The organism is Ilumatobacteraceae bacterium (assembly GCA_033344875.1).
Classification (GTDB): Bacteria; Actinomycetota; Acidimicrobiia; order Acidimicrobiales; family Ilumatobacteraceae; genus Ilumatobacter.
The window spans coordinates 2,299,832-2,357,502 of sequence record JAWPMO010000001.1; the positions used below are offsets into that span (position 1 = coordinate 2,299,832).

The 57,671-nt window shown below is 69.3% G+C and carries 52 protein-coding genes (2 of these 52 running past the window's edge); 33 read left to right on the forward strand and 19 right to left on the reverse strand.

The genetic code is table 11. The features are described from left to right. From R8G01_10865 to plsY, 6 genes are all read left to right on the forward strand, one after another. On the forward strand, positions 1–695 hold the final stretch of the coding sequence (locus tag R8G01_10865) for a hypothetical protein (protein ID MDW3214491.1). It extends 895 nt beyond the left edge of the window; 695 of the gene's 1,590 nt are visible here — the last part of the coding sequence; the start codon falls outside the window, past its left edge; its stop codon occupies positions 693–695. A gap of 21 nt (positions 696–716) precedes the next feature. Then, positions 717–1,109 (forward strand): hypothetical protein, encoded by a 393-nt coding sequence (locus R8G01_10870; protein MDW3214492.1) that lies wholly within the window; start codon positions 717–719, stop codon positions 1,107–1,109. Positions 1,110–1,177: 68 nt separating this feature from the next. After that, the gene (gene mftA, locus R8G01_10875) at positions 1,178–1,300 is read left to right on the forward strand and encodes a mycofactocin precursor MftA (protein ID MDW3214493.1); all 123 of its coding nucleotides are present in this window, start codon (positions 1,178–1,180) and stop codon (positions 1,298–1,300) included. Between the two features lie 4 nt (positions 1,301–1,304). Continuing rightward, positions 1,305–1,592: a mycofactocin biosynthesis chaperone MftB gene (mftB, locus tag R8G01_10880; protein MDW3214494.1), complete on the forward strand. Its 288-nt coding sequence runs from the start codon at positions 1,305–1,307 to the stop codon at positions 1,590–1,592. Then, positions 1,576–2,721 (forward strand): mycofactocin radical SAM maturase, encoded by a 1,146-nt coding sequence (gene mftC, locus R8G01_10885; protein ID MDW3214495.1) that lies wholly within the window; start codon positions 1,576–1,578, stop codon positions 2,719–2,721. Before mftB ends, mftC begins: the two co-directional genes overlap by 17 nt. A gap of 24 nt (positions 2,722–2,745) precedes the next feature. After that, positions 2,746–3,303, forward strand: a complete 558-nt coding sequence (plsY, locus tag R8G01_10890; protein MDW3214496.1) for a glycerol-3-phosphate 1-O-acyltransferase PlsY — start codon at positions 2,746–2,748, stop codon at positions 3,301–3,303. Between the two features lie 12 nt (positions 3,304–3,315). Here the strand turns inward: plsY and R8G01_10895 are convergent, their stop codons facing one another. Further along, positions 3,316–4,377, reverse strand: coding sequence for a hypothetical protein (locus R8G01_10895; protein MDW3214497.1), 1,062 nt, complete (start codon positions 4,375–4,377; stop codon positions 3,316–3,318). A 52-nt stretch (positions 4,378–4,429) separates the two neighbouring features. Here R8G01_10895 and mftE point away from each other — a divergent pair, with 52 nt between their 5' ends. Then, entirely contained in the window at positions 4,430–5,083 is a 654-nt protein-coding gene (gene mftE, locus R8G01_10900) for a mycofactocin biosynthesis peptidyl-dipeptidase MftE (GenBank protein MDW3214498.1), read from the forward strand. Beyond that, positions 5,068–6,372, forward strand: a complete 1,305-nt coding sequence (mftF, locus tag R8G01_10905) for a mycofactocin biosynthesis glycosyltransferase MftF (GenBank protein MDW3214499.1) — start codon at positions 5,068–5,070, stop codon at positions 6,370–6,372. The genes mftE and mftF overlap by 16 nt, the downstream gene beginning before the upstream one ends. On the opposite strand, the gene R8G01_10910 is transcribed toward mftF, so the two are convergent. Continuing rightward, a complete protein-coding gene (locus tag R8G01_10910; protein ID MDW3214500.1) occupies positions 6,320–6,814 on the reverse strand; it encodes a DUF4395 domain-containing protein in 495 nt (164 codons plus the stop codon). The two genes, mftF and R8G01_10910, sit on opposite strands and share 53 nt — an antisense overlap. A gap of 103 nt (positions 6,815–6,917) precedes the next feature. Between R8G01_10910 and R8G01_10915 the strand changes: the two genes are divergently transcribed. Both R8G01_10915 and R8G01_10920 read left to right on the forward strand, forming a co-directional pair. Next, a complete protein-coding gene (locus R8G01_10915) occupies positions 6,918–7,835 on the forward strand; it encodes an alanine racemase (protein ID MDW3214501.1) in 918 nt (305 codons plus the stop codon). After that, positions 7,826–8,893 carry a DUF418 domain-containing protein gene (locus tag R8G01_10920; protein ID MDW3214502.1) on the forward strand — a complete coding sequence of 356 codons (1,068 nt, stop codon included), beginning with the start codon at positions 7,826–7,828 and terminating at the stop codon, positions 8,891–8,893. Before R8G01_10915 ends, R8G01_10920 begins: the two co-directional genes overlap by 10 nt. A 23-nt stretch (positions 8,894–8,916) precedes the next feature. On the opposite strand, the gene R8G01_10925 is transcribed toward R8G01_10920, so the two are convergent. Further along, the gene (locus R8G01_10925) at positions 8,917–9,900 is read right to left on the reverse strand and encodes a neutral zinc metallopeptidase (GenBank protein ID MDW3214503.1); all 984 of its coding nucleotides are present in this window, start codon (positions 9,898–9,900) and stop codon (positions 8,917–8,919) included. Positions 9,901–9,938: 38 nt separating this feature from the next. Then, a complete protein-coding gene (locus tag R8G01_10930) occupies positions 9,939–10,880 on the reverse strand; it encodes an ROK family protein (protein MDW3214504.1) in 942 nt (313 codons plus the stop codon). Between the two features lie 143 nt (positions 10,881–11,023). Between R8G01_10930 and R8G01_10935 the strand changes: the two genes are divergently transcribed. After that, the gene (locus tag R8G01_10935; GenBank protein ID MDW3214505.1) at positions 11,024–12,901 is read left to right on the forward strand and encodes a hypothetical protein; all 1,878 of its coding nucleotides are present in this window, start codon (positions 11,024–11,026) and stop codon (positions 12,899–12,901) included. Here R8G01_10935 and R8G01_10940 read toward each other — a convergent pair. Further along, a complete protein-coding gene (locus R8G01_10940) occupies positions 12,870–13,835 on the reverse strand; it encodes a 2-oxoglutarate and iron-dependent oxygenase domain-containing protein (GenBank protein MDW3214506.1) in 966 nt (321 codons plus the stop codon). The genes R8G01_10935 and R8G01_10940 overlap by 32 nt on opposite strands. 10 nt (positions 13,836–13,845) lie before the next feature. Beyond that, complete coding sequence (locus tag R8G01_10945; protein ID MDW3214507.1) at positions 13,846–14,847, reverse strand: pyridoxal-phosphate dependent enzyme; 1,002 nt, start codon at positions 14,845–14,847, stop codon at positions 13,846–13,848. 25 nt (positions 14,848–14,872) lie between these two features. On the opposite strand from R8G01_10945, the gene ung reads away from it, so the two are divergent. Together ung and R8G01_10955 are read left to right on the forward strand one after the other, a co-directional pair. Next, entirely contained in the window at positions 14,873–15,529 is a 657-nt protein-coding gene (gene ung, locus R8G01_10950) for a uracil-DNA glycosylase (GenBank protein ID MDW3214508.1), read from the forward strand. Between the two features lie 24 nt (positions 15,530–15,553). Continuing rightward, positions 15,554–16,408, forward strand: coding sequence for a YihY/virulence factor BrkB family protein (locus R8G01_10955; GenBank protein ID MDW3214509.1), 855 nt, complete (start codon positions 15,554–15,556; stop codon positions 16,406–16,408). 18 nt (positions 16,409–16,426) lie between these two features. On the opposite strand, the gene R8G01_10960 is transcribed toward R8G01_10955, so the two are convergent. Continuing rightward, positions 16,427–17,656 carry an alpha/beta fold hydrolase gene (locus tag R8G01_10960; GenBank protein MDW3214510.1) on the reverse strand — a complete coding sequence of 410 codons (1,230 nt, stop codon included), beginning with the start codon at positions 17,654–17,656 and terminating at the stop codon, positions 16,427–16,429. Positions 17,657–17,678: 22 nt separating this feature from the next. Here R8G01_10960 and nhaA point away from each other — a divergent pair, with 22 nt between their 5' ends. From nhaA to R8G01_10975, 3 genes are all read left to right on the forward strand, one after another. Further along, positions 17,679–19,091: a Na+/H+ antiporter NhaA gene (nhaA, locus tag R8G01_10965; protein ID MDW3214511.1), complete on the forward strand. Its 1,413-nt coding sequence runs from the start codon at positions 17,679–17,681 to the stop codon at positions 19,089–19,091. 92 nt (positions 19,092–19,183) lie between these two features. Further along, on the forward strand, positions 19,184–21,001 hold the full coding sequence (locus tag R8G01_10970; protein MDW3214512.1) for a sodium:proton antiporter: 1,818 nt from the start codon (positions 19,184–19,186) through the stop codon (positions 20,999–21,001). Between the two features lie 5 nt (positions 21,002–21,006). Next, entirely contained in the window at positions 21,007–21,381 is a 375-nt protein-coding gene (locus R8G01_10975) for a gamma-glutamylcyclotransferase (GenBank protein ID MDW3214513.1), read from the forward strand. A 7-nt stretch (positions 21,382–21,388) separates the two neighbouring features. Here R8G01_10975 and R8G01_10980 read toward each other — a convergent pair whose 3' ends face one another. The 3 genes from R8G01_10980 to R8G01_10990 form a co-directional block, all read right to left on the reverse strand. Next, positions 21,389–22,291, reverse strand: a complete 903-nt coding sequence (locus tag R8G01_10980; GenBank protein MDW3214514.1) for an alpha/beta hydrolase — start codon at positions 22,289–22,291, stop codon at positions 21,389–21,391. Positions 22,292–22,374: 83 nt separating this feature from the next. Continuing rightward, positions 22,375–23,355 carry a DUF2817 domain-containing protein gene (locus R8G01_10985; protein ID MDW3214515.1) on the reverse strand — a complete coding sequence of 327 codons (981 nt, stop codon included), beginning with the start codon at positions 23,353–23,355 and terminating at the stop codon, positions 22,375–22,377. Beyond that, positions 23,352–24,773, reverse strand: coding sequence for a M20/M25/M40 family metallo-hydrolase (locus R8G01_10990; GenBank protein MDW3214516.1), 1,422 nt, complete (start codon positions 24,771–24,773; stop codon positions 23,352–23,354). The genes R8G01_10985 and R8G01_10990 overlap by 4 nt, the downstream gene beginning before the upstream one ends. 71 nt (positions 24,774–24,844) lie before the next feature. On the opposite strand from R8G01_10990, the gene R8G01_10995 reads away from it, so the two are divergent. Then, complete coding sequence (locus R8G01_10995; protein MDW3214517.1) at positions 24,845–26,059, forward strand: CapA family protein; 1,215 nt, start codon at positions 24,845–24,847, stop codon at positions 26,057–26,059. Between the two features lie 21 nt (positions 26,060–26,080). Here the strand turns inward: R8G01_10995 and R8G01_11000 are convergent, their stop codons facing one another. The 4 genes from R8G01_11000 to R8G01_11015 are packed head-to-tail and all read right to left on the reverse strand — an operon-like array spanning position 26,081 to position 31,961. Next, a complete protein-coding gene (locus tag R8G01_11000; GenBank protein MDW3214518.1) occupies positions 26,081–28,648 on the reverse strand; it encodes a glycoside hydrolase family 3 C-terminal domain-containing protein in 2,568 nt (855 codons plus the stop codon). Positions 28,649–28,700: 52 nt separating this feature from the next. Then, positions 28,701–29,729 (reverse strand): putative sulfate exporter family transporter, encoded by a 1,029-nt coding sequence (locus R8G01_11005; GenBank protein ID MDW3214519.1) that lies wholly within the window; start codon positions 29,727–29,729, stop codon positions 28,701–28,703. Between the two features lie 10 nt (positions 29,730–29,739). Beyond that, positions 29,740–30,819: an LLM class flavin-dependent oxidoreductase gene (locus R8G01_11010; GenBank protein ID MDW3214520.1), complete on the reverse strand. Its 1,080-nt coding sequence runs from the start codon at positions 30,817–30,819 to the stop codon at positions 29,740–29,742. After that, a complete protein-coding gene (locus R8G01_11015) occupies positions 30,816–31,961 on the reverse strand; it encodes a Gfo/Idh/MocA family oxidoreductase (protein ID MDW3214521.1) in 1,146 nt (381 codons plus the stop codon). The genes R8G01_11010 and R8G01_11015 overlap by 4 nt, the downstream gene beginning before the upstream one ends. Positions 31,962–32,095: 134 nt before the next feature. Between R8G01_11015 and R8G01_11020 the strand changes: the two genes are divergently transcribed. The 8 genes from R8G01_11020 (at position 32,096) to R8G01_11055 (ending at position 41,451) form a co-directional block, all read left to right on the forward strand. Next, positions 32,096–32,998: an aldo/keto reductase gene (locus R8G01_11020; GenBank protein ID MDW3214522.1), complete on the forward strand. Its 903-nt coding sequence runs from the start codon at positions 32,096–32,098 to the stop codon at positions 32,996–32,998. Between the two features lie 48 nt (positions 32,999–33,046). Further along, the gene (locus R8G01_11025; protein MDW3214523.1) at positions 33,047–33,964 is read left to right on the forward strand and encodes a LysR family transcriptional regulator; all 918 of its coding nucleotides are present in this window, start codon (positions 33,047–33,049) and stop codon (positions 33,962–33,964) included. A gap of 184 nt (positions 33,965–34,148) precedes the next feature. Then, positions 34,149–35,612, forward strand: a complete 1,464-nt coding sequence (locus tag R8G01_11030) for an ABC transporter substrate-binding protein (protein MDW3214524.1) — start codon at positions 34,149–34,151, stop codon at positions 35,610–35,612. A gap of 103 nt (positions 35,613–35,715) precedes the next feature. Then, positions 35,716–37,662 carry an ABC transporter permease subunit gene (locus R8G01_11035; protein MDW3214525.1) on the forward strand — a complete coding sequence of 649 codons (1,947 nt, stop codon included), beginning with the start codon at positions 35,716–35,718 and terminating at the stop codon, positions 37,660–37,662. Between the two features lies 1 nt (position 37,663). Beyond that, on the forward strand, positions 37,664–38,665 hold the full coding sequence (locus R8G01_11040; GenBank protein ID MDW3214526.1) for a carbohydrate ABC transporter permease: 1,002 nt from the start codon (positions 37,664–37,666) through the stop codon (positions 38,663–38,665). A gap of 70 nt (positions 38,666–38,735) precedes the next feature. Continuing rightward, on the forward strand, positions 38,736–39,677 hold the full coding sequence (locus R8G01_11045) for a nitronate monooxygenase (protein ID MDW3214527.1): 942 nt from the start codon (positions 38,736–38,738) through the stop codon (positions 39,675–39,677). Beyond that, complete coding sequence (locus tag R8G01_11050) at positions 39,677–40,294, forward strand: hypothetical protein (GenBank protein ID MDW3214528.1); 618 nt, start codon at positions 39,677–39,679, stop codon at positions 40,292–40,294. Before R8G01_11045 ends, R8G01_11050 begins: the two co-directional genes overlap by 1 nt. Positions 40,295–40,314: 20 nt before the next feature. Then, positions 40,315–41,451: a hypothetical protein gene (locus tag R8G01_11055; GenBank protein MDW3214529.1), complete on the forward strand. Its 1,137-nt coding sequence runs from the start codon at positions 40,315–40,317 to the stop codon at positions 41,449–41,451. 9 nt (positions 41,452–41,460) lie between these two features. Here the strand turns inward: R8G01_11055 and R8G01_11060 are convergent, their stop codons facing one another. Beyond that, positions 41,461–42,669 carry an MFS transporter gene (locus R8G01_11060; protein MDW3214530.1) on the reverse strand — a complete coding sequence of 403 codons (1,209 nt, stop codon included), beginning with the start codon at positions 42,667–42,669 and terminating at the stop codon, positions 41,461–41,463. A gap of 64 nt (positions 42,670–42,733) precedes the next feature. Continuing rightward, entirely contained in the window at positions 42,734–46,540 is a 3,807-nt protein-coding gene (gene hrpA, locus R8G01_11065; GenBank protein MDW3214531.1) for an ATP-dependent RNA helicase HrpA, read from the reverse strand. A 101-nt stretch (positions 46,541–46,641) separates the two neighbouring features. On the opposite strand from hrpA, the gene R8G01_11070 reads away from it, so the two are divergent. After that, positions 46,642–47,364: a M90 family metallopeptidase gene (locus R8G01_11070; protein ID MDW3214532.1), complete on the forward strand. Its 723-nt coding sequence runs from the start codon at positions 46,642–46,644 to the stop codon at positions 47,362–47,364. Positions 47,365–47,372: 8 nt separating this feature from the next. Here the strand turns inward: R8G01_11070 and R8G01_11075 are convergent, their stop codons facing one another. Beyond that, positions 47,373–48,161, reverse strand: coding sequence for an enoyl-CoA hydratase/isomerase family protein (locus R8G01_11075; GenBank protein MDW3214533.1), 789 nt, complete (start codon positions 48,159–48,161; stop codon positions 47,373–47,375). Between the two features lie 80 nt (positions 48,162–48,241). Here R8G01_11075 and R8G01_11080 point away from each other — a divergent pair, with 80 nt between their 5' ends. Continuing rightward, the gene (locus R8G01_11080) at positions 48,242–48,814 is read left to right on the forward strand and encodes a VOC family protein (protein MDW3214534.1); all 573 of its coding nucleotides are present in this window, start codon (positions 48,242–48,244) and stop codon (positions 48,812–48,814) included. A gap of 12 nt (positions 48,815–48,826) precedes the next feature. Here the strand turns inward: R8G01_11080 and R8G01_11085 are convergent, their stop codons facing one another. Together R8G01_11085 and R8G01_11090 are read right to left on the reverse strand one after the other, a co-directional pair. Further along, positions 48,827–49,636: an enoyl-CoA hydratase/isomerase family protein gene (locus R8G01_11085; GenBank protein ID MDW3214535.1), complete on the reverse strand. Its 810-nt coding sequence runs from the start codon at positions 49,634–49,636 to the stop codon at positions 48,827–48,829. Then, entirely contained in the window at positions 49,633–50,565 is a 933-nt protein-coding gene (locus tag R8G01_11090; protein ID MDW3214536.1) for an alpha/beta hydrolase, read from the reverse strand. The genes R8G01_11085 and R8G01_11090 overlap by 4 nt, the downstream gene beginning before the upstream one ends. 83 nt (positions 50,566–50,648) lie before the next feature. On the opposite strand from R8G01_11090, the gene R8G01_11095 reads away from it, so the two are divergent. From R8G01_11095 to R8G01_11120, 6 genes are all read left to right on the forward strand, one after another. Continuing rightward, on the forward strand, positions 50,649–51,755 hold the full coding sequence (locus R8G01_11095; protein ID MDW3214537.1) for a trimethyllysine dioxygenase: 1,107 nt from the start codon (positions 50,649–50,651) through the stop codon (positions 51,753–51,755). A 255-nt stretch (positions 51,756–52,010) separates the two neighbouring features. Next, positions 52,011–53,363, forward strand: a complete 1,353-nt coding sequence (locus R8G01_11100; GenBank protein ID MDW3214538.1) for an ABC transporter ATP-binding protein — start codon at positions 52,011–52,013, stop codon at positions 53,361–53,363. Next, the gene (locus R8G01_11105) at positions 53,245–54,243 is read left to right on the forward strand and encodes an ATP-binding cassette domain-containing protein (GenBank protein MDW3214539.1); all 999 of its coding nucleotides are present in this window, start codon (positions 53,245–53,247) and stop codon (positions 54,241–54,243) included. The genes R8G01_11100 and R8G01_11105 overlap by 119 nt, the downstream gene beginning before the upstream one ends. A 121-nt stretch (positions 54,244–54,364) precedes the next feature. Then, on the forward strand, positions 54,365–56,242 hold the full coding sequence (locus R8G01_11110; GenBank protein ID MDW3214540.1) for an ABC transporter substrate-binding protein: 1,878 nt from the start codon (positions 54,365–54,367) through the stop codon (positions 56,240–56,242). 47 nt (positions 56,243–56,289) lie between these two features. Then, positions 56,290–57,249 (forward strand): ABC transporter permease, encoded by a 960-nt coding sequence (locus R8G01_11115; protein MDW3214541.1) that lies wholly within the window; start codon positions 56,290–56,292, stop codon positions 57,247–57,249. A gap of 4 nt (positions 57,250–57,253) precedes the next feature. Beyond that, a protein-coding gene (locus R8G01_11120) for an ABC transporter permease (GenBank protein MDW3214542.1) crosses the window boundary here: on the forward strand, positions 57,254–57,671 show its 5' end (the start). Its footprint extends 584 nt past the window's final position; only the first 418 of its 1,002 coding nucleotides appear in the window; it begins with the start codon at positions 57,254–57,256; its stop codon lies beyond the right edge, outside the window.

The following is a 57,671-nucleotide window of genomic DNA, read 5'->3' on the forward strand; positions in this document are numbered from 1 at the left end:
CCCGGTTCCGCGCCCCACGCACCGCGCTCGAGACCTTCACCGGCGCGGGTGTCGGTATGGCGGCCGTGCTCGTCCCTGCGGTCGCGCGCGACGGCGCCGGCAGCGGGGCGGTGCTCGTCGGCGGCGCCGTGCAGCTCGCCGTGCTGTTCATGTCGGGCAACAGCTTCGGGAGCGACGGCCCGGCGCTGACCCACGAGTTGTTGACGGGGACCGACCCGGGCGCGCTCGTCAGGGGCAAGGCGCGCAGCATCGCGATCGTGGCGTCGCCGCTGGCGCTGCTCGGCCCACTCGCAGCGGCCGCGGCCACCGGCGAGTGGCGATACCTGGTGGCGGGTGTCGGCGTCGGCATCGGCGGGTTGCTGGCGGGCACCGGCGCCGCCGTGGTCCAGTCGGCACTCGTGCCGATCGCGATCCCCGAGTCGGACAACCCGTTCGCCGGTGGCGAGTCCGGCAAGGGGATGATCGCGGCGATGCTGCTCGGCGCGGTGCTGGCATGTCTCGCCGTCGTGACCGTTCCGGTCGCGCTGGCGCTGTTCTGGGCGACCGACCGAGGTCGCGTCGGCCTCGTCACGTTGTTCGGCGCGCTCACCGTCGTGGTGGGCTGGTCGATCCTGCGCCTCGGTGTCCGCATCGCCACCGCGAGGCTCACCGGTCGGCAACCCGAGTTCATCAGCGCTGTCACTCCGGCACGCTGAGTGGCGGCTACGCTGTCGAGCGTGGTCTGGGTGATCGGTCTCGTGGTGCTGGTCGTCGCGGTCGCGCTCGTTGCGATCGTGCTCCGACGTCGCTCCGCGTCCGGCACCCGCCCGGCGGCACCCGCTGCCGCAACCGTCGCCGCGCCACCGCCCGACGTCCCCATGACCGACCTCGAAGCTGCCCTCGCCAAGGTCACCGACCGCACGGGTCGTCCGATCCGCGACCACATCGACGCCGAGACACAGCACGTCGACGACCTCCGTGTGCCCGACGACACCGGGCCCCTGCTCCGCCGCGCGCTCGATCACGTCGAACAGCACCATCCCGAACAGTCCCACCCCGAAGAGCCCGGTGCCGAACCGTCCGGCACTGCCGACGCCGCCACCGATCGCGCGGCACGCGACGCCGACTGACCAACCGCCGACGCACCCCGGTGGGGGCGGGTACCGGCCGGGTTCGGCGTGCGCAGTACGCTGGGCCCATGGACCAGGACACCACCGCCCACGAGGCCGACGACGGCAGCTCCGTCACGGCCGACGCGCCCGAGGCCGAAGAACTGTTGATCGAGGAGATCTCGATCGACGGCATGTGCGGCGTGTACTGAGCGCATGGCGACGCTCGAGGCGACCACACTCGCGGAGCGCTCTCTCGAACTCCACCCTCAGGTGGCACTGCGGCCCGAACCCTTCGGTGCCCTCGCGTACCACTACGACACACGCCGGCTCATCTTCCTGAAGCACCCCGACGTCGTCCGGGTCGTGCGAGCGCTCGCCGATCACCCATCGGTCGCCGCGACGCTCGACGCGTGCGACGTCGCCGGCGAACGCCGGCCGGCATTCGAACGTGCGCTGGCCTCGCTCCTCGCATCGGAGATCCTGCATGACCGCCCTCGTTGAACAACTCAAGACCGGCCTCGACGCACCCATCTGTCTCACCTGGGAGCTGACCTACGCCTGCAACCTCGAGTGCGTCCACTGTCTGAGCTCGTCGGGACGACGCGACCCACGCGAGCTGTCCACCGACGAGGCCAAGGCGGTGCTCGACGAGCTGCACGACCTCCAGGTGTTCTACATCAACATCGGTGGTGGCGAGCCGATGATCCGTCGTGACTTCTTCGAGCTGGTCGAGTACTCGATCAGCAAGGGCGTCGGCGTCAAGTTCTCGACCAACGGCGCGTTCATCGACGCCGAGAAGGCCCGGCGCCTGGCGGCCATGGACTATCTCGACGTCCAGATCAGCCTCGACGGCACCGACGCCGTCACCAACGACGCCGTGCGCGGCGACGGTTCGTACGCGACCGCGATCCGTGCGATGGACCACCTGCGCGACGCCGGCTTCGTCGAGCGCAACGGGCCGTTCAAGATCTCGGTGGTCGTCACCCGCCACAACGTCGGCCAGCTCGACGAGTTCAAGGCGCTCGCCGACGCCTACGGCGCCCAACTCCGGATCACCCGCCTTCGTCCGTCGGGCCGCGGCGCCGACAGCTGGCACGATCTCCACCCCACCAACGCCCAGCAGCGTCAGATCTACGAGTGGCTGCTGCTGCACGGCGAACAGGTGCTCACCGGCGACTCGTTCTTCCATCTCAACGCGCTCGGCGACGAGAACCTCCCGGGGCTCAACCTGTGCGGCGCCGGTCGCGTCGTCTGCCTGATCGACCCGATCGGCGACGTCTACGCCTGTCCATTCGTGATCCACGACGAGTTCCGGGCGGGCAACGTCCGAGACACCGGCGGGTTCAGCCGTGTGTGGAAACACAGCGATCTGTTCCGCGACCTGCGCGAACCCCAGTCGGCCGGAGCGTGCGCCTCGTGTGGTTCGTTCGATGCCTGCCAGGGCGGCTGCATGGCCGCCAAGTTCTTCACCGGCATCCCGCTCGACGGTCCCGACCCCGAGTGCGTCAGCGGTCACGGCGAGCTCGCCCTCGCGCACGTCGGCGACGGGTCCGCCCCGCGCCCGATGATGGACCACTCCAAGCGGACCTCCCCCGTCACGCCCACCCCCGTCGCACTCGGCAGGAAGTAAGCCACCGAGATGTGGTGGTTGCTGGTGCCACTGGCCTATCTGGTCGGCACCTTCCCGAGTGCGACGCTCGTCGCCTCGGCGAACGGCATCGACATCCGACAGGTCGGGTCGGGCAACCCGGGCGCGTCGAACGTCACCAGGGTGCTCGGTTGGCGCCGTGGCATGTGGGTGTTCGTCCTCGACGCGGCGAAGGGTGCGCTGACCGCAGGGGCCGGGTTGCTCGTCGCGGGCCGTCCGGCCGGGTACGTGCTCGGTGGCGCCGCCGTCATCGGTCACGTGTTCCCGGTGTGGAACCGCTTCCGCGGCGGCAAGGGGGTGGCGACCGGCGGCGGCATCTTCGCCTCGCTGTCTCCGCTGGTGTTCGCCCTCCTCGTCGCGCTCTGGTTCCTCATCTCGAGGGCGACCAAGACCGCCTCACTGGCCTCGCTCGTGATCGTCATCCTCCTCCCGATCGGCGTGGGCATCGTGCGTCAGGAGCTGTGGGAGGTGATCGCGACCATCGCCGTCAGCACGCTCGTGATGGCGAGACACCTCGGCAACATCAAGCGGCTGGTCACCCGCCGCGAGCACGCGATCGGCTAACGGCGGTCCCGGTCAGAACAGCGCCCGCAGGAGCGGCGTGAGATCGAGTTCGTCGAGCGCCGGCAGTTGCACGTCGACGGCGTCGTGGAGCAGGTGCTGCCAGAACTCGTACCGGAAGAAGTGACGGCCCTCGCGCACCACGTAGTTCAGGAGGAAGAAGCGGTACGCCTCGCCGAGGAACCGCACCTCGCCCTCGGTCAGCGGGAAGGCATCGTGGTACGCCTTGAGGAACATCTGGAAACGCGGTTCGAGCAGGGTGTGCGAGCCGTACGTGAAGACCGAACGGTCGCCGGTCCGGGACGACACTCGCGAGAGGAAGTAGAAGTCGAGGAGGCGCGACTCGAGACGGAACCAGTCGTAGTCCCATCGGGAGAACATCCGGAAGGAGTCGGGATCGGCCGGATCGGTCTCGACCGAGAAGTTCCCCAGGTTCCAGTCGACGAGCACCGGGATCTTCGGCCAGTAGTCGTACCCCGACTCGTGGATCGTCGTGAGCAACCGGTGAGTGTGCCGTCGCACCAGGTCGATCCGGCTGCGATCGAGGCCGAAATGGTCACGGGCGTTGCGCGACCCGAGCATCTCGAACAGGTTGACGGCGTCGCTCTTCGCCGTCTTCGACGGGGCGGGGATCATCCGCGACACGCTCGTACACGCGCGGTGGAAACGCCCGATCTCGCCCCCGAGTCGCTGCACCTGCCCCGAGGTGAGCACCTTCGGCAGGCGGTCGCGCATCTCGACCTCTTCGTAGAAGACGACCCACATCTCGCCGTCGTAGTAGAGGTACGGGCGACCGTCGAGCGTGAGCGCGTTGGCCATGAAGTCCTCGTACGGTCCACCGTGCAGCAGCTGGTTGGTGCGGTGCAGCCGGTCGTGGTCCTCGGCGAAGAGGAAGAACGACCCGTAGCTCGACGACTTGGCGATCACCGACGAACCGTCGTCGAGACTCAGCCGGTAGACGCGGTTGGTCGACACCATCGCGCTGAGTTCGTCGGTCGCGGCGACCCGACGATCGTCGCCGAAATCGTCCCACGCGGCGGCGATGACGTCGCGATGTCGAGCGTCGAGGAGGTCCACGGTCCAAGCCTCGCACACGGGATCGCTCGCCCCATCGCTAACGTCGGGCGCGATGGACCTCGGAGCGACGACCTGGCCCGACGTGGGTGCCCCGATCGTCGTCGTGCCCGTCGGCTCCTGCGAGCAACACGGCCCCCACCTGCCGCTGCACACCGACACGACGATCGCCACCGCGCTCGCCCGATCGCTCGCCGCGCACCGCGACGACTGCGTCGTGGCCCCGCCGATCACCATCTCGGCCAGCGGCGAGCACGCCGGCTTCCCGGGAACGTTGTCGATCGGCACGTCGGTCATGGCCGACGTCGTCGTCGAGCTGGCGCGTTCGGCCGACTGGGCCGCCGGCGTCGTGTTCGTGAACGGTCACGGCGGCAACCACGCCGCGATGCAGCGCGCCGCCGAGGTGTTCGAGCACGAGCAGCGGCGGGTGCTGATCTGGTGGCCGCAGCAGGACGGGGGCGACCCGCACGCCGGGCGCACCGAGACGTCGCTGATGCTGGCACTCGCACCCGACGAGGTGCGTCGCGACCGAAGCGAGCCGGGGCCCGTGCCGCCCATGTCGGAACTGGTGCGGCACGGCGTCAAGGCGCTCAGTCCGAACGGTGTGCTCGGCGACCCGGCCGGTGCCGACGAAGCCCAAGGCGCAGCGATGTTCGCACAGCTGACCGAGCAGCTCCGCGCCGACGTCGCCGCGTGGGCGACGCCGTGACCGTTCGCCGTTACCGGTTCGACGACGGGGCGCAACGACACGGTCACGTACTGATCGGCGGATCGCCCCTGAAGTTGTTCCGGCTCACCGAGGCCGGGTCGCGGGTCGTCGACCGGATCGAGGCCGGTGAGGCGGTCGACGAATCGTCGCTCGTGATGTCGCTGGTCGACGCCGCCGTGGTGCATCCGGTCGCCGAACCTCCCGGGCGGTTCACACCAGACGACGTGACGATCGTGACGCCGGCGTTCGGTCGGGCACCGTACGTCGATCCCGGCACCATCGTCGTCGACGACGGCTCCCGACCGGCGATCCCCGACGCCACGGTCCGGCTCGACCACAACCGAGGTCCCGGAGCCGCCCGGAACGCCGGCCTCCGACGCGTCACGACACCGCTGGTCGCCTTCGTCGATGCCGACATCCGACTCCCCGTCGGCTGGCTCGACGGTCTGCTCCCCCACTTCGACGACGACCGATTGGCGCTGGTCGCGCCACGGGTTCGGTCGGCGCCCGGACCGTCGCTCCTCGACCGGTACGAACGGGAACACAGCCCGCTCGACCTCGGACCGCGTCCCGGGCGTGTGCGGGCGGGCAGCCGCATCGGCTACCTACCGGCCGCCGTCATCGTGTGCCGCACCGACGCCGTCCGAGAGGTCGGCGGCTTCGACGAGGACCTGCGCTTCGGCGAGGACGTCGACCTCGTGTGGCGGCTGGACGAGGCGGGCCACCGCATCAGGTACGAGCCGACCTCGAGCGTGAGCCACGACCCACGGCCGAACTGGCGAACCTGGTTCCGACAACGGGTCGGGTACGGATCATCGGCCGCACCGCTCTCGCGTCGGCATCACGGTGCGCTCGCCCCGTTGCGAATGAGCGGATGGAGCGTTGGGGCCTGGGTCTCGGGCCTGTTCGCCCACCCGGTGATCGGCGCCACGATCGGTGTCGGCTCGGCCGCCGCCCTCATCCGCAAGCTCGACGAGGTGCCACCCCGTGCCGCCTTCCTGCTCGCGTGGCGGGGCAACCTCGACGCAGGCGGCCAGATCGCCGAGGCGGTCCGGCGCGTCTGGTGGCCGGTCCTCCTGCTCGTCGCGTTGCGATCCCGCCGCGCTCGGTCGGGCCTACTCCTCGCGGCGCTGGCGTCGCGCCATCCGATCCGGTTGGCCGACGACGTGGCCTACTCGGTCGGGGTCTGGCGTGGCGTCGTCCGCGAGCGGACCGTCGCTCCGCTCGTCCCCGAGGTCAGTTCGTGGCCGGGACGCCGTCCGACATGGCGACGCGGAGACGCTCGCTGATGTCGTTGCAGTCGTCGCACTCCCAGAAGAACCGGTAGGCGATGCAGCCGAGGCAGACCGCGAATGCCGACTCGAGCGTCGCCGCGATCGCGAGGAGCCCGATCACGACCACCGATACCGTCGGCGCATCGGCGAGCCAGGCGACGGCTGCGACCGAGGTGAACGTGACGCCGATCGCCTGCGCGAAACGTTTCGGCGGGCCGGGCACGAAGCGATGCTCGACCGAGGTGAGCCGTGGCGTGACGATTCGGGTCGCGAACTGCCCGAGCGGGCTCAGCGTCGGCCCGGTCGCGACTCGGGCGACGAAGCCGTAGACGAGCGGCACCAACAGCCATCCCTGGCCGGTGATCAGGAATGCAACCGCCTGCAGCACCACCCCGGCAGCGACGACGCGCGCCGATGTCTCGTTGACCGGATCGGGAAAGCTGAAGAGCTGCCGCACGTCCGAAACGTTATCCGGATGAACTTGATCGGACTACTCGGGTATCGGTGCCGCAGCGGGCCCGAACGGCCGCTCTCCCCTCCACCCGCTACCGTGCCTCGGCGTGACGATCCGACTGACCGTCGACCGCGACCGCTGGTGGCAGCACGCCACCGACGTCGCTGCCTCCGTGGAGGGACTCGTCCCCGTCGTCAAGGGCAACGGCTACGGATTCGGTCGGAACAACCTGGCGATCGCCGCCAGCCGACTCAGCCCGATCATCGCCGTCGGCACCGTGCACGAACTCGACGGGCTCCCCGACGACGTCACGGTGGTGGTGTTGACCCCGACGCTCACACCACCGTCCGACACCGCCGCGGTGCTGACGGTAGGCAGCCACGGGCATCTCGACGCCCTCCAGGGCTGGGAAGGCCGCGTGATCGTCAAGCTCGAGTCGCCGATGCATCGCTTCGGCGGATCGGTCGGGCTGGTCGCCGAGGCACAGCGTCGCGGGCTCCGCACGGTCGGCGTGGCGATCCATCCGCCGCTCGCCGGCACCGACGAGGACCGACTCGGCTTCATCACCGAGCAACTCCCCCACATCGACCCCACCCTCGACGTGTGGCTCAGTCACCTGTCGCCGGGCGCCTACGAACTGCTGCCCGACACCCACCGGTACAAGTTGCGGATCGGGACCTACCTGTGGCACGGCGACCGCGAAGCGATCCGGCTCGAGGCCGACGTGCTCGACACCCGCCCTGCCGAAGCGGGCAGCACCGCCGGATACCGCCTCAACACGATCGACGGCGACTCGACGATCGTGATGATCGGCGCCGGAAGCGCTGCCGGCGTGGCACCGCTCCCCGACGGCCGCAGCCCGTTCCACTTCGCCCGCCGCCGGCTCGAACTGATCGAGCCGCCGCACATGCACACGTCGATGGCACTCGTGCCGTTCGGCGAACCGTGTCCGATCGTCGGTGATTGGGTCGATCTCCAACGTCCGTTGACCATGACGTCGGCCGACGAACTCCGATGGATCTGAGCTCACGCCGGCCGGGTCCCGACGTCGTCAGGGCGGTCGCGATGGCCGGCGTGGTCATGATGAACTTCCACGGCTACCTCATCCTGCGCGGCGCCCGTCGCGACGGCGGCGCCGTGTACGACCTGTTCGATCCGTGGACGGGTCCACTGTCGACACGATTCGCGGCGACGTTCGTGCTCACGGCCGGCGTCGGGGTGACGCTGATGACCCGGTCGTCGATCGGCGATCCCGCACGCGTCACGGAGATGCGATGGCGGCTGGTGCGGCGCGGCGTGCTCCTCTACGCCGGTGGCCTGCTGTTCGACTTCGTCTGGCCCGGCACCATCCTGCCGTTCTACGGCGCGATGTTCGTGCTCGCCGCACTGATGTTCACGATGCGGATCCGCTGGGTCGTGCTGATCGGCGTCGCCGCGGCCATCGCCGGGTGGTCGATCGAGTGGTGGAGGTTCGAGCGTGAGCTCGACGGGGCCTCGACCACTTGGCTCACCGATCCGGGCGCACTGTCGCCCAGGGGGCTGCTGTTCGACGTCTTCGTCAACGGCACCCACCCGCTGCTGCCGTGGCTCGCGTTCTTCTGCGCGGGCATCGTGCTCGGTCGGCTGTTGACCACCGCCTGGTGGCGGCCCGCCGCCGTGGTCGCCGGCTTCGCGCTGTACTCGACGGCGACCGTCGCCAACACGCTCGGCACCGGCCAACGCAGTCTCGTCCTGCTCAGCGACGACCCGTTCGACCGTGGTCTCGTGTACGTCGCCAGCGCGCTCGGCACCGCGTTGATCGCGTTCGGGGCGATCTCCTGGATCGCCGACCGCTTCGAGCGGACCGCCGCCGTCGACACGCTCCAGCGTGCCGGTCAGATGTCGCTGACGATCTACCTCGGTCACGCGCTCCTGTTCAACCTGCTGGTCGATTGGCTCGATGTCGTCGAGCCTCGCGGCGTCGGTACGGCGCTCGCCGCCACCGTGGTGTACTGGCTTCCCGCCACCGCACTCGCCGTGATGTACCAGCGCCGGCACGGCCGGGGGCCGGCCGAGCGCCTCTATCGACGACTCACCGCCTGACCGGCAGCCCGAGCGTCGAGGAGCTACAGCACCTCGCTGAACGTGCTGCACGACTGCGGGTCGCCGGTTTGGAACCCTCGCTGGAACCACTGCACACGCTGCGCCGACGAGCCGTGGGTCCACGACTCGGGATCGACCCGGCCCGACGTCTTCTGCTGGATCGCGTCGTCGCCGACCGCCGCCGCAGCGCCGAGCGCCTCCTCGACCTCGCGCGGGTCGTCGAACAGGTCGCGGTCGCTGGCGTCGCGCGCCCAGGCTCCGGCGAAGCAGTCGGCCTGGAGTTCGAGCGCCACCGAGTACTGGTTGGCGCGCTGCGGGTCTTCCTGCTGGGCTCGACGCATCTGCTCGTTGATGCCGAGCACGTTCTGCACGTGGTGGCCGAACTCGTGGGCGACGATGTACTGCGCCGCGAGGTCGCCGGTCGCACCGAACTGGTTCTGCAGCGTCACCAGGAAGTCGAGGTCGAAGTACACGAGGCTGTCGAGCGGGCAGTAGAACGGCCCGGTCTGGCTCGACGCCTGCCCACAGCCGGTGTTGGTGAACCCCGAGAAGAAGACGGTCTGGGTGTCGATGTAATCGACCCCGAACGACAGCGGTAGCTGATCGATCCAGTACTCCGACACATCGTCGGTCGCCCCACACAGGATCTGTTCGAGTTCGGAGTCACAGGGCGCTTCGCCTCCGCCGGTCGCCGACGAGTCGCCCTCCGTCGCCGGCGCCACCGGAGAACCACCGGTCGGCAAGCCACCGACGCCACCGCCACCGAGCAGCTTCGGGAGGATGAACACGGCACCGAGCACGAGAATCGCGACGAGCCCGCCGCCACCCTTCAGGAGGCTGCCGAGCCCTCCGGCCCCGCCGGGGATCGGCAGGCCTCCGCCACCGCCACGGCTTCCACCGCCGAGCCCGCCCTTGAGCAGGTCGCCGAGACCGCCGGACGCACCGCCACCGCCCTGCCCGCGCCGATCCTGGATACGGCTGGAACTGCGGGAGCGAATCTTCGTCATGCCGTCAGTCTCGCAAATCCTGCGCGCGCCGGGGCGGCTCAGGTCGCCTCGGGCGTCGGGGCCGAGATCCGCGGCGCCGACACATCGCGTCGGATGCCACGCAGACCGATCGCGCCGGCGCCGATGAGCGGGCCGCGATCACCGAGCCGGACGGGCGTGATGCGCGCCGCCGCACCGTGGCCGACCCGGGCCACCTGGTCGATCTCCTCCTGTGCCGCGTTGAAGAACGTCGCGGCGAAACCGAGCGCCACCCCACCGCCGACCACCACGAGATCGATGTCCATCGAGGTGCAGATCATGCCAGCGGCGCGTCCGACGAGGCGGCCGGTGCGTCGCATGATGTCGTAGGTCGGTTCGGTCGGTGAGCGACCGGTGATCGCTTCGATCGCGAGACCCGACGCCTCGGCCTCGAGGCAGCCTCGCGCCCCACAGCCACAACGTCGCCCGCCCGGCTCGACGATCATGTGGCCGACGTGGCCGGCGTTCCCGGTCGCACCGTCGAGGAGTTCACCGTCGATCACGAGACCACCACCGACCCCGGTCGACACGGTCATCGCGCAGAAGCTGGAGACCCCCTGTGCCGCACCGAGCCAGCCCTCCGACAGCGCGAGCGCCTTGGCGTCGAGGTCGCCGTACACGGGAAGGCCCGTCAGGTCGACGAGATGTGACCGAAGGGGGAACCGCCGCCACGAGGAGATGTTGACCGGCGAGACGGTCTCGCAGTTGCGTTCGATCGGACCGGCACAGCCGATCCCGATCGCTCGAACCCGGACGTCGTGCTGCTCGGCTCGGTCGAGTTGCTCGGCGACGATCGACGCGAGTGCCGCGAAGTGTGACTGCGGGCCGACGTCGGGCTCGACGTCGATCCGGCTGCGGTCGAGCAGCGCGCCGCGAGACGTCATGAGCCCGGACGCGAACTTGGTCCCGCCGATGTCGATCGCGAGGATGACGTCGCGCTGTTGACCCGACGGTGTGCTCATCGCCGTCGACGCTACCTGCGCGCACTCGCCCGCGACCGGTCCCCTCACGATTCGCGCTGATCATGGCGCCGTGCGGATTGCGGGCCGTTCCCGACCCGTTAGCGTCTGGCTGTCCGCTCGAGGCGAACCGACGATCCATCACCATGGCCAGCGCCACCACGCACTCCGCTGCAATCGGCCTGCTGTTCGTCGGCGCGCTCCTCGTGCCGAGCGTGATGGTCTCGGCGCAGGATGCCGAGCCGCCGCCGACCTCGGCGCCTCCCACCAGCTCCCCGGCGCCCGCTACCACCTCCACGTCTACCTCGACGACGACCACGACCACGACCACGACCACGACCACGACCACGACCACGACCACGAGCACCACGCTCCCGGTCAGCACGACGACCCGGCCTCGGGTCACCACGACCACCACCACGACCACCACGACCACCACGACACCGCCCGTTCCGACGACGACCGTGGCCTGTGTCCCGGCGACCACCACCACCACGACCACCACGCTGCCGGCCTCCACGACGACCACCACCACGACGACCACCACCACCACGACCACCACGACGTTGCCCGGCACCACGACGACCACCACGACCACCACGCCTCCGCCGCCCTGCCCCACCACCACCACGACCGCACCGACCGCCACCACGACCGCCACCACGACGGTGCCCGCCGGCCCGGCACCTGCGGCAGCCCCGCTCGGCGTGGAGATCCCCGACGATCTCGGCCAGATCCTGCTGACGATCCGCACCCTCGAGTCCGGCGGACGGTACGACGCCCCGCCCAACAAGGGTCGGGCATCCGGCGCCTACCAGTTCATCGCGAGCACGTGGAACAACTACGCCGGCTACCCGCACGCCTACCTCGCACCACCGGAGATCCAGGACGAACGAGCCCTGGCCGACGTCCGTTCGATCCTGTGGACCTGGAAGGGCGACGTCTCGATGGTGCCGGTGATCTGGTACTACCCCAAGGCGGCTCGCCAGACCGAGCTCATGGACGAGGTGCCACTGCCCCAGTACGGCAACCGGCTGACGGTCCGCGAGTACCAACGTCGTTGGCTCGAACTCCTCGCGTTCATCACCGGCGACCCCTCGGGGTTCCGGCTCGCGCTCGCCCCACCGGGGCTCGAATTCCTCTCCGGTCTCCCGCCGGTCGTCGAGCGCAACCCGGTCGAGCTCGAACAGATCGCGTTCCCGGTGCTCGGTGGGGCCGTCGTCGCTCCGCCGCAGCCGTGCGCCGGCGAATCCTGTGCCACCGGTACCGACGCGATCGTGTACGGCCAGAAGCACCAGCCGGTCCTCGCTGCCACCGACGGTGTCGTGACGGCGATCGAGTACGGCGATCCGGTCTCCGGCGCGGTGACGCTCACGATGATCGACATCGCGGGCCGTCGCTTCCACTACGCCGGCTTCAACGACGACAACCCCGGCACCGTCGACGGTGACGCCGACCACTCCCTACGGTTCACGGCGCTCGGCCGAGTCGGCGCGACCGTCCGAGCCGGACAGATCATCGGCTTCCTCGGCGACACCGACCCGATGCCCGGCGACGAGAACCACGGCGCTCCGACCCAGGCCGTGTGGCCCCACCTTCGCTTGACCGTGTTCGACCTCGACGGAACACGTCTCGACGCCGACCGACTCGTCGTCGACGCGCAGCGCGCTCAGGCCTGCCACGTCGGGATCGGACCGTGGTCGGTCCCGCCCGACGAGCGACTCGAGGCGACCGGCGACACCGCCGGCGCCTGGACCCGTTCCGACGTCGAGGTCGACGCGATCCTCAACGGCGGCTGGCTCCTGCGGGCCGACGGCACGGTGACCGCGCACGGCCGGTCCGCGCTGATCCTCGCGCCCGAGGGCTGCGAGTGGGCACCCGACGGTGCGTTCGGCCCGGGCGCCTCCGGCAACCAACCACCCGACGGCTGGGACGACGACCTCGAGGTCCCCGTTCGCTATCTGGTGTCGGGCGCGCTGTCGGCGGAGCCGTTCACACCCGTCGGGCCGCTTCGACCAGGTTGATCTCGTAGAGCACCTCGGCGAGCGCATTGGCGGCCGTGATCGCGCTGAACCGCTGCGGTCGCTCCGGGGTGCAGCAGCTCGGCACCGGCGCGAGCACGGTCCACGGACGAGGGTGGCAGAACTGCACGACGCTGTAGCGCTCGCCCTCGTAGCCGGGCGCTGCCACCACGCGGTGCCAACCGATCGGGATCGTGCCGTTGGTCAGCCGTTCCAGCATGATCCCGGTGTTGATGATGACCTGGCCCTCGGGTGCGACCGCGTCGACCCACTCGTCGTCGACCTTGACCTGGAGCCCCGGTGCGGTCGCTCGCGGCAGCGCGGTGATCAGGTTGATGTCGCCGTGCGCACCCGCCCAGACGTGTCCGTCGGCGGGCACGTCGGTCATCGGTGGGTAGCGGATCGCTCGCGTGAGCGTCGGGCCGTCCTTGACCATGTCGTCGAAGAACGTCTCGTGACAGCCGATGCCCTCGGCGATGACCCGGAGGAAGCGCCGCTGCAGATCGGCGATCGCATCGTGGAATCGGTACAGCACGTCGGTGATGCCCGGCACGACCGACTCGGGGAGCACCTGGTCGGGATACGCCGTCGCGAAATCGTTCCGGAGCGGGTGCCCTGCGGCGATGGGGGTCGACCAGTTGAGCATCTCCTTCCAGTCGGGCTGATCGCTGTCGGCGGCGGTCTCGACCAGGAGGCCGGTGTAACCGGTCTGTCCGTTCGCCCCGGGCACGCGGAACTGCTCCTTGGCGTCCTGCTCGAGTTGGAAGAACGTGGCGAGCATGCCGTACGCGGTGTCGATCAGGTCTTCGGAGACGTCGTGCTGCGTGTAGACGAATCCGGTCGCGAGACTGCGGGCGACGCCGTCGACGACGGCGCGCCGCGCCGGGCCGGTGCTGTTCTCGAAGGCCAACAGGTCGACGTCGAGGATCTCGCTCATGTCGTGAACGCTACTGGGATTCGGGCGCGCCACCGGGCGCGAAGAGCGCGGGCGCCCCGCCCGTGTGGATGAACACCAAGTCGCTGCCCTCCGGCCACCGGCCGGCCTCGGCGTTGCCGATCATGCCGGCCAGACCCTTGCCGCTGTACACGCGGTCGAGCACCCAGCCCCCGTGCCGTGCCGCCCAGCGGATCGCTGCGTCGCCGGCGCCGGTCGGGACGGCGTAGTCGTCGCCGATCCAGTTCGGGTCGAGCTGGACGTCGGACCGGTCGAACGATCCCCGGTCGCCTCCGATCAGGTCGATCGTGTCGTGGGTGAGTTTGCCGATGTCGGGCATGCCCATGTTGACGCCCTTGGCGACGCCGATCGCGAGCACTTCCGGGACGGCGGCACCTCCCGCCCTGACCAGGGCACGACCGGCGAGCAGCCCGGCGTGTGTGCCACCGCTCGACGAGGTGTGCACGATCGCCGCCGGCCGGATGCCCTGGGCGGCGCACTGCTCCATGATCTCGACGAACGCCGCCGCGTACCCGACCGCGCCGACCGCCGTGGATCCGCCGATCGGGATCGCGTAGGGAGCGGAACCCGACGCACCGAGTTCGTCGGTCAGCGCTTCCCGAGCGATCTCGAGCTCGCCCCAGTGGCTCTCCTCGGCGCCCGTGTGATGCAGCTGAGCGCCGAACAGGGCGGACAGCAACTGGTTCCCGGTCGCGACCTCCGGACGGTCACCGGAGAGCACGAGGTGCACTTCGAGCCCGAGCACGGCGCCGGCGGCAGCGGTCATCCGGCAGTGGTTCGACTGGGCGGCGCCGACCGTGACGAGTGACCGAGCACCGTCGGCGACGGCCGCACCGCACAGGAACTCCAGCTTGCGGGCCTTGTTGCCGCCGAGGCCGAGCCCCGTGAGGTCGTCGCGTTTGACCCACAGCCGCGAGCCGCCGGGGAGCACGGGGCCCCGTTCGAGCGGGGTCGGCAGGGTCGCGAGGCGCGCCCTCGGAAGATGACCGAACACCGTCGGCATGATAGGCACATCAGGCGTGACGACGGACTGGAACCCCCTGCTGCGCGGCGAGTTCGACGAACCGTACTGGGACGAACTGCAGCAGTTCGTGCGCCGGGAGCGGGAGCGTGGACCCGTGTACCCGCCGCACGACGAGGTCTTCGCCGCGCTGCATCTGACCGACTACGCCTCGACGCGCGTCATGATCCTCGGCCAGGACCCCTACCACGGCCCCGGCCAGGCCCACGGGCTCGCCTTCTCGGTTCGCGACGGGGTCCGGGTCCCACCCTCGCTGGCGAACATCCACAAGGAGCTGCACGCGGATCTCGGCCAGCCGGTGCCGTCACACGGCAACCTCGAGGCCTGGGCGCGACAGGGTGTGCTGCTGCTCAACACGACGCTCACCGTCCGAGGTGGCGAGGCGGCGTCGCACCAGGGTCGCGGCTGGGAGACCTTCACCGACCGGGTCATCCGGGTCGTCGACGCCAAGCCGGAACACGTCGTGTTCATCCTGTGGGGTGGCCATGCCCGCAGGAAGAAGACGTTGATCGACGGCGATCGGCACACCATCCTGGAGTCACCCCATCCCTCCCCGCTGTCCGCCCACCAGGGATTCCTCGGGAGCCGGCCGTTCAGCCGAGCCAACGAGGCCCTCGAAGCGCACGGCCAGGCCCCGATCGACTGGACGCTCTGAATGCCCTGGACCGACCATCCGAAGGTGACCGCACTGCGGCGACGCAACTCGTTCGTCGACGTCGTCGTCGAGACCCTCGACGGGTTCCGCCGACACCTCACCGGCCGCAACAGCGCCGTGCTCACCTACTACGGGTTCCTGACCCTCTTCCCGCTGTTCCTCGCCGCGACGACCATCCTCGGTCTGCTGCTCGAGAGCAAGCCCGAGTGGCGGGACGAACTCGTCGGCTCGGCGGTCGAGTCGGTGCCGTTCATCGGCGACCAGATCGCCGGGGGCCAGATCGGCACGAGTTGGCTGGCGTTGGCGATCGGTCTGGCCGCCGCGCTGTGGGGGTCGATGAAGGCGTTCGTCGGGCTCCAGGTCGCCTACGACGACACCTGGGAGATCCCGCTCGACGACCGCGCCGGATTCGTCGCGCAGCGCACCCGGGCGCTGATCGGTCTCGCCGTCATCGGCGGCGCGCAGGTCGCGACCGTGGTCCTCGCCTCGCTCGTCGCCGAGGCCGACCTCCCACGGATCGGGCAGGTCCTCCTCGTCCTCGGCGGGCTGGCGATCAACCTCGCCATCGTCGGACCGATGTACCGGTTCCTCACCTCGGCGGACACCTCGTGGTCGATGGTCCTGCCCGGAGCCGTCTTCACCGGCATCCTGTACACGGTGATCCAGATGTTCGGTACCCAGGTCACGTCCGAGCTGGCGAAGAGCGACAAGTACGGCGAACTCGGGTCGGTACTGGCGCTGCTCAGCTGGCTGAGCCTGCACGCGGTCATCAACCTGTTCGGCGCCGAGATCAACGCCGCGCGGCAGCGCCTCGCCGAACGGAGCGACACCACCCCGTCGTCGCCGATCCTGGCCGAGCCGCCCCTCGCCGACGCCTGACGACCACCCGGCGGGCGATCAGTCGGTCGCGACGTCGGTGACGATCACCGATGACCGCTCGAGCGTGCGGTGCACCGGGCAGCGGTCGGCGATCCGCACCAGGCTCGCCAACTGGTCGGCGTCGAGATCCCCGTCGAGGCGCAGGACACGGGTGAACCGATCGACACGAGGCTCCGATGGCTCGTCGGCGGCAGCAGCGTCGGCGTCGTGCACCCGGTCGTGCGAGACCTCGACCGTCACCCGATCGAGCGGAAGTCGTTTCCGGTCGGCGTACATCCGCAGCGTCATCGAGGTGCAGGCGCCGAGTGCCGCACCGAGCAGGTCGTACGGGCTCGGGCCGGCGTCGTACCCGCCGATCGACACCGGCTCGTCGGCGAGGAATCGGTGCCGGCCGGCCACCACGTGGTTCAGGAACGCACCCTGGGTCGTCTCGGCCACGACGACCTGCGCCGAGGGGTCGGGGACCGCCGCCGCACGGCTCTGGTCGGCGAGGTATCGAGCCGCCCACGTGCCGATCATCGACGCGCAGTGCGCAGCGTCGACCGGATCGGCGAGGAGGTGATCGGCGCCGTCGAGCGAGACGAAGCTCTTCGGATGGCGAGCGGCACCGAAGATCGCCGCGGCGTGCTCGACCCCGACGACGTTGTCGATCGGCGAGTGCATGACCAGCAGCGCGCCGTTGAACCCCGCGGCCGACGACGTGACGAGATCGGCCCGGAGATCGTCGAGAAACTGCTGGCGGATCGTGAACCGGCGCCCGTGCAGGTCGACGCAGGCCTCGCCGTCGGCGGCGATCTGGTCGAGCGCACCGTCGAAGAGGTGGGCGACGTGCCCGGCGTCGGACGGCGCACCGATGGTCGCGATCGCGGCGACCTCCGGGATCCGGCTCGCCGCCACGATCACCGCCGCCCCTCCGAGCGAATGACCGACCAGCAGCTGCGGGCCGGCGTGGTGCTCGCGCAGCCACGCTGCGGCCGCGATCAGGTCGTCGACGTTGGAGGAGAAGTTCGTGTTGGCGAACTCCCCTTCGCTCGCGCCCAACCCGGTGAAGTCGAAGCGCAGGAGTCCGTAGCCGAGATCGGTGAGCGTGGTGGCGATCCGCGACGCCGCCTTGACGTCTTTGGAACACGTGAAGCAGTGGGCGAACAGCGCGAACGCCTTGGGCGGGCCCGCCGGCAGGTCGAGCCGTGCGGCCAGGAGGTGACCGTGGCTCCCCGGGAAGGTGACGCGTTCGACGTGTGATGGCACCGCGCCGACGGTACCAGCGCACATGGAGGTGTCGTCCCGGATCCGACCGGCCGACGAGGCGTTGATCCGGCCCACGAGGATGCGATACTGCTCCGTCGTGGCGCTGAACGACACCTCATCCTCCCCGGTCGTCCGGTCGGTCAACGACAAGCTGATCCGACCACTCGGCGACTTCCTCCACAAGGAAGCCAGCGCCGGGCTGCTGCTCGTTCTCGCTGCGGTGACCGCGTTGATCTGGGCCAACTCGCCGTGGTCCGACAGCTACTTCGACCTGCTGTCGACCGAGGCGTTCATCGGGATCGGCGACTTCGAGATCGGCCTCGATCTGAAGGAGTGGATCAACGACGGCGCGATGGTGCTGTTCTTCTTCGTCGTCGGACTCGAGATCAAGCGAGAACTCACCCAGGGCGAACTTCGCGATCCCCGCCAGGCGGCGTTGCCGATCATCGGCGCGATCGGCGGGATGATCGTCCCCGCCGTCATCTTCGCCGCGCTCAACGCCGGCGGTGAGGGCCAGGACGGGTGGGGCATCCCGATGGCCACCGACATCGCGATCGTCATGGGCGTCGTGGCGTTGATGGGCACCCGGGCACCGTCGTGGTTGAAGTTGTTCCTGCTCGCGCTCGCCATCGTCGACGACATCGGCGCGATCCTCGTGATCGCCGTCTTCTACTCCGAGGGCGTCTCGTTCGAGTGGCTGGCCGTCGCGATCGGAGCGGTCGTCGTCGCGGCGCTCTCCCGCTCCACGCTCACGTCGATCGGCCCGTACCTGGTGCTGGGTGCGATCTGTTGGGTCGGCCTCCACGAGGCCCACATCCACCCCACGCTGGCGGGGGTCACCTTCGGCATGATGGCGCCGGTGCGCCCGTTCCGGACCACGGCGCTCGTCGACGCCGACGAGTTGGCGCAGCGTCCCAACGCCGCGAATGCGCTGCGGGTGTCCACCCAGGCTCGCTCCACCGTGTCGATCGTCGAGTGGCTCGAGTACAAGCTGCACCCGTACTCCGCGTTCCTGATCGTCCCGATGTTCGCACTCGCCAACGCCGGCATCCGGATTCCGGCGTCCGAGGTCGGCGCCGCGTTCTCGAACCCGGTCACCTGGGGGGTCATCCTCGGATTGGTCGTCGGCAAGGCGGTCGGCATCACCGCGTTCACGCTCGGCGCCGTCGCGCTCAAGATCGGTTCGCTCCCGGTCGGTGTCACACCTCGCTACGTGATCGGCGCCGGTGCGCTCGGCGGGATCGGTTTCACCGTCTCGCTGTTCGTGACCGAGCTCGCCTTCGGTGAAGAACTCGTCGGGACCGACGCACGACTCGGGGTGCTGATCGCATCGTTGCTCGCCGGAGCGATCGGTACCGCCATCCTGATCCCGGGTCGCGTCGTCGACGATCGGTCGATGGACGACCACCTGCCCGAGCCCGTCGCGCCCGTCTGACCGCTCCGCAGTGAACGAAACGTGACGAAATCGACTAGAACGGTGGCCTACGGCGAGTTCGGCAACCGGCTGAACTCGCCGTCGTCGTCCCCATGATCCTCGCTGCCTCCGAATCCGCCATCGGCCCGACGCTCGCCGTGATCGTCGGGGTCGGCATGGCCGCGCAGTGGCTGTCCTGGCGGACGCAGATTCCGTCGATCATCCTGCTGCTGGTCGCCGGCCTCGTCCTGGGCCCGGTCACCGGCGTCGTCGATCCCGACGCATTCCTCGGTGGCACCCTGTTCCCGATCGTGTCGATCTCCGTCGCCCTGATCCTGTTCGAGGGCGGTCTCGACCTCCCACCGCGAGAACTGAGAGCCACCGGCACCGTCGTTCGCCGCTTGATCTCGGTCGGCGCGGTGATCACGTTCTTCGTCGCGATCTGGGGCGCCGAGCAACTGTTCGACATCAGCCGTGGTGCGGCCGCCGTGCTCGCCGCCGTGCTGGTCGTCACCGGACCGACCGTCGTCGGGCCGCTGCTGCGCTTCGTCCGGCCAAACGGTCGCACCGGCCCCATGCTGCGCGCCGAGGGCATCCTGATCGACCCGATCGGTGCCACCGCGTCGCTGATCGCGTTCGAGGCCGCATTGACCGAAGACACGGGCGAGGCGCTCAGCACGATCCTCGGCGTGATCGGGCTGACACTGCTCGCCGGCATCGGCATCGGGTTCGTCGCGGCGTACATCCTCGATCATGCGCTGCGCCGGTTCCTGATCCCCGACCACCTGGGCAACCCGATCGCGCTGGCGTTCGTGATCGTCGCCTTCGTCGTCAGCAACGAGATCCAGGAAGAGGCCGGTCTCCTGACCGTGACCGTCATGGGCATCTGGCTCGCCCGCCGCGACACGGCCGCCGTCCGCCAGCTGCTCGAGTTCAACGAGAGTCTCCGCACGCTGCTCATCTCGGCGCTGTTCATCCTGCTCGCGGCTCGCATCGAGACCGACCAACTCCGCGACGTCGCACTGCCGTCGCTCGCGTTCCTGGCGCTGCTCGTGTTCGTCGCGCGGCCGATGTCGGTGATCGCGTCGACCGTTCGCAGCAGCCTCTCCTGGCGCGAACGACTGTTCCTGATGGCGATGGCTCCTCGCGGTATCGTCGCCGCCGCCGTGTCGGCGATCTTCGCGCTCCGGCTCGAGGAGGAGGGGGTGCGCGGGGCCGAGCTCATCGTGCCGATCGTGTTCCTCGTCATCATCGGCACGATCGTCGTGTACGGCTTCCTGGCCGGTCCGTTCGCGCGGGTGCTCGGGCTCGCCGAGGCGAGGGCGAACGGTGTGCTGATCGTCGGTGCCCATTCGGTCGCCCGCGGGCTGGCGTCGTCGCTGCGCGACCTCGAGGTCACGACGATGCTGGTCGACACCGACCCGTACAACGTGACGCGCTCGGTGGCGCTGGGACTCCCGGCTCGGCGACTCAGCGTGCTCACCGAGGAAGCCGCCCACGATCTCGATCTGCGCGGCATCGGCCGCATCCTCGCGATGACCCCCAACGACGAGGTCAACGCGCTCGCCACGAGTCGGTTCTCGCGCCAGTTCGGTCGTCGCGAGACGTTCCAGCTCGCCCCCAACGGCGAGCAGCGCTCCGGCGCGCTCCCCGAGGAACTGTTGGGGCGGATCGTCGGCATCGAAGGCCTCGACTACGCGACGGTCGACGAACGCGCACGGCAGGGTTGGCGCGTCCGGTCGGCCGATGCGACGCCGTCGATCTCCGCGATGACCGAGGGTGGGCTGTTCATCCCCCTCGCCAGGGTCTTCGAGGGCCAGCTCGGATTCATCTGCCGCAACGACCCGGTCCCCACGCAGGGCACGGTGATCGGTCTCGCGGCCCCGTCGGTCCAGAAGGAACTCGACGGCGTGAACGTCGCCGCCAAGTAGCCCCGATGACCGAGTTCCTGTTCGTGTACGGCACGCTCCGTCCTGGCGACGTCCGGTGGCCGCTGCTGCAGCGGTACGTCGACGACGAGGGGGTCGACGACACGACGACCGGCCGGCTGTTCGACACGGGTCTCGAGTATCCGGCGGCCGTGTTCGGCGAGGGCGACCGGATCCACGGGCGCACCTACCGGCTGAATGCCGAACTGCTCGTGGATGCACTGGCCGTCCTCGACGAGGAGGAGGACACGGTCGACGGCGTGTACCGACGGGTGCGGGTCGTCACGGCCGGGGGCATCGACGCGTGGGCGTACGCCTACGGCGACGGCCTCGAACTGACGCCGATCCCGTCCGGCGATTGGTTCGACCGCCCCGTCCGCTGACCCGACGTCACCGCTCGGCAGCGTGACGGCGCACGAACTCGCCGATCTCGGCGATCGAGGCGCGGGCCTCCGGTACGACCGGTGCCATCAGGTGCCAGACGTGCCACAGGTCGTCGGCCACCCGGAGATCGACATCGACCCCGGCGGCTCCAGCGCGGTCGGCGAACGTGTCGCTGTCGCTGAACAGCAGTTCGTTGCGCGACACCTGGACGAGCGTCGGTGGGAGTCCGGTCAGGTCACCGAACAGCGGAGAGACGGCCGGGTCGTCGGCGGCGACGTCACCGCGATAGAAGCGCGTCGCACGCTCGACCGACGCCGGCAGGATCAGGATCTCGGAGTCGGCATTCGCCGTATGGCTCTCACCGTCGCCGGTCAGGTCGAGCCACGGGCTGAGCAGCACCAAGCAGGCCGGCATCGGGAGACCCGCACGTCGGGCTGCCTGGAGTACCGCCACCGAGAGCCCGCCGCCGGCGGAGTCGCCACCGACGGCCAGACGCTCCACGGGCACCTGTTCGATCAGCGCCCGGTACGCGGCCAGCCCGTCGTCGACGGCCGCTGGGTGCGGGTGCTCGGGCGCCAACCGGTACGACGGGAGGTAGACGGCGGCGGAAGCGGCCTTGGCGACGCGGCCGGCGAGCGGCCGGTACATCCTGGGCGACCCGAACACGTAACCCCCGCCGTGGAACATGAGCACGGCCCGCTCGGGGGTCGCCGATCCGCTGGGCGTCAGCCGCAGACCGTCGCGTCCACCGAGCTCGACGGGGGCGGTGGTGACACCCAGGCACGGAGCGAGCAGGGCGTTGGCCCGTCCGATCACGCGGCGCATCCGCTCCGCGGTGGTGGCCGCTGCGAGGCGACGACCGATCAGACGGACGACCGGACGTTGGAGCCGTGCGGGAAGACTTGCCATGAGCGACCTCCTGGGTCGGTGCGTGCGACGCCACCGTAGTGCGCCGCCGCGGAACCGTGCCGGGAGATCCGCCGCGCGGCGAATCAGAAGAACTCGGTGGCGATCGTGTACACGGCGCCGACGTGGGCGACGATCTCCTCCTCCGACAGTGTCGGGCCGAGTTCGACGGTGATGCCGACCCCGGCCTCGGGGATCACCGTGCGCGACCACTGCGACGCCGTGCCGGTGTAGGTACCACCGGTGATGTCGACGACCGGTAGACCGGCGACGTCGGCGTAGCGGGTACGGATCTCACCCGACCGGCCCGAGCCGGGCGCGATCCGGAACAGGTCCTGGTGGTACCAGAGGATGATCTGCGGCTGCACCGAGGCACCGAGCGCGACCATCGCCCTGGTCTCGGGTTCGCTCGCGGGTGCCGAGCCGCCGTACTGCCAGAAACCCGGCTCGCCGAGTACGTCCCAGTTCTCGGGGAAGTTGCGATTGAGGTCGACCGCGTTGGCGTTCTGGCGGTCGGATCGCGCCTGACCGTCGGGGTTCATCGAGCGGACCAGCCACAGTTCCACGCCGTCGGGAACGGGTTCGACCGCCAGTCGGTCGATGATCGAGACCCCGTCGGCCTCGTTGCCGTGGATCGCTCCGACGGCCAGCACCCTGGTGCCGGAGGGGTCGCCGCGGCGGATCACCGTGATCGGCCGTCCTTCGACCGACCGTCCGATCTCCACCTCGACATCGGTCGGGAACGCGAGCGCGTCGATCGGTTCGATCCCCGCCGGCAACGCGGGCGGCGGCAACGTCGTGGTCGTGGTGGTGCTCGGCGTGGACGTGCTGGTCGTCGTGGTCGTGGTGGTCGTGGTGGTCGTCGAGGTGGTGGTGCTGGTCGTCGCCGGGATCGCCGTGGTCGTCGTGGAGGTCGGCGTGGACGTCGGCGTTGCCGTCGTCGGGGCGGGTGTCGTGGAGGTCGACGCCGCGGAGGTCGCCGTCGACTCGGCGGGGTCGGTGGAGCACGCCGTGGCGCCGAGCACGAGCCCGGCGGCACCGAGCAGTGCGGCCGGACGTCGCATCATGGGTTGCGCCGGGCGTGGGCGTCGAGCAGGTCGCCGACCGCGAGCGTCAGTTTGCGGGCGGTCGGCAGGTGCAGGTACTCGTTCGGGCCGTGGGCGTTCGCGTCCGGACCCAGCACTCCCGTGATCACGAATTGGGCGTCGGGGAACCGTTCGCCGAGCATGCCCATGAACGGGATCGACCCACCCTCGCCGAACAGCCTGGCCGGTTGCCCGAATGCCCGACTCGACGCGTCGTCGAGCGCCTGTTCCAACCACGGCGCCAACGGCGGAGCGTTCCAGCCCGGTCCGGACTCGGTCCCGCTGATCTCGACGCGCGCGCCGTACGGCGGGTCGGCGCGCAGCGTCGTCACCAACTCCTCGAGCGTCGCTTCGGCGTCGGCGGTCGGCGGCACCCGGACCGACAGCTTCAGCGTGGTGCTCGGCCGGAGCACGTTGCCGGCACGGGCGACCGGCGGCAGGCCTTCGGCGCCGACGACGCTCAGTGTGGCCCGCCAGGTCCGGGCGAGGAGCTGTTCGGCGGGGTCGTCGGTGGTCGGCCCGGCCCCGTCGACGAACGGGTAGTGGTCGCCGATGCGCCCGATCTCGGCGCCCGTCTGCTCGGCCTGGGCGACGCGGTCGGCGGGGATCTCGACCGCGGCCGACTCGAGCAGCACCTCCCCGGTGCGTTCGTCCTCGATCCGCGACAGCAGCATTCGAGCGATCCGGAAGGTCGACGGCACCATGCCCGACACGTCACCCGAGTGGAGACCTTCGCGGACGATGTCGATGCGCACCGTCGCCGAGGCCATGCCGCGCAGCGACGTGGTGACCCACATCCGGTCGTAGTCGATGCAGCCCGAATCGAGACAGACCACCAGCGAGGGCGAACCGATCCGATCGGCGAGCGCCTCGACGTAGGCGGGCAGGTCGGGCGAGCCCGACTCCTCGCTCGCTTCGATCAACACGACGAGTCGACCGTGTTCGCCGCCGGCGGCGTGCACGGCCTCGATCGCCGTGAGGCTCGCGAACGCGGCGTAGCCGTCGTCGGCGCCGCCGCGGCCGTACAGCCGGTCGCCCTCGAGCACCGGCGTCCAGGGCCCCAGGTCGTCACGCCAGCCCTCCATCTCGGGCTGCTTGTCGAGATGGCCGTAGAGCAGCACCGTGTCGTCGGGATCGGCCCCCGGCGTCGCCGGCACCTCGGCCAGCACGACGGGCGAGCGGCCGGGCAACTCGACGACCTCGACGGTGAGGCCGGGGATGGGCCGAGCGGCGCACCAGCTGCGGACCAACTCGACGGCCGTGGCCATGTGCCCGTGCTCACGCCACTCCGGGTCGAACGACTCACTCACGTTCGGGATCGCGATGTACTCCTCGAGGACCGGCACGATCTCCTGCCAGCGGGCGTCGACGAGTTGGGCAGCGGATTCGGACAGCGACATGTCCGCAACGGTACGGCCTCGGGTGGCGCACGGCCCGGCACCGGCGCCCGCCGACCTGCGATGCTGGATCGATGCGACCGATCGCGTTGCTCCTCGTGATCGGGCTCGGTGCCTGTTCCACCACCGCGTCGAGCCGGTCGGCCACCACGGTCGACGTCGCGACCCCGTCGGGACCGACGGCCGCCGAGCCGACGACCAGCACCACCACGACGACCAGCACGACCAGCACCACGATGATCAGCACGACCAGCACCACGACGGAGCCGGACCGACCGCGCACCATCCGCATGGCCTTCAGCGGCGACATCCTCCCCCACAGCCCGCTCTGGCGTCGCGCTGCCCGCAACCACGAACCCGACCCCGGCTTCGATTTTCGCCCGATGCTGGCGGCCCTCGGTCCGCTCCATGCCGACGTCGACCTGGCCGTGTGCCATCTGGAGACCCCGATCGCCCCCGTCGGCGAGGAGCTCTCCACCAATCCGTTCTACGGCGTCCCGGCCGAGGTGGTCGACGCGATCGCCGCCGCCGGATTCGATCGGTGCTCGACGGCAAGCAACTACGCAGCCGACCGCGGCACGGCGGGTGTCGATCGCACGGTCGACGTGCTCGAGGCGAACGGCATCGCACAATCGGGGATGGCTCGACGGCCCGCGGAGATCGAGCCACAGGTCGTCGACGTCGACGGCGTCACGGTGTCGCACCTCTCGTACACGTTCAGCTACAACGGTCTGTCGTTCCCCGAGGGCGAGGACTGGCGCTCGGCCGTGATCGACCCGGAACGGATCATCGCCGACGCGACCGCGGCCAGGGCGCTCGGGGCCGACGTGGTGATCGCCAGCATGCACTGGGGCGCCGAAGGGGTGCACGCACCGACGGGGTGGCAGCGCGAGATCGCCGACGAGATCACCGCCGAGGGGCTGATCGATCTCGTCGTCGGTCATCATGCGCACGTCCTGCAACCGATCGAGCTGGTCAACGGCACGTGGGTGCTGTACGGGTTGGGCAACATCCTGTCGAACCTGCCGACGAGCGACCGCTGGCCGGACGCGAGTCAGGACGCTTCGGTCGTCACCCTCGACGTGACCGTCGACGAACGCGACACCGTGACCGTCTCGAACATCGCGGTCCATCCCACCTGGGTCGACCACGATGCCGGGTGGCTCGTCCGGCTGGTCGACGACGAGTTGGCCCGCACCGACATCGGCGCCGGACAGCGCGGCCGGCTCGAGCGTTCGCGTGAGCGCACCGAACGGATCCTCGGTGCGTTCATGACGCCGGCGAGCTGAGGTGCGGCGGACCCCCGACGATCAGCCGGCGGTGACCTCGATCGTCAGCGTGTGGACCGGGTCGACCGACGACCGGGCGATCACCAGCTCGTACCCGCCCGACTCGATCGTCCATCCCGGCTCGGTGCGCCGGACGGCCGCCTGCAGCTGTGGGAGGGTTGCCGCCGTGTGCGCCTGCACCTCCGGCCACTCGGGCTGCGCCGGGTCCCAGTAGGCGAACGAGCGGTCGTCGAACTCCAGGGTGACCGCGCCGGTCTCACCCGGGTCGAGCGTCACCTTGCCGAACGCCTTGAGTTCCTGCTCCGGCCGCACGATCCGGCTCGCGGCCGGCCGCACGTAGCACTGCACGACCTCGGAGCCACGACGGTCGCCCGTGTTGGTGACGTCGACGGTGACGGTCAGCGTGTCACCGGGAGCGAACGTGTCGCTCGACGCGGTCGGGGCGCCGATCTCGAACGTCGAGTACGAACCGCCGTGCCCGAACGCGAACAGCGGTTCGAGTTCGCGGGCGTCGTACCACCGGTACCCCATGAAGATGCCCTCGGCGTAGGGCGTCTGGCCGTTGTCGCCGGGGAAGTTGCCGTACGACGGCGTCTGCCGGATGGAGACCGGGAACGTGGTCGGCAGCCGACCACCCGGGTCGGCCGCCCCCGTCAGCACGTCGACGAGCGCCGGCGCCATCTCCTGACCACCGAACCACGACTGCAGGATCGCCGGGGCGTCGTCGACCCACGGCATCGTGACCGGTGAGCCGGTGTTGACGACGACGATCGTGTTCGGATTCGCGGCGAGTACGGCGGAGACGAGCGCGTCCTGCTCGCCGGGCAGCGCGAGCGTCGAACGGTCCTCGCCCTCGGTCTCCCAGTCGTCGTTGGTGCCGACGACGACGATCGCGACGTCGGCCGCGGCTGCGGTCGCAACGGCACGATCGAACGCGTCGTCGCCGATCGGCATGCGCACGCCGACGTCGGCGCCGGCGAACATCAGCACCCGCGGCGCCACCGTCTCGATCACGAGTTCGTGCGTCGACCCGGCCTCCAGTTCGACATCGACGGGCGACACGCTGCCACCGAAGCCGAAGAACGCCGTTCCGGGCCGCGGCGGGTCGGTCACGCCGTCGACGACGACCTCGCCGTCGAGCAACACTCGGGTTCCCGTCACCTGGGTCACCTCGAACCGGTACGTGCCGGCCGTCGGCGCGGTGAACCGCGTCGTCCCCCGCGCCGAGAACGCCGACCTGGCCGGCTCGGGCAGCTGGTCGCTGCCGAACGTGAACCGACTCGTGTCTCGGTTGACGACCGCAGCCGGTTCCCCCTCGAACGCGGCGTTGTCGAAGATCTCGACGCGGAAGCCTTGCTCGCCATCGGGATCCTCGATGCTCGACCCGGCGAGCAGCGGCGCCGACTTGTCGATCAGGCAACCGGGCTCGAACGCGATGTCGACGCGATCGCCCAGCCGCGCCCGGAGGGCGTCGATCGGGCTGGTGCGATGGAACGGACGCAGGTTCGCCGATCCGCCACCCATGATCTGAGCCCTCGCCGCGTTCGGGCCGATCACCGCGATCGAGCCGACCGACGCGACGTCGAGCGGGAGCACCGGGCGACCCGCCACCGGTTCGTTGCGGAGCAGCACCATCGCCTCGGCTGCAGCGCGATGCGCCGCAGCGCGGTGCTCGGGGACGTCGATCGACTGCTCGGCACCGGGTTCGTCGTGCCACGCCCCGATCCGTTCGAACACCCCGAGCAGGCGCTCGGCGATCGCGTCGAGCGCGGCGTCGGGCACCCGGCCGTCGCGCACGGCAGCCGCCAGCTGCTCACCGAAGGCACGGCTGCCCGCCGGCATCTCGATGTCGAGTCCGGCCCCGGCGGCGAGGACGGTGTCGGCACCGGCGAGCCAGTCGGTCGTGATGAAGCCCTCGAAGCCCCACTCGTCGCGAAGCACGCCGGTCAACAACCAAGCCTGGTCGTTGCAGTAGGCACCGTTGAGTCGGTTGTACGCCGTCATGATGCCGAGCGTGCCGCCCTGCTCGACCGCGTACTCGAACGGCACGAGATAGAGCTCGCGCAGCGCACGTTCGTCGATGATCGAGTTGCTCGTGTACCGGTCGGTCTCGCACTCGTTGCCGACGAAGTGCTTGACGGTGGTCACCACGCCCTGTGATTGCACGCCCCGGATGTACGCCGCTGCCAGCTTGCCGCTGAGCAGCGGGTCTTCGGAGAAACACTCGAAGTTGCGACCGGCGAGCGGCGACCGGTGCAGGTTGACCGTCGGAGCGAGCAGCACCCGCGCCTGCTTCGTGCGGGTTTCGCGACCGAGTATCTCGCCGAGCTCCTCGACGAGGGTCGGGTTCCAGGTGGCACCGAGCGCCGACCCCGACGGGATGCACGTGGCCTCGGAGTCGCCCGAACCGAGGAACGACGAACCTCTCGCCCCGTTCGGGCCGTCGGTGGTGGCCCAGTTCGGGATGCCCAGCCGCGGCACTCCCGTGAACGTGAAGAACCCGGAGCCGGCCGAGATCGCGGCCTTTTCGTCGAGACTCAGATCGGCGACCGTCGCGACGGTCCGCTCGGGAGGTGGAGCTGCACTCATGGCGCCAACACTGCCATGTCGCGTTGTGCCGGTCGCACCGGTGATCACAGGGTCAGGTGACGAGTGCGGTACCGGCGTACGCCGTGCCGGCGACCAGCACCCACGCCATCAGGCCGAGCACCAGCGGACGGCCTCCGAGCCGGCGCATCTTCGCGACATGGACACCGAATCCGAGCGCGACGAGCGCGACGGTCAGCAGCAGCTTCTCGACGTCGCCGGCCCATCCGAGCGCCCGATCGCCGAGCACGCCACTCGACCGGAGGACGATCGCTCCGAGGAACCCGATGACGAACACGGGGAGCAACGGCGGGTGTGCGGTGTCCGACCCGACCTGGGGCCGCGCCGCCCGACGCCGGAGCGCGACGACGGCCACCAGCGGAGCCAGCAGCACGACGCGTGTGAGCTTCACGACGGTCGCGGCCTCGAGCGCCCGGTCGCCGTCCTGGCTGGCGGTGGCGACGACCTGGCCGACGTCGTGCACCGCACCGCCGACCCACGTGCCGAACGCGGCACCCGACAGGTCGATCGCCCCGGCGATCAACGGGAGCACGGCGATCGACAACGTGCCGCACAGTGTGACCAACGTGATCGCGTACGCGGTCTCCTCCTCGTCGGCGCCCACGACACCGTCCATCGCGGCGATCGCCGAGGCGCCGCAGATCGAGTACCCGGTCGCGACCAGCAGGCCCATGTCGGGGCCGATGCCGAGCCGGCGGGCGATCCACTGGGTCCCGATGAACGTGATGGTCACCACACCGGCGACGACGACGAGGCCGTCGACGCCGAGCCCGGCCAGGTCACCCAGCGAGAGCCGGAGGCCGAGCAGGACCACGCCGGCACGGAGGATCGGTCGGGCGCAGAAGGTGATGCCCGACGTCAGCCGTTCGGACACCGGCACGGTGTTGGCGACGACGGCGCCCAACACCACCCCGGCCACCAGCGGTGACACCGACGAGGAGAGTCCGGCGAGGAGCGTGGCGACGGCGGCGACCGCGACGACGGCGAGGACGCCGGGCGCGCGTTCGAGCAGCGGGCCGCGTGGCGCGACGGTCTCGACCGGCGCGCTTCGGGGGGCCTGCACGCTGGGCACGTCAGTCGATGACGACGGGATCGGGCTCGAACTCCAACCGCCCGTGGTCGATGTGGGGCAGCACGTGCCGGGCGAACAGGTCACATTCGGCGGCGTGCGGATACCCCGAGAGGATGAACGCCTCGATCCCGGCGGCGGTCAACTCCTGGATCTTGCCGAGCACCTGATCGGGATCGCCCACGATCGCGGCACCGGCGCCGGAGCGCGCCCGACCGACCCCGGTCCAGAGGTGACGCTCGACATAGCCGTCCTCGTCCGCCGCCTCCCGGAGCGCCGCCTGGTTGGCGACGCCGGCCGACGCCGAGTCGAGCGAGCGCTTGCGGATCTGCTCGCCGGTCTCGACGTCGAGCTTCGACAGCAACCGCGACGCGGCGGCGCGTGCCTCCTCCTCGGTCTCACGGACGATGACGTGCGATCGCCAGCCGTAGCGGAGCGATCGTCCCTTCGCAGCGGCGCGGGCATCCATGTCGTCCTTGACGGCGAGCATCTTGTCGGTCGTGTCGGGCCACATGAGGAACACGTCGGCACCGGCGGCCGCACACTCGCGCGCCGCCGGCGACAGCCCGCCGAAGTAGAACAGCGGGCTGCGTCCGCTGACCGTGCCCACCCGCGGCGGCTCGACGGTCAGGTCGACGAACTCGCCGTGGAAGTCGAGCGGCTCACCGTCGAGGAGGCGACGCAACGCGTACATGACCTCGGTCGAACGCCGGTAGCGGGGTTCGCTGTCGAGCTGCTCGCCGGGCATCTCCGAGGAGATGATGTTGACGGTCAGCCGCCCGTCCATCATCTGGTCGAGGGTCGCCAGCTGCCTGGCGAGCTGGGGGACGACGAGCTCGCCGCACCGCACGGCCAGGAGCATCCGGAGCGAGGTCATCGGCGCCATGCCCGCCGCGAACGCCGTGTTGTCGATCCCGAGCGCGTACCCGGACGGCAGCAGCACGTTGTCGAACCCGTACCGGTCGGCGGTGAGCACGATGTTCCGGCAGTGCTCCCACGAGCTCTTCAGCTCTTGGTCCGGCACACCCAGGAACTCGTAGTCGTCGTCGCACAGGGCGCTGAACCAGGACATTTCCACACTCATCGGGCCGTTCCTCCGGTCGTGACGTCGTCGTTCGCCGACGCAGCGGCGCCGGCGTGTTGCATGATCTCCGTGAGTTCGACCGGCCGGCCGAGCTCGATACTGCGGTGCGCTGCGGCACCCATCGCGACCGCCCAGTAGCCGTCGACCAGCGTGACCGCCGGCTGCCCCCCGGTGCGGATCGCCTCGATGAACTGGGCGTGCTCGAGGTAGCTCGAGCCGTGATGGAAGCCTTCGAAGGCGATCCGTTCATCGGTCGAGACATACTTCTCCACGTCGCCGATCCAGTGTTCGCCGCGTCGACCGACGACCACGGTGCCGGACGGCAGACGGGCCTCGACCTTGCCGAGTTCGCCGACCACCGACATCTCCTCCTGCTCCTCGGTCGCGTCGGCGAACATGCAGAGGTCGAGCAACGCCCGTGCCCCGCTCGGGTACTCGACGATGACGTAGGCGTTGTCGAGGATGTCGGGGGTGCGCCCGTCGTACTCCTCGTCGAGGTGGTTGACGTCCTGCGCGCCCGATGCCATCACCCGGACCGGGTGTTCCTGCAGGATCAGGTTCATCAGGTCGAAGAAGTGACACGTCTTCTCGACGAGGGTGCCACCGGTGTTCTCGCTGAAGCGGTTCCAGTTGTCGACCTTGACGAGGAACGGGAACCGGTGCTCGCGGATCGCGACCATGCGAGGTCGACCGACGGCGCCGTCGTGGACCCGAGCGATCAGGTCGGCGGCGGCGGGCATGTAGCGATACTCCATCGCCATCCAGGTGATCCACCCGTCGGGCCGGTCGGCAGCCAACTCGAGGATCCGTTCGCAGTCGGCGACCGTGGTGCACAGCGGCTTCTCGATCATCACGTGCACGGGGGCGGCGAGCGCATCGGGCAGCACGTCGATGTGCGTGTGATTGGGCGTCGCGATCACGACCGCGTCGCACAGCCCACTCGCCAGCAGCTCGCGATGGTCGTCGAACACCGCCACCTGCTGACCGGCGGCCATGGCGCCCTTGGCCCGGGAGTCGGCGTGCGTGTCGCTGATCGCCGTGACGACGGCATCGCCGAGCGCCATCACGTTCTCGATGTGCTCGACACCCATCATCCCGGTGCCGATCACCCCGTAGCGGATCGGACGCGCAGCCGTACTCATGACCGCCACTCAATCAGAGATACGGGTGGACGACCAGGTGGATCATGGCTCGGAGGTCATAGGTGATGTCTATGGGGGTGGATTTTCTTCCCGATGGGCCGACACCGAGTCCGACGCTCGCTACCATCGGCGACGTGACCTCGCTCATCCACTCCGCCAACCGCACCATCGGATCCCTCGGCGAGGTCGGACCGATCTCGTACGGACAATGGCGCTACACCACCGACGACCTGGCGACCGCACGCAATCTGATCGAGACCGCGATCGATGCCGGCATGAACCTGATCGACACCGCCGACGTGTACGGCCTCGACTGGGGCGGCGACGGGTTCGGTGAGGTCGAGGCGCTCCTGGGGCGCGTGCTGACCGACGCACCGCACCTCCGCGATCGTATGGTCCTCGCCACGAAGGGCGGGATCCGGCCGCCGACGCCGTACGACTCGTCCGCCGAGTGGCTGACGACCGCCTGCGAGGACTCGCTGCGGCGGCTGGCCGTCGACACGATCGACCTCTACCAGATCCATCGCGCCGACCTGTACAGCCACCCGGCCGACGTCGCCGACGTCCTGACCCGGCTCCGCGAAGCCGGGAAGATCCGCGAGGTCGGCATCTCCAATCACACGACCGCGCAGACGACAGCGCTGCAAGCCCACCTACCGTTCCCGCTCGTCACCGTGCAGCCCGAGTACTCGTTGCTCGCGCTCGACCCGATGTTCGACGGCACGTTCGACCACTGCGCCGAGGTCGGGCTGCTCCCACTCGCGTGGAGTCCGCTCGCGGGCGGGCGGCTCGCCACCGGCGAGGGGGTCGATCCCGACCTGCTCGCCGCGATCGACCACATCGCCGAACGCGAAGACGTCGATCGCTCGCACGTCGCCATCGCGTTCGTCCTCGCCCATCCGAGCGCGCCGATCCCGATCATCGGGACACAACGTCCCGAGCGCATCGTCGACACGTTGCGGGCGCTCGACGTCGAGCTCGACCGGGCCGACCTCTACACGCTGGTCCAGGCGTCGATGGGCGAGTCGCTGCCGTGACCGCCTCGTCGGCGATGCCGTCGACCGGACCAACCGGATAGCGGGCCGATGTCGCCGCTCGGCACCGACGGCGTCGATCTCGCCGCCGTCCGGCTGTTCCTCTCGGTCGTCGAACTCGGCAGCGTCTCCAAGGCGGCGGCGCGGCACTCGATCGCACAACCGTCGGCCACCAGCAAGCTGCAGAAGCTCGAACGCCGCTTGGGCGTCGCCCTGCTCGAACGCAGCCCGACCGGCTCGACGGCGACCGCCGGCGGGGTGCGTCTCGCTCCTGCCTGCGCAGAACTCCTCGTCGCAGCCGGCGCCCTGACCGACCGCGCCGCCTCACTGCGCGATGACGAGACGCATCTGCGGATCGCGGCGACGCGCCACGTCGCCGAACACCATCTGCCCGAATGGACCGCTGCCATCCCGTTCCACGACGTGCGCGTCGACGTGGTCGAACTCGACACGTTGCGCGTCGCTCAGGCCGTGCGCTCGGGCGATGTGGCGCTCGGGTTCGTCGAAGGCCCCCAGGCGCCGGTCGGCCTGCGGTCCGAAGTGGTCGCGACCGAGCAACTCGTCGCGGTCGTCGGGCGGTCACACCCGTTGGCCGCACGGCGTCGGTCGCTCACCCCGAACCAGATCGTGACGTCGACGATGATCCTGACCCGGATCGGTTCGGGCACGCGCGACGTGATCGAGGATGCGTTCGCCGCGCACGAGCTCGGCGCCGTCGGCGAACACATCGAGGTCGACAACGCAGCCGCCGTCCGAATCGCGGTCGCCAACGGTGCCGGCGTCGGATTCCTCCCCCGCTGTCGGGTCGATCGCGACCTCGAGGCGGGCCGGCTCGCGGAGCTCACGATCCGCTCGGTCTCGATCATCCAGCCCGTGCGCGTGGTGTGGCGGGGAGCCAGACCGTCGGCGCGACCCGCCCGATTGCTGGTCGACTCGATCGTCGGCCGCGCCGCGAACACGAGCGGCTGACACCGTTGCCGATCGGGGCGCGCGCCGCCCCGTCCGGTGGCCCCGACGACCGACCGATCTTGACCTGTAAGCGTTTTCATGGCACGCTGTGCGGAGCAGGCCCCGGTCTGCGACTCCGTGAACATCGGGTCAGAAGAAAATTTCAGCGGGTGGGATTCCCCCACCCATCTCGAGGGGAGAATCAATGATTTCACGTCGAATCAAGGTGCTGGCACCCGTGCTGGCCATCTCGTTGATCGCCGCAGCCTGCGGCGACAGCGACGACGACACCGCAGAACCGCCGGCCGACACGGCCGACGAGGCGACCGGCGGCGCCGGTGATGACTCGGAGGAGGTGACGGACCAGCCGTCCGGGGAAATGACCGAGGACACCGGCGACACCGCCGCTCCTGCAACGGTCCCCGAGGGCGGCGAACTGCCCGAGACGTCCGAGGACGCGATCATCATCACCGGTCCCGAGCGCGACGAGTCCGAAGCCGGCTCGATCCAGGAAGTCCTGGGCGCCTGGGGTGCCGACAACGGCGTCGAGGTCGTGTACCTCGGTGACGCCAACTGGGAAGCGAACATCAACGTGCAGGTCGCCGGCGGCAACCCGCCCGACATCTCGATCTTCCCGCAGCCCGGCAAGCTCGCCGAGTTCGCCCGCGCCGGAGACGTCGTGGCCTTGGCCGACGTCGCCGCCACCGCGACCGCCGACAACTGGTCCGAGGCATGGACCGTGTTCGGCAACGTCGACGGCACCCAGGTGGGCGTCCCGGTCAAGTCCGACCTCAAGTCGCTCGTCTGGTACCAGCCGGCACGCTTCGAGGCCGCCGGGTACGCCGTGCCCGAGACCTTCGACGAGTTCACCGCACTGATCGACCAGATGCTCGCCGACGGCGGCCCGAAGCCGCTCTGCGTCGGCATCGAGTCCGGTCAGGCCACGGGCTGGACCTACACCGACTGGGTCGAGGACATGGTCCTGCGCCAGCACGGCCCCGAGGTCTACGACCAGTGGGTGAGCCACGAGATCCCGTTCAACGACGAGCGCATCGTCGAGTCGATGCAGACCGTGCTCGATCTCTGGACCGAGGACAACGTCTACGCCAACAGCGGCACCATCGCCGCCACGGCGTTCCAGGACAACGGTGGACCGCTCGTCAACGGTGACTGCTACATGCACCGTCAGGCGTCGTTCTACTCGGCGTTCATCCCCGAGGGCACGGCGTTCGCCGACGGCTCCGAGGACGCGGTCGACGTGTTCTACTTCCCCGACATCGACGGTTCAAAGCCGGTGCTCGGCGCCGGGACCCTGGCAGCGGCCTTCAACGACCGCCCCGAGGTCCACGAGCTCCTCGCCTACATGGCGACGCCCGACTACGCCGAAGCACGCCAGACGGCACAGCAGGCACTGAAGGGTGGCGGCGACGCCCTCTCCGGCTTCCTGTCCGCCGTCAACGGTCAGGACCCGTCGGTGTACCAGCCGCTCGAGCAGTCGTTCCTCGACATCCTCTCCGAGAGCGCGATCGTCCGGTTCGACGCCTCCGACCTGATGCCCGCCGACGTCGGCGCCGGCAGCTTCTGGACCGAGGGCACCTCGGCCGTCAACGGTGACATCACGGCCCAGGAAGCGGCCGACACCATCGAAGCATCGTGGCCCGCCGGCTGAGCCGACGGCACGAGCTGACACACACCTGAACCCGAAAGGGGCACCGGCACATTGGTGCCGGTGCCCTTTTTCGTTCTAGATTGACCAACAAGGGGGTTGCAACATGGGGGAAACCTTTTCCAAGCTGCTGTCGACCGTCATCACGGTGATCGTCGCTGTCGGGGCCAGCGCGGGCATCTGGATCGGCGCCAACCTGGTGTTCAACCAGGTCAAGCAGAACTGGCGCACGTTCACGGCGCTGGCGTTCGGGCTGTCCGGCTTCTTCGTCGGCGTGCTGATCAGCGGCAACCGGGTGACGCGGTACTCCAGCGACCCCGACGCCGAGGGCTTGGTCAAGTTCGGCTACTGGGTCTGGTTGCCGCTCCTCATCGGTGTCTGCGCTGCGTTGATCGGCCTCCTCCTCGGGGCGACCGACGACCCGACCCGCCGGCTGGCGATCGGCGTCGGTGGGCTCGCCGCCCTCGGCGCACTCGTCGGGAGCTTCGTGCGGGCCGAGTACCGACCCGAACTCGACGCCGCTGCGCTCATCGGCTGGACCGTCGGCGTCGCGGTCGTCGGTGCCGGGCTCGGCGCACTCCGCAAACGACCGCCGCTCGGCGGCGCCCTGATCGGCGGAGCGATCGGATGGATCCTCGGTGCCTGGGGTGCACCCGAACTCGGCGGCGGCAGCGCCGCCTGGGCCGTCGTCGCGATGATCGTCCCCGCCGCACTGGTCGGCGTCCGGATCGGCATGGGAGCCGTACCCGACGCGACCGGACGGGCCGCGATCGACCAGAAGTCCCGCGCCGTCATCTTCGTCGGCCCGGCGCTGCTGTTCATCTTCGCCATGCTCGTGGTTCCGGCGCTCCGGACGCTGCTGCTGTCGATCAAGGATCGCGACAGCCAGGATTACGTCTGGTTCGACAACTACCGGGCGATCTTCCAGGATCCGAAGAGTTGGGACACCTCGATGTGGACCGACATGTTCACCAGCCGCCTCTTCTACACCGGCCTCGTCCTGCTCGGTGTCGCGCTGCTCCTCGGTCTGCGGGCGCGTCGTCGCACCGGGCGATTGGTCGAGCTGGGCAGCCCGAGCATGGGCCCCCTCCTCTTCGGCGGCCTGCTGCTGTCGTTCGCGGTGTTCACGACCGTCCGCGGCACGATCATGAACAACCTGTGGTGGGTCGTCGTCGTGACCCTCTTCTCCACCTCGATCGGTCTCGCCATCGCGGTCCTGGCCGACGGCGCCAAGTTCGAGAAGGTGGCCAAGTCGCTGGTGTTCATGCCGATGGCGATCTCGCTGGTCGGCGCCTCGGTCATCTGGCGGTTCATGTACGTCGCCCGCGACTCGAGCAAGGAACAGACCGGCGTGATGAACGCGCTCTGGGTCGGGCTCGGCAAGCTGAGCACCGGCAGCGGTGTGGCCACGATCGTGTTCGGCCTCGTGTTCACCGCGATCTTCGTCGGCGTCATGGCGCTCGTCGCCGACGCACTCGTGAAACGCGAGTACCCCCGCGCCGTCATCCCGGGTGTGCTCGCCGTCCTGCTCGGCTGGTTCCTCCTGCGGTACTGGCAGATCTACGGCGGCGGGGTCGGAGGCCAGCGAACCAACGCCGGCGGACGCACCGTCGGCGACCCGATCAACTTCATCCAGGACGGCCCGTTCAACAACATGTGGTTGATGGTCGTGCTGATCTGGATCCAGACCGGGTTCGCGATGGTGATCCTCTCCGCGGCGATCAAGGCGGTGCCGACCGAGTACATCGAGGCGGCCAAGGTCGACGGCGCCACCGACGGTCAGGTGTTCTGGCGGATCACGCTCCCGTCGATCAGCACGACGATCGGCGTGGTCGTCACGACGCTGATCGTGCTGGTCATGAAGGTCTACGACATCGTGCAGGTCCTCACCAACGGCAACTTCGGTACCGAGGTGCTCGCCAACAACATGTACCGAGAAGCGTTCCTCAACCAGGACTTCGGACTCGGGGCGGCACTCGCCATCCTGATCTTCGTCTCGGTCCTCCCGGTCATGGTCATGAACATCCGTCGCATGCAGCAAGAGGAGGCCTGAGATGAGCAACATCACCACGGTCGAGACCGACCCGGGCGGCGTCGCCGACCCGATGGCGAGCGAACACGGGCGCAGCGGCACCGGCGGCGACGGCGGCTCCGGGCCGATCGATCGCGTCTACCGACTCCTCAAGGGCATCCCGACCTGGATGCTCTGGCTGATCGTCGCGATCTGGAGCCTGCCGACCGTCGGTCTGTTTATCAACGGCTTCCGCGAACGCGATGCACAGCGCTCGACCGGCTTCTGGAAGACGCAGGCGGGCGAGGGCACGCTCGACAACTACCGGACGATCTTCGAGTCCAACCAGGGGTTCGGCAAGTCGCTCCTGAACTCGGTCGCGATCGCGGTGCCGGCGACGATCATCCCGATCGCGATCGCCGCGTTCGCGGCGTACGGGTTCGCCTGGATCGACTTCAAGGGTCGCAAGCCGCTGTTCATCGCCACCGTGGCGCTGCTCGCCGTGCCGTTGCAGGTCGCGCTGATCCCGCTGCTCCAGTTGTGGATCTCCGGTGCCCACCTGACGCTGCCGTTCATCGACAAGACGATCACGCTGATCCCCGACTTCGACCTCGTCAACACGACGACCGCGGTCTGGCTGACGCACACCGGGTTCGGTCTGCCGTTCGCGATCTTCCTGATCCACAACTACATCTCGGCCCTGCCGAAGGACGTGTTCGAGGCGGCCCGCATCGACGGCGCCGACCACTTCACGATCTTCTGGCGGCTGGTGTTGCCGTTGTCGATCCCCGTGCTCGCCGCCTTCGCGATCTTCCAGTTCCTCTGGACCTGGAACGACTTCCTGATCGCGCTCACGATGGCCGGCACCAACCCCGACGCTCGACCCACGACGATCCTGATCGCGAACCTCGCCGGCGACTTCGGCCGCAACGAACACCTGCTGCCCGCGGCTGCGTTCGTGCAGTCGTTCATCCCGCTGTGCGTGTTCTTCGCCCTCCAGCGGTACTTCGTCAGAGGCATGCTCGCCGGCGCCGTCAAGGGCTAGGAGACGCCGTCGACCCTGGGTTCCCCGGCCAGCGTGGTCGGGGAACGCACCCACTGATTAGGTTCGCGGCGTGAACGAACTCCCTGCCGTGTTCGACAACCGGGTGAGCCGAGATCTCGGCGTTCCGATCCCGATCGTCCAGGCCCCGATGGGCTGGATCGCCCGCAGCCGCCTGGCGTCGGCGGTGTCGGCCGCCGGCGCCTGCGGCATCATCGAGACCTCGTCGGGCGAACTCGACGCCGTCAAGGCTGAGATCGCCAAGATGCGCGACCTGACCGACCGACCGTTCGGGGTCAACATCGCACAGGCCTTCGTCCGCGATCCGGCGATCGCCGAGTTCGTGATCGACCAGGGCGTGAAGTTCGTGACCACCTCGGCGGGCTCCCCAACCAAGTACACGTCGATCCTCAAAGGCGCCGGACTCACGGTGTACCACGTCGTCCCGACGCTCTCGGCCGCGCTCAAGGCGGTCGATGCCGGGGTCGACGGGCTGGTCGTCGAGGGCGGCGAAGGTGGCGGCTTCAAGAGTCCGACACCCGTGTCGACCATGGTGCTGCTCCCGCTGATCCGCTCACGCGTCGACGTCCCCATCATCGCCGCCGGCGGCATCATCGACGGCGCCACGATGGCCGCTGCGTTCGCGCTCGGTGCCGAGGGCGTCCAGATGGGCACGCGCATGGTGTCGGCGGCCGAGTCCCCGGTGCACGACAACTGGAAGCAGGCGATCGTCGATGCCGACGAGACCGACACCCTGTTCCTCAATCAACGCCACTCCCCCGCACTCCGGGCCCTGCGGACCGATCGCACGGAGGCGCTCGTCGACGCCGCCCACAACGTCTTCGGTGACTTCGGCGACGCGCAGGCGCTGTACTTCGGGGGCGACATGAACGCCGCGATCGCGCTGAGCGGACAGGTCGCCGGACGCATCGACGCCGTCCGGCCGGTCGCCGACATCATCGCCGACACCGTGCGCGAGTTCGGCGAGGTCGTCGCTCGCCTCCGAGGGGTCTGATGTCGTTCGAATGGCAGGAACTGATCGGCTACCTGGCGTCGGCGCTCGTCGTCACGTCGCTGGCGATGACATCGGTCGTCCGTCTGCGAATGATCTCGCTCGCCGGCTCGGTCACCTTCACCACGTACGGCTTCCTGATCGGCTCGGTCCCGATCATCATCACCAACGCGTCGATCGCGTGCCTCAACGTCTGGTTCCTGTCGCGCGAGCTCGGCGGACGCCGCGATCTCGGCGCCGTCTTCGTGCCACCCGACTCCCCGTTCCTCGCCGACTTTCTCGCGAACCACGCCCGCGACATCCAGATGTTCCAGCCCGAACACGACCCGACGCATGCTCCCGACGTGGCGATCGTGCTCACCCGCGACGGTCTGCCGGCCGGTGTCGTGCTCGGCGACCTCCACGACCGATGTCTCGACATCACACTCGACTACGTGCTGCGCGCCTACCGCGACTCCCGCCTGGGCCACTGGTTGTTCGGCGACGGGGCCCGCGTGCTGCGCGCCGAGGGCATCGAACGGGTCACCACACCCGGTGGCAACGAGACCCATCGCAACTACCTGGCCCGCATCGGGTTCGACTACGACATCGAGATCGGGCGTTTCACCCGGAGCGTCTGAGCCTGGGTAGCTTCCGTCTCATGCTCGAGATCGACGATGCTGCAGCGTGTTCGGCCTGGTTGGCGCTCGGCGACGACCGACCACCCGCCGCGTTCCAGCAACTCGACCTGCGCGACCAACCGGGATTCGAGTCGGGTTCGTTCCGCGGGTGTCTGTTCCTGTCGTGTCGGTTGACCCCGGCCCAGGCCGGGTTCCTGACCACGACCGGGGCGACCGTCATACGCGACGGCGACGAGCGGCCGTTCGCGGCGCACCGGGCCCGGCTCTACACACCGGAGGAACTCTTCGCCGGGTTCGACCCGACCGCCGGCGCGGCCTACGACGAGACGCTCGATGCCCGCGTGTACCGGCACTGGGTCGCGACCGGCCGCCAATACCCCGAGATGATCGACGAGAGCCTGGCGCGCCGGTTGCACGACCACTCGATCACCGACGCGTTGCACGAGGCGATCGCCGGCACCAAACCGGTGGCGATCATGGGTGGTCACGGACTCGAGCGCCGCGACCCGACCTACGCCGCGATCGCACGCATCGCGCGATCACTCACACGTTCCGACCGGCTGATGCTGTCGGGTGGGGGCCCCGGCGCGATGGAGGCGACACATCTGGGCGCCTGGATGGCGAACTTCGACGACGACCAACTCGACCATGCGATCGAACTCCTCGCGCCGCGGCCGTCCGGCGCCGTCGAGGGGCAGGAGTACGCGGACCCCGATTGGCTCGACCGAGCGTTCGCCGTTCGTGAGCGCTGGCCGCTGCCGGCCGCCTCCGACCGCTACGAATCGATCGGCATCCCGACCTGGATGTACGGCCACGAGCCACCGAACGCATTCGCCACTCGAATCGCCAAGTACTTCGCGAACAGTGTGCGCGAAGAGGGACTGCTCGCGATCGCGACCTACGGCGTGGTGTTCGCCCCGGGCAGCGCCGGCACGATCCAGGAGATCTTCCAGGACGCGGCACAGAATCACTACGTGTCGTTCGGCCCGGCGTCGCCGATGGTGTTGCTCGGCGAGCGGTACTGGACCGAGCGCCACCCGGTGTGGGCGGTGCTCGAGTCGCTGGCCGGCGGGCGCGAGTACCGCGAGCTGATCACGATCACCGACGACGAGCAGCAGGTCGTCGACGAGATCCTCCGGTACGAGCGGACGGCCTGATCGGGGCCGTCAACCGCGGGCGTCGTCGGCGCGTTCGAGTCGGCCCTCGTCGTCGACCGGAAGACCGGTGAGCAGCGCGACCGACAATGCGGCCGCGACCGCGCAGGCGATGATCGCCCACCGGTACGAGTCGGTTCGGTCGATCAGCCAGCCGGCGGCGGGCGGCCCGAGCAGCCCACCGAGCCCTGGCGCCGTGTACAGCACGCCGAGGATCGAACCGAGCCCGGCCACGCCCATCCGGTCGGAGATCAGGATCGGGCTGAGCGCCACGAACCCGCCGTAGCCGACGCCGAGCACCAGGACGAACACGACCAACAGCGCATACGACGAACCGGCGACGAGCCAGATCAGGAAACTGACGCCGTGGATCACGAAGCACGCCCGGTACAGCCGGAACGAACCGAAGCGGCGCACGAGCGACCCGAACCCGATCCGCGACAGCACGCTCGACCCGCCCAGCACGCCGACGAGCACGGCCGCCTGCACCGCGTCGATGCCGCGCTCCTTGGCGTACTGACCGACGAAGACGAACGGCACGAACAGGGCGAGTCCGAGCGCGAACGCCGACAGGTGTACGCGTCGGAACACCGGGCTGCGCAGCGCATCGGCGAACCGCGACGGTTGCGGCGAACCGTCGCCGGGCGGACGATCGACCAGCGGCACGCACGCGAGCAGGACCGCGGCGCCGCCGAACGCGAACACGACGTACGTGTCACGCCAGCCGTACCGGTCGATCATCGCCGCCGACAGCGGCGACAGGACCATCGTGCCGACCCCGATGCCCGCCACCGCCAACCCGACCGCCAGTGCCCGGTACCGCACGAACCACCCGCCGACCGTGGCGACCATCGGCACGTACCCGCATGCCGCCGCGATGCCGACACCGGCGCCGTACGTCACGTAGCCGGCACCGAGCGAGTCGACGCGGCTCGTGAGCAGCAACCCGACGAACATCGCGACGGCGCCGACGACCAGCACCAGACGCGGCCCGAACCGGTCGGTCATGCGACCCGTCACGATGCTCAACCAGAAGAACGAGAACGTCGTGATGCCGAAGATGACCGCGGTCGCTCCGGCCGCCGCGTCGAACTCCTCGCTCATCGACTCGAAGAAGGCGCCGAAGCTGTACGCCGTGCCGAGCGTCACCGCCGACGAGAAGAACGCCGCGACCACGGTGAACCACGCTCGACGCGAGTCGACGGTCGCACTCGGGCTCATCGCCGCACCGTAACGACCGGACGTCGACGGTCGAGGGTCGGAACGCAGCGGTCGTCGGTCGCGGTCAGCCGTCCGGGAGTTGCTGCCCGGTGATCGATCGGAACGCCTGCCGGATCCGCTTGACGCTGACGGGTCCCTCGACCCCGAGCGGCTGGGCGAAGATGCTCATGCGGAGTTCTTCGACCATCCAGGCGACGTCTCGGAGATCGTGGCCACGCACGGCCGGATCGCTCATGGCCGCCGCGACCGCGCGTTCGATCGGTCGCACCTCGGCCATCCGCCGGCGGTCACGCTCGACATCGCCGCCGAGGTGGTCGAGGCGGTACTCGATGCCGCGGACGTACCGGTGCACGTCGGGCAGCCGGTCGGTGCCCGAGCGGCGGACGAAGCCCGACGCGACGAGCCGGCGCGCGTGTGCTTCGGCGTCGGCGACCGTGGCGGACAACGAACCGGCGGTGAGCGACGAGGTGCGCTGCGCCACCCGATGGGCGGCCGCCACGATGTCGGCGGCGACCGCGAGCGCGTCGGCGGCGAGCGTCGGGGTCTCGTCGCGGACGGCTCGTTCGAGTCGGGCGAAGGCTCCGTCGTCCCACGGCAACTCGTACCTCGACATCACCGCTTCGACCGCGGCCTCGATCGCGTCGCCGGCGAGTTCGGAGAGCGGCACCGAGCCGGCGGCGACCGCCAGGGCCGACCGCTGGTCGAGCGACCGCTCGACGCGCGCCACGGTCGGGGCCGCGGCCATGAGCAGCAGACGTCGAACGCCGCCGCGCATCGCTCGTTGCTGCAGGGCCTCGTTGTCGACGACCCGCAACGAGACGCTGTCGCCCCGATCGAGCAGTGTGGGGTACGCCCGCACGACGTGACCGTCACCCGACCGCTGTTCGACGACTCGATCGAGCGTGCCGATGTCCCAGGTGAGGATGTCGCGTCGCTCGGCCAACGGCGCCGCGTCGGCCAACGCCGATCGGGCCGAACCGGCCTGACGCTCCCGGATCGCCGCCAGGTCGTCACCTGCGTCGACGACCGCCCCGTCGGCGTCGACGACCACGATGTGGAGTCGCAGGTGCGTCGGCAGCCGGTCGAACACGAAGTCGTCGCCGCTGACCTCGACGCCGTTCGACTCGCCGAGGACCCGGGCGAGCGCGTCGACGAGTCGGCCGTCGGGCGACCCGAGCTGCTCGAACGCGGCGGCGGTGGTGTCGTTCATCGGGATCAGCTCCCGACGCAGCTCCTTGGGCAACGAGCGGATCAGCAGCCCGACGAGTTCTTCGCGGTAGCCGGGGACCAGCCAGTCGAAGCCCCGATCGTCGAACTGGTTGAGCGCCGTCAGCGGCACGTTGACCGTCGCTCCGTCGAGTGCCGTACCCGGCTCGAACCGGTACGTGAGCGGGTACTCGGCACCGCCGACGGTCCAGGTGTCGGGATAGTCGGCGAGCCGGATGCCTCGGCGGTTCCGGAGCACGGACGGATCGAGCTCGAGCAGCGTGGGCTGGTCACGTCGGGCGGTCTTCCACCAGCGATCGAAGTCGCGTCCCGATGTGACGTCGGCGCCGACGCGCTCGTCGTAGAACTCGAACACCATCTCGTCGTCGAGCAGGTCGATGCGGCGCACGCGCGCCTCGAGCAGCGCGACCCGCTCGACGAATCGCTCGTTGGCGGCCAGGAACTCGTGTCGGGTCTCCCAGTCGCCGGCGACCAGTGCGTGCCGGATGAACATCTCCCTGGCGAGGGTCGGATCGACCCGGCCGACGCCGATCATGCGGGCGCTGACGATCGGCAACCCGAACAGCGTGACGGTCTCGGCGACGACCGCACGGCCCGAACGGGCGTCCCACCACGGATCGCCGTACGATCGCTTCACGAGGTGCTCCGCGAGCGACTCGGCCCACTCGGGCTGGATCGTCGCGACGCGACGCGCCCACAGCCGGTTCGTCTCGACCAGCTCCGCCGCCATCACCCACTTCGACCCACGCTTCGACAGCACCGAACCGGGCGCGATCACGAACCGGGCGTCGCGGGCGGCCCGGTACTCGCGACCATCGCCGTCCTTCGTGCCGATCTGCGACAGCAGCCCCGAGAGCACCGCCCGGTGGACGTGGTCGGGATGGGATTCGTCGACCGTCGGCCGGATGTCGAGCTGGCCGGCGACCTGTCGGAGCTGGCTGTACAGGTCGCGCCATTCGCGGACGCGCAGGTAGTTGAGATGCTCGTCGCGACACATCCGACGGAAGCGGTTGCCGGACAGCTCACGCTGCTGGGCCCGCAGGTAGTCCCACAGCGCGACGATCGAGAGCAGGTCGGAACCGTCGACGTCGAAGCGTCGGTGCAGTTCGGCGGCGCGTTCGGGCGAGTCCTTCGGCCGTTCGCGGACATCTTGGATCGACAGGGCGGACGCGATGACGAGCACCTCGCGGACACACCCGAGACGCCCGGCCTCGACGACCATGCGGCCGAGTCGCGGGTCGATTGGCAGGCGCGCCAGTTGACGACCCGTCGACGTGAGTTCGCGAGGCGAACCCATCTCGCCCTCGCGCAGCGCTCCCAACTCCTCGAGCAGTTGGTAGCCGTCGCGGATGGCGGGATGATCGGGCGGCTCGACGAACGGGAACCGGGCGACGTCACCGAGCCCGATCGCCGTCATCTGCAGGATGACCGACGCCAGGTTCGTCCGCAGGATCTCGGGGTCGGTGAACTCGGGGCGGGCGTCGAAATCGTCCTCGGTGTAGAGCCGGATGCACACGCCCGGAGCGACCCGGCCGCACCGACCTGCCCGCTGGTTGGCCGACGCCTGGGACACGGGCTCGATCGGGAGTCGCTGGACTTTCAGCCGGCGGCTGTAGCGCGAGATGCGCGCGGTGCCGGCGTCGACGACGTAGCGGACACCCGGCACGGTGATCGAGGTCTCGGCGACATTGGTCGACAGGACGATGCGTCGACCCCGATGCGGCTGGAAGATGCGGTGCTGTTCGACCGACGACAGCCGCGCGTACAGCGGCAGCACTTCGGTGTTGCGCAGGTCGGCGCGACGGAGCGCATCGGCGATGTCGTGGATCTCGCGCTCGCCGCTCAGGAACACGAGCACGTCCCCCGGCCCCTCGGACTCCAACTCGGCGACCGCGTCGATGACGGCTCTGACCTGGTCGCGTCGGTCGCCGGGGTCGTCCTCGTTGTCGGCACCGAAGGGGCGGTAGCGCACCTCGACCGGGTACGTGCGGCCCTCGACGACGAACACGGGCGCCGGCACGCCGTCGACGCCGAAGTGCTCGGCGAACCGGTCGGTGTCGATCGTCGCCGACGTCACGATCACCTTGAGATCGGGACGCTTCGGCAGCAACTGTTTGACGTAGCCGAGGATGAAGTCGATGTTGAGACTGCGCTCGTGCGCCTCGTCGATGATCAACGTGTCGTAGCGGCGGAGCATCCGATCGCGCTGCAGTTCGTTGAGGAGGATGCCGTCGGTCATCACCCGCAGCAGCGTTCCGTCGCCCACCCGGTCGTTGAAGCGGACGGTGTAGCCGACCGCCTCGCCGATCGTCGTGCCGACCTCCTCGGCGATCCGCTCGGCGACCGTGCGGGCCGCGACCCGGCGAGGCTGCGTGTGCCCGATCATCCCGTCGACACCCCGACCGGCCAACAGACAGAGCTTCGGCAGCTGGGTGCTCTTGCCCGAACCGGTCTCACCGGCGACGACGACCACCTGGTGCTCGCGGATGGCGGCAACGAGTTCGTCCTGCCGGTCGGCGATCGGGAGCGACTCCGGGATCCGGACCGGGTTCGCCAGGCGATCGAGCATCGCCCGGCGCGCGTCGATCCGTCGCTGATCGCGCTCGGGGGCCGAGCGCTGTTGGCGGTTCGAAGAACGGGACATGCCGCTCTCAGGTTCGCAGCTCGATGCGCGCAATCCCACACGATTTGCCGAAGCGTCGAGTGGAGGCTGCGAACCGCTGCCGGCGACGGCACACTGTCGGGGTGAGGTCCGGGACGCGTGCGGCGTTGCGCGATGCGGCACCGGCCGAGTTCGACCGATTGTCACCGGCCGAACAGGAACGGTTCCTCGTGCACGGTGAGCGCCTGGTCGCCCGGGCTTCGTGGGAAGGCGCCCGCGACGTCGACGTCACCGACGTGATGATCCACGTGATCGCGGCGCACGCCGCGCTCCTGACCGCCGGCTTCGGCACCGACACCCACCCTTACCTCAACGTGAAATCGGTGATCGTCCACGGCCGAACGATCGTCACGCGGGGCGATCGTCCCGGTCCGGTGCGCGGCGTGTACACGTCCGGTCGGCAGTACCTCGCCGGCCAGTCGGGTCACGGCCGGGGGCCGGTGCTGCTCGACTGGCAGACCGTGGCCCGGCAGATCGACAACCCCGAGCGCGGGGTGAACGTGGTGTACCACGAGTTCGCCCACAAGCTCGATCAACTCGACGGTGCGGCCGACGGCATGCCGCCGCTCCCCTCGCCCGCCGACGAGTCGGCCTGGGTCCAGACGCTCGGCACGAACTACCGGCGGCTGCGGCGCCGCGGCAGCGACGGGCTGATCAGGGGGTATGCCGCGACGAATCCGGCCGAGTACTTCGCCGTGACCAGCGAGCTGTTCTTCACACGGCCGGTCGAACTGCGCGAACGCCACCCGCGGGTGTACCGGCGCTTGGCCGACTTCTACGGTCAGGAACCGGCCGACCGCCGCTGACGCCCCGGCTATTCGCCGATGAAGTCGGGCGATCGCTTCTCGACGAACGCCGCGATGCCCTCTTGGCCGTCGTGACCCCGCATCGACTGCGCGATGACGACGCCCTCGTACTCGCCCGCCGTCGGCAGCGAGTTCTCGTAGCCGTGGTACACGACCCGCTTCGCGTGGCCGAGCGCCCACGCGGGCCCGTCGGCGAGCTGCTGCGCGAGCGCTGCGCAGGCCGAGTCGACGTCGTCGTCGGCGACGACGCGGTTGACCAACCCCCACGACTCGGCCTCGGCCGCGTCGAGCACCCGATTGGTCAGCGTCAGGTCGAGCATGCGGCGCAGACCGATGTGGCGGGCGACGAAGTACGACGACGTGCCGTCGGGCGTGACGCCGGCGCGGGTGTACGCCATCGTGTACTTGGCGGACTCGCCCGACACCACGAGATCGAATGCGCTCATCAGCGAGAGCCCGGCGCCGCCCGCGGCGCCACGGACACCGGCGACGAACGGCTTCGGGATCGAGTTCATCTTGTAGATCGCGCCGTGGTAGTCGACGAGCATGTCGGAGGCGAGCTCGGCCACGCGGTCACCCGCCTGATGGAACAGCTTGAGGTCGCCGCCCGCGCAGAACACCTTGCCCTCGGCGGTCACCGAGACCGCGCGGACGTCGTCGTCGAACTCGATCGCCACCATCACCGCGCGCAGATCGGCGGAGAACGCGGGATTCACGGCGTTCGCTCCTTCGGGGCGGGTGAAGCGAACGTGCGCGACCCGGTCGCGCACCTCGTAGGACATCGTCGACAGCTCCATGCCTGGCAGCGTAGGTTGCTTCGCTCGACAGATCGTCACGAGAGCTGCTAAGCTTGCGAGCACAACAAAAGGAGCCCACCATGAACCCCATCGAGTCGACCGTGCCCTGGCAAGGACTGAACCACCTGGCCCTGATCACCAACGACATGGATGCGACCGTGCGGTTCTGGCACGGCGTCATGGGCGCGCCCCTGGTGGCGACGATCGGCACCGACACGTTCCGCCACTACTTCTTCTCGTTCGGCCCGTCGCACTCGGTCGCCTTCTTCGAGTACATCGGCCACGAGACCAACATGGTCGCCAAGCCTGCCGGCGTGTTCGACGAGCGGGCCGGCCAGTTCGACCACCTCTCCCTCGATCTCCCCGACGAGGCAGCGCTGACGTCGCTGCGCGAACGGCTGACGGCGGCCGGCACCGAGGTCACCGACGTGGTCGACCACGGACTCATGCGGTCGATCTACTTCACCGATCCCAACGGCATCGCACTCGAAGCATCGTGGTGGGCCGACGACCCGACCGGGAGCGAGCCCGACTACGCCGACGCCACGTACTTCCAGGACCCGAATCCGGTGCCGGCGTTCGCCGAACTCCGCGCCGGAGGGCTCGAGAGCGTGCCGGCGACCAAGCTCGTCGACGAACCGGTCGCCGTCTGACGAACCTCGCCCCTACTCCGACGTCGGACCGGTGAACTCGGGCGGCCGCCGCTCGCGGTGCGACGCCAGGCCTTCCACCACGTCGGGCCCGCCGAATCCGTAGAACTCGAGCGCCAACGAGGCGTCGAACGCCGGCCCCGCCGAGCGGTACCAGTGGTTGAGCGAGTGCTTCGTCCACCGCATCGCCGACGGCGACACGGCCATCAGCTTGTCGGCGACCACCAGCGCCTCGTCGTGCACCCGGTCGTCGTCGACGCACAACGAGACCAACCCGATCCGCTCGGCCTCCTCCCCCGTCAGCGTGTCGCACGTCAAGAGGTAGTACTTCGCCTTGGCCATCCCGACCAGCAGCGGCCAGCACACGGCGGCGTGGTCGCCCGCCGCGACGCCCAGCCGGGTGTGGCCGTCGATGATCCGAGCCGTGCGACCCACGACGGAGACGTCGGCCAGCAATCCGGCCACGAGCCCGGCACCGACGGCCGGCCCGTGGATCGCCGACACGATCGGCTTCGAGCAGTTGATGACGTTCCAGACCAGATCGCGGGCTTCGCGCATGACGCGGGTCCGGGTGGCGTAGTCGTTGATCATCCCGTCGATCAGTTCGAAGCTGCCTCCGGCGGAGAACCCCTTGCCGGCGCCCTGGAGGATCGCCACCTGCACGTCGGGGTCGCGGTCGACCTCGAGCCAGATCTCGGCGATCTCGCGGTGTGCGTCGGGCCCGACCGAGTTGAGGCCCGGCGCATCGAACGTCACCCGCAGCACGCCGTCGCGCGGGCGGTCGTAGGTGAAGCTCGGGAACCGCTCCGCGTAGTCGACGGTCATCGGGTGCCTCCCAGCGCCGTCTCGATGATGCGTGCGAGTTCGATCGGCTGGTCGCCCTGCACGCTGTGTCCGGCATCGACCTCGACCACGACGGCGTCGGTCCGGCGGCGGCGCAACTCCTCCACGTCGCCGTCGTCGACGACCGACTGTTCGCGCGTCCCGCGCACCAGCGTGAGCGGCACCGTCGACGCCTCGACGTGTTCCCACAACTCGGTGATGTCGGCCCGGCGTTCGGGGTGGTCGGTCTCGCCCATGGCGGTGTAGTCGTCCCGACGGTGACGCCACACCCAGCTGCCGTCGTCGAGCTGCAACGCGTTGTGGAGGATCCCGCGACGGAGCGAGCTCTCAGATCGCGTCGGGTTGAACTCCATCGTGCGGGCGAGCAGGTCGTCGAACCTCGGGAAGGTCGCCGGACCGCGGACGAAGTCGTGGATCGCCTTCGCCTTGTCGCCGGTGACACCGGGTGTGATGTCGACGAGCATCAGCCGCCGGACGAGGTCGGGGCGGGCCGAGGCGAGCGCGATCGCGGTGAGACCGCCGAGCGACATGCCGACGATCAGGGCCGCACGCGGCGCCAGGCCGTCGATCACCTCGGCGAGGTCCGCGGCGTTGGCGTCGGGCCGAGTGCCCACGTCGGGGGCGGGGCTGCCCGAGTGGCCGTGACCGGGCAGATCGGGCGCGATCAGCGGACGATCGAGCGCGAGCGCGACCGTGTCCCACGTGTGTGCGTTCTGCGCCCCGCCGTGGATGAGCACGACCTCGGGGTCGCCCGTGCCCCAACGCAGCGTGCTGAGCGACCGACCGTCGCGCAGCGACGTCTCGATCCGTTCGACCGTGGGCGGCTCGTCGTACGGCAGCCCCCATTCCCGTGCGTTCTCGTGGAACATCGAGAACTCGTCGTAGGCCACACGGTCCGGGTCGCTCGTCACCTCCAGCACCGTAGAACCCGACGGCGAACGGAGCGAACCCGGATCGCCGCACATCGCCGGCCGGCGCGTGGTTGACTGACGCGGTGAACGGCATCGATCGCCTCACCCCGGAGTCCGACCGACTCCACATCGACTGGGCCGACGGCCGTGTCAGCGAGCACTCGTGGATCTGGCTCCGCGATCATTCGCACGACCCGACGACCATCCACCCCGACACGCAGCAGCGCCAACTGGTGACCGCCGAGATCGACCCGTCGCTCCGGCCGACCGGCGTCACGACGACCGGCGGCGCGGTCGTGATCGAGTGGAACGACGACGACCACCCGCCGTCGATCCTGCCCACCGAGTTCCTGGCGGCCCATCGCGACCCGAACGTGTTCGACGACACCGAACGTGTGCTGTGGGACGGCACGTCGATCCTCGACGACTGGCCCGTCGTCGAGTACGACGAGGTGATCGCCGACGACGCCGGTGTCGCCCGCTGGCTCGAACTCGTCGCCCGTTACGGCTTCGGCATCGCCACCGGCACCCCAACGACGGCCGAGGCGACGGAACGGCTCGCTCGCCGCATCGGGTACGTCCGCGAGACGATCTTCGGCGGCATGTGGGACTTCCAGGCCGATCTGTCCAAGGCCGACACCGCGTACACCGACCAGGAGCTGCGACCCCACACCGACGGCACGTACAGCAACGACGCACCGGGCCTCCAGCTCCTGCACTGCCTGGCGTTCGACGGGACCGGCGGGGAATCGACGATGGTCGACGGATTCCGGGTCGCGGCCCAGCTCCGGGTCGCCGACCCCGACGCGTACGAGGTGCTGTCGACCGTCGACGTGCCCGGCCGATACCTGGGGGACGGTGTCGATCTCCGGGCGGCCCGCTCGGTGTTCCGCCACGGCGCCGACGGCGTGCTCGAGCAGGTGTCGTTCAACAACGCCGACCGAGCACCGTTCACCCTGCCGTTCGACCGGATGAATCGTTTCTACGACGCGCTGCGAGCGTTCGAACGTCGGGCGAACGACGTACGGCTCCAGTGGCGCCGCGTCAACCCACCGGGCGACGCGATGCTCTTCGACAACTGGCGGGTCCTCCACGGGCGCCTCTCGTACACCGGCCACCGACACCTGTGCGGTTGCTACATCAACCGCGAGGACTACCTGAGTCGCCGCCGAGTCCTCGCGACCGGCTGACCTCCCGGCGCTGTCGAGCGCTGTGTCCGCGGCCAGTCGAGTCGACGCGACGGCGGTCGGGGCCGACCGCTCGACGATCTTCGTCGTCGGATCCGACCCTCCGACTGGCGGTCGGGTGGTCAGACCGACCACAATGAGCCGAACCGGGGTGCGACCGATGTCACCATCGATGACATCGGTCACACGTCGGCGGCAGTTCGGTCGCAGGGGGCGACCGGCGGGGAACGAACCGAGGGGGAATCGTCGTTGACGGTCATGGCTGACGCCAACACGCACGGCAGGCGGCAACGGAGCGAGGACGACCTCCTCGTCGTCGACGACCTCCGCACGCACTTCCACGTACCCGCCGGCGCCGTCAAAGCCGTCGACGGCGTCTCGTTCCGCCTCCGGCGAGGCACGACGCTCGGTGTCGTCGGCGAGTCCGGGTCGGGCAAGACCGTGCTCTCGCGGTCGGTGATGGGGCTCACCACCGCCGGCAACGCGGTCACCACCGGATCGGTGCTCTACGACGGCCTGGAGCTCGTCGGCCGGTCACCCAAGGAGATGAAGTCGCTGTGGGGCGCCGAGATGGCGATGGTCTTCCAGGACCCGATGACCTCGCTGAACCCGGTCGTCAAGATCGGTCGACAGCTGACCGAGCACATGCGCCACCACCTCGACATCGGCAAAGCCGAGGCGCGGGCCGCTGCGGTCGAACTCCTGAAGTCGGTCCGTATCCCGGAGGCGAACGAACGGTTCGACAACTACCCGCACGAGATGTCGGGCGGGATGCGCCAGCGCGTGTGCATCGCGAGCGCGCTCGCCTGCAGTCCGAAGCTGCTCTTCGCCGACGAACCGACGACCGCCCTCGACGTCACCGTGCAGCATCAGATCCTCAACCTGCTCGCACAACTGCAGCGCGAGCACCACATGACGATGATCATGGTCACCCACGACCTCGGTGTCGTCGCCACACGAGCCGACGAGATCGCCGTGATGTACGCCGGTCGGATCGTCGAGAAGGCGCCCACCTCGACGCTGTTCTCCGACATGAAGCACCCGTACACACAGTCGCTGCTCTGGTCGATCCCGAAGACGTCGCAGCCGAAGCACACACGGCTGAGCGCGATCGCCGGCCGTCCGCCCGACCTGATCAACCCACCTCCCGGCTGCAAGTTCGCGCCCCGCTGCGCCTATGCCCAACCCGTGTGCATCGAGGTCGAGCCGCCGCTGCAGACCGATGCCGCGGGCCACCAGTACGCGTGCCACATCCCGGTCGGCACCCCCGAGAACACCGCTGCGTTCGAGAGCAACCTCGCCGCCGGGCTCCCGCAGACCCTCACCGCTGCGGGCAAGATGTCGGCCCGCGAAGACCTCGTCCCCGACTACTCGAGCATCGTCGGCGATGCGGTCGACCACCGCGCCGTCGCCGAGGGACTCGCCCACACCAACATCCAGCACTCCAACATCCAGGGGGATCCAGCTGATGGCGGGTTCGGGCAAGGCACACATGTCGGCCAACGGCGATGCGCTGCTGCGTGTCGACGACCTGGTCATGGAGTTCCCGCTCGGCGGCGACCGGGTGGTCCACGCCGTGTCGGGCATCAGCTTCGAAGTCCTCAAGGGTGAGACCCTCGGCCTCGTCGGCGAGTCGGGGTGCGGCAAGTCCACCACGGGCAAGGCGATCCTCCAGCTCCCCCGCCCCACCAGCGGGTCGATCACCCTCAAGGGCACCGACCTGACGCAGCTCGACACCGACGCGATGCGCCAGAAGCGCACCGACATCCAGATGATCTTCCAGGACCCGATCTCGTCGCTGAACCCGCGCCGCATCATCGGCGAGGTCGTCGCCGAACCGCTCAAGGTGTGGGGACCCAAGGACACCGACGAGCAGTGGGCGAAGGTGTCCGAGATGCTCGACGCCGTCGGCATCGACCCCGATGTCGCCCGCTACAAGCGGCCGCACGAGTTCTCCGGTGGCCAGTGTCAGCGCATCTCGATCGCACGCGCCCTGGTGATGGAGCCCGAGCTGATCATCTGCGACGAGCCGGTGTCGGCACTCGACGTGTCGGTCCAGGCCCAGATCCTCAACCTGCTCGAAGACCTCAAGGCCAAGTACGGGCTCACACTCGTGTTCATCGCACACGACCTCGCGGTCGTCAAGAACATCAGCGACCGGGTGGCCGTGATGTACCTCGGCAAGATGTGCGAGCTGTCCGAGTCCGACGAGCTGTACGCCAATCCGGCGCACCCGTACACCCGGCTCCTCATGGAATCGCACCCGGAACCGAATCCGGATGCCGAGGTCGACGAATCGATGGTGCAACTCGGCGAGCTGCCGTCGCCGATCGCGCCGCCGTCCGGGTGCCGCTTCCGGACCCGCTGTCCACATGCCGACGAGCGATGCGCACGCGACGAACCGCAGATGCGCCGGGTGAACGACGACCACTACGTCGCGTGCCACCACCCGCTCGTCCCGGCCGAGGAGATGGAGGTGTCGATCGCCTGACCATCGTGCTCGTCGGCGCCGCCGAACGGGCACCCGACCGATGCCGAGGCCACGCCTCGGCGTCACGAACACACAATTCCGAGAGCGACCGCTCTCATCGAGACAAGGGGAATCTCACACCATGACGACGCGACGATGGAAGAAGTCAGTCGCTCTCTTCGCAGCCGCCGGCCTGTTGGTCGCCGCATGCGGAGGCGACGACGACGCCGACACACCCGACAGCGAGGACACCGCCGAACCGACGGCCGACGAAGGTGGCGACACCGACGAGGGCAGCGAGCCGTCCGACGATGACGGCGACGGCGACGGCGACGGCGATGTCGAAGCCGGCCAGGAGGCGACCGGGGACGTCGACACCGAGGTCACCGAGGAGTCGGTCGACGAGGGCGTCGATCGGTACGGCGGATCGATCGCCGTCGGCCTGGAGGCCGAGGCCGTCGGTCTCCGCCCGTGGGAGGACTCCTGCTCCGCCCCGTGTTACAACATCATGGTCACGCTCTACGACAAGCTGATCGAGCAGGACGTCAACGGTGAGTACCGGGGCTACCTGGCCGAGTCGTTCTCGTCGAACGACGACTTCACGGTCTGGACGGTCAACCTCCGTCCCGGCGTGACGTTCCACAACGGGACCGAGCTGACGGCACAGACGATCGCCGACATGTTCCCGATCCAGCAGGAGGGCGCAACGGCGTCGTCGCAGATCGGCGCATCGAACCTCGCCAGCGTCGAAGCGACGGGCGATCTGGAGGTCACCTACACGCTCAGTTCGGGCAACTCCGCGTTCCCGGCCTTCCTCGCCCGCGCCTCGCTCGGCATGCCGTTCGACCCGGCCGCGGCAGCGGCCGACATCGACGGCTACAGCACGAACCCGATCGGCACCGGGCCGTTCATGATCGAGACCAGAGACCTCGACAACGAGACCACGGTCGTCCGCTACGACGGCTACTGGGGCGTCGACCCCGAGGGCAACCAGCTCCCGTACCTCGACTCGATTTCGTTCCGGCCGATCCCCGACGAGCAGGCTCGTCTCGACGCGCTCCTCTCGGGCACCGTCGACGCGATCCAGTCGCTGCGTCAGGGCACCATCCGTGACGCCCGGGCGGCACGCGACGGCGGCGCCGAGATCGACCTGCTCGAGTTCCAGGGCAACAACGTCGGTGGCGGCATGTTCAACATGGCCGTCGCCCCGTTCGACGACATCCGCGTCCGGCGTGGCCTGACGCAGATGAACAGCCAGGAGAAGGTCATCGAGGCACTCGGCGGCACCGGCATCTCCCTGCCGGGCACGCAGTGGTTCAGCCCCGACAGCCCGTGGTGGTCGCAGGCCGCCGCCGACGCCTGGCCGACGTTCGACTTCGAGGCCGGCGTCGCCACGCTGCAGGGCTACATCGACGACCCCGACCGTTCCGACGGCAAGGCGGCCGGCGAGCCGATCGACGTCGAACTCTCCTGCCCGCCCGACCCCACCCTGATCGCCGCGATGCAGGTGCTCGAGCAGACGTGGGCCGGCAGCGGCATGGTCAACGTCGAGTTGACCAGCTTCGACCAGCAGACGCACATCAACAACGCGCTGGGCGCCGAGAACGGCTTCATCGGCACGCACGGTGCCCACTGCTGGCGTTGGAGCGACCAGGACGATCCGTCGCTGTCGCTCAACCCGGCGCTGGCGCCGTACAGCGCCGAGGTGGCCGAGGCGGCCGGGCTGCCCGGTGTCGTCTCGCCGTTGAACTTCGCCAACTACTGGAACCCCGAAGCGTTCCAGGCTGCACAGCAGGCGATCACGACCGGCGATTTCGACGAGCGCTTCGCGCTGTACGAGCAGATCAACCTGGCGATCGCCGAGGACGTCCCGGTCTGGTACTCGGGTCACACGGCGACGATGCTGGCGACGTCATCCGACATCGCAGGCCTGAACGGCTGGCATCTGCCCAACGGTGATCTGGGTATCGGCTTCCCGGGCGCCGAAGGTCGCTGGGTCGAAGTCTTCGTGGCCGGCTGACCTGTAGCAACCCATCCGATCGGAACCCGGGGTAGGAGAACGCGTCAATGCGCAAAGTGATCATCAGTCGACTGTTGCGGCTCGCAGCCACGCTGCTCGCCGTCACGTTCCTGACGTTCAGCTTGACGTCACTCCTCCCCGGGGATCCGGTCAACGTGATCCTCGGGGTCGATTCCAACCAGGACCCCGAGCTCGTCCAGAAGATCCGTGACGACCTCGGGCTCGACGACCCGTTCATCGTCCGCTACGGCAACTGGTTGTGGGACGCCGTGGTGCATTTCGACCTCGGCGAGTCGTACGTCAACCGCGGCCAATCGGTGAGCGGCACCATCATGGACCGCATCCCGGTCACCGGACAGCTCGCCTTCATGGCGATCATCATGGCCGTCCTGATGGCCGTGCCGATCGGTGTGCTCGGTGCCTACCGGCAGGGTAAGTGGCAGGACACGGTCAGCTCCGCCGGTGTGCAGGTGGCGTTGTCGATCCCCAACTTCATCATGGGCATCTTCTTCATCTGGCTGTTCGCGGTCCAGCTCCAATGGTTGCCATCGTCGAACTGGAATCGGATCAGCGACAAGGGCCTGATCGAGAACCTGAAGACCGCGATCATGCCGGCCGCCGCCCTCGCCATGACCCAGATGGCGATCTTCTCCCGCCTGGTCCGCGCCGACATGGTCGCGACGTTGCAGGAGAACTACATCCTGGCAGCGAAGGCCAAGGGCCTCAACGACCGGTTCATCCTGATCCGCCACGCGCTCCGACCGAGTTCGTTGAGCCTGATGACGATCGTCGGCATCAACTTCGGGGCACTGCTCGGTGGCACGGTCGTGATCGAAACGCTCTTCGCCGTACCCGGCCTCGGGTTCCGGCTCATCAACGCGATCAACCAGCGCGACATCCTCGTGATCCAGGGCATCACGGTCTTCGTCGCCGCCGTGTACGTGATCATCAACACGGTCGTCGACCTGCTGTACGCCGTCATCGACCCACGAATCCGGAAGGGCTGACCCGATGTCGACCACCGAGGGCGCTCCCCACACTCCCGACTTCCCCCGCGACCGCATCTCCAACGTCTCGACGGCCGTCCAGCCCGGCTCGGTCGGCGGGCCGCCGCGTCGGGCGCGCCCGCGCGAGATCTTCGCGTCGATGCCGATCCTGGTGAAGATCTCCGCGATCTGGTTGATGTTCATCGTGTTCGGCGCGATCTACGCCAAGCTCGACGCCACCGTCTTCAACGGTTCGCTCCCGCTGCAGGATCCGAACTACCAGACCAACAACTTCAACGCGAACACCGGCGAGTTCGGTACCGGCGAGCGACTCGAGCCCATCTCCTCGGCACACTGGCTGGGCACCGACGCCATCGCGCGCGACACGTTCTCGCGCATCATGCACGGCGGATGGGTCAGCCTGATCGTCGCCGGTGTCTCGG

Coding starts and splice junctions, on each gene's coding strand:
- mftA (MDW3214493.1), top strand. CDS start 1,178: ATGGACCAGGACACCACCGCCCACGAGGCCGACGACGGCAGCTCCGTC.
- mftB (MDW3214494.1), top strand. CDS start 1,305: ATGGCGACGCTCGAGGCGACCACACTCGCGGAGCGCTCTCTCGAACTC.
- mftC (MDW3214495.1), top strand. CDS start 1,576: ATGACCGCCCTCGTTGAACAACTCAAGACCGGCCTCGACGCACCCATC.
- mftE (MDW3214498.1), top strand. CDS start 4,430: ATGGACCTCGGAGCGACGACCTGGCCCGACGTGGGTGCCCCGATCGTC.
- R8G01_10920 (MDW3214502.1), top strand. CDS start 7,826: ATGGATCTGAGCTCACGCCGGCCGGGTCCCGACGTCGTCAGGGCGGTC.
- R8G01_10925 (MDW3214503.1), bottom strand. CDS start 9,900: ATGACGAAGATTCGCTCCCGCAGTTCCAGCCGTATCCAGGATCGGCGC.
- R8G01_10930 (MDW3214504.1), bottom strand. CDS start 10,880: ATGAGCACACCGTCGGGTCAACAGCGCGACGTCATCCTCGCGATCGAC.
- R8G01_10935 (MDW3214505.1), top strand. CDS start 11,024: ATGGCCAGCGCCACCACGCACTCCGCTGCAATCGGCCTGCTGTTCGTC.
- R8G01_10940 (MDW3214506.1), bottom strand. CDS start 13,835: ATGAGCGAGATCCTCGACGTCGACCTGTTGGCCTTCGAGAACAGCACC.
- nhaA (MDW3214511.1), top strand. CDS start 17,679: ATGGAGGTGTCGTCCCGGATCCGACCGGCCGACGAGGCGTTGATCCGG.
- R8G01_10970 (MDW3214512.1), top strand. CDS start 19,184: ATGATCCTCGCTGCCTCCGAATCCGCCATCGGCCCGACGCTCGCCGTG.
- R8G01_10975 (MDW3214513.1), top strand. CDS start 21,007: ATGACCGAGTTCCTGTTCGTGTACGGCACGCTCCGTCCTGGCGACGTC.
- R8G01_10980 (MDW3214514.1), bottom strand. CDS start 22,291: ATGGCAAGTCTTCCCGCACGGCTCCAACGTCCGGTCGTCCGTCTGATC.
- R8G01_10985 (MDW3214515.1), bottom strand. CDS start 23,355: ATGATGCGACGTCCGGCCGCACTGCTCGGTGCCGCCGGGCTCGTGCTC.
- R8G01_10990 (MDW3214516.1), bottom strand. CDS start 24,773: ATGTCGCTGTCCGAATCCGCTGCCCAACTCGTCGACGCCCGCTGGCAG.
- R8G01_10995 (MDW3214517.1), top strand. CDS start 24,845: ATGCGACCGATCGCGTTGCTCCTCGTGATCGGGCTCGGTGCCTGTTCC.
- R8G01_11000 (MDW3214518.1), bottom strand. CDS start 28,648: ATGAGTGCAGCTCCACCTCCCGAGCGGACCGTCGCGACGGTCGCCGAT.
- R8G01_11010 (MDW3214520.1), bottom strand. CDS start 30,819: ATGAGTGTGGAAATGTCCTGGTTCAGCGCCCTGTGCGACGACGACTAC.
- R8G01_11015 (MDW3214521.1), bottom strand. CDS start 31,961: ATGAGTACGGCTGCGCGTCCGATCCGCTACGGGGTGATCGGCACCGGG.
- R8G01_11025 (MDW3214523.1), top strand. CDS start 33,047: ATGTCGCCGCTCGGCACCGACGGCGTCGATCTCGCCGCCGTCCGGCTG.
- R8G01_11030 (MDW3214524.1), top strand. CDS start 34,149: ATGATTTCACGTCGAATCAAGGTGCTGGCACCCGTGCTGGCCATCTCG.
- R8G01_11035 (MDW3214525.1), top strand. CDS start 35,716: ATGGGGGAAACCTTTTCCAAGCTGCTGTCGACCGTCATCACGGTGATC.
- R8G01_11040 (MDW3214526.1), top strand. CDS start 37,664: ATGAGCAACATCACCACGGTCGAGACCGACCCGGGCGGCGTCGCCGAC.
- R8G01_11050 (MDW3214528.1), top strand. CDS start 39,677: ATGTCGTTCGAATGGCAGGAACTGATCGGCTACCTGGCGTCGGCGCTC.
- R8G01_11055 (MDW3214529.1), top strand. CDS start 40,315: ATGCTCGAGATCGACGATGCTGCAGCGTGTTCGGCCTGGTTGGCGCTC.
- R8G01_11060 (MDW3214530.1), bottom strand. CDS start 42,669: ATGAGCCCGAGTGCGACCGTCGACTCGCGTCGAGCGTGGTTCACCGTG.
- hrpA (MDW3214531.1), bottom strand. CDS start 46,540: ATGTCCCGTTCTTCGAACCGCCAACAGCGCTCGGCCCCCGAGCGCGAT.
- R8G01_11075 (MDW3214533.1), bottom strand. CDS start 48,161: ATGGAGCTGTCGACGATGTCCTACGAGGTGCGCGACCGGGTCGCGCAC.
- R8G01_11080 (MDW3214534.1), top strand. CDS start 48,242: ATGAACCCCATCGAGTCGACCGTGCCCTGGCAAGGACTGAACCACCTG.
- R8G01_11085 (MDW3214535.1), bottom strand. CDS start 49,636: ATGACCGTCGACTACGCGGAGCGGTTCCCGAGCTTCACCTACGACCGC.
- R8G01_11100 (MDW3214538.1), top strand. CDS start 52,011: ATGGCTGACGCCAACACGCACGGCAGGCGGCAACGGAGCGAGGACGAC.
- R8G01_11105 (MDW3214539.1), top strand. CDS start 53,245: ATGTCGGCCAACGGCGATGCGCTGCTGCGTGTCGACGACCTGGTCATG.
- R8G01_11110 (MDW3214540.1), top strand. CDS start 54,365: ATGACGACGCGACGATGGAAGAAGTCAGTCGCTCTCTTCGCAGCCGCC.
- R8G01_11115 (MDW3214541.1), top strand. CDS start 56,290: ATGCGCAAAGTGATCATCAGTCGACTGTTGCGGCTCGCAGCCACGCTG.